Origin of the sequence: Enterobacter sp. Y17, from assembly GCF_019730495.1 — a bacterium.
GTDB classification, from domain to species: Bacteria; Pseudomonadota; Gammaproteobacteria; order Enterobacterales; family Enterobacteriaceae; genus Enterobacter; species Enterobacter asburiae_B.
Genome location: NZ_JAASKP010000002.1, coordinates 338,640 through 393,021, shown reverse-complemented (window position 1 = coordinate 393,021; position 54,382 = coordinate 338,640). Strand labels below are relative to the sequence as shown.

At 54.7% G+C, this 54,382-nt stretch carries 52 protein-coding genes, 1 tRNA gene, 1 other RNA gene and 1 pseudogene (1 of these 55 running past the window's edge); 12 read left to right on the top strand and 43 right to left on the bottom strand.

Features of this window, described 5'->3' with window-relative positions; translation table 11 throughout:
• Both cdiA and HCH49_RS16220 read right to left on the bottom strand, forming a co-directional pair.
• Window positions 1-6,326: pseudogene (gene cdiA, locus HCH49_RS16225) on the bottom strand (contact-dependent inhibition toxin CdiA); the annotation flags it as partial.
• A 14-nt stretch (window positions 6,327-6,340) separates the two neighbouring features.
• Entirely contained in the window at window positions 6,341-8,005 is a 1,665-nt protein-coding gene (locus HCH49_RS16220) for a ShlB/FhaC/HecB family hemolysin secretion/activation protein (protein WP_221702993.1), read from the bottom strand.
• Window positions 8,006-8,524: 519 nt separating this feature from the next.
• On the opposite strand from HCH49_RS16220, the gene HCH49_RS16215 reads away from it, so the two are divergent.
• Window positions 8,525-9,715 carry a site-specific integrase gene (locus HCH49_RS16215; RefSeq protein ID WP_221702992.1) on the top strand — a complete coding sequence of 397 codons (1,191 nt, stop codon included), beginning with the start codon at window positions 8,525-8,527 and terminating at the stop codon, window positions 9,713-9,715.
• A 63-nt stretch (window positions 9,716-9,778) separates the two neighbouring features.
• Here the strand turns inward: HCH49_RS16215 and HCH49_RS16210 are convergent, their stop codons facing one another.
• From HCH49_RS16210 to HCH49_RS16155, 13 genes are all read right to left on the bottom strand, one after another.
• The gene (locus HCH49_RS16210; protein WP_050860336.1) at window positions 9,779-10,057 is read right to left on the bottom strand and encodes a hypothetical protein; all 279 of its coding nucleotides are present in this window, start codon (window positions 10,055-10,057) and stop codon (window positions 9,779-9,781) included.
• Window positions 10,058-10,111: 54 nt separating this feature from the next.
• The gene (locus HCH49_RS22250; RefSeq protein WP_023294885.1) at window positions 10,112-10,240 is read right to left on the bottom strand and encodes a hypothetical protein; all 129 of its coding nucleotides are present in this window, start codon (window positions 10,238-10,240) and stop codon (window positions 10,112-10,114) included.
• A 146-nt stretch (window positions 10,241-10,386) separates the two neighbouring features.
• Window positions 10,387-12,234: a hypothetical protein gene (locus HCH49_RS16205; RefSeq protein ID WP_050860337.1), complete on the bottom strand. Its 1,848-nt coding sequence runs from the start codon at window positions 12,232-12,234 to the stop codon at window positions 10,387-10,389.
• Window positions 12,234-12,425 carry a hypothetical protein gene (locus tag HCH49_RS16200; RefSeq protein ID WP_025203992.1) on the bottom strand — a complete coding sequence of 64 codons (192 nt, stop codon included), beginning with the start codon at window positions 12,423-12,425 and terminating at the stop codon, window positions 12,234-12,236. Before HCH49_RS16200 ends, HCH49_RS16205 begins: the two co-directional genes overlap by 1 nt.
• A 121-nt stretch (window positions 12,426-12,546) precedes the next feature.
• Complete coding sequence (locus HCH49_RS16195) at window positions 12,547-13,578, bottom strand: major capsid protein (RefSeq protein WP_050860338.1); 1,032 nt, start codon at window positions 13,576-13,578, stop codon at window positions 12,547-12,549.
• Between the two features lie 21 nt (window positions 13,579-13,599).
• A complete protein-coding gene (locus tag HCH49_RS16190) occupies window positions 13,600-13,968 on the bottom strand; it encodes a hypothetical protein (RefSeq protein ID WP_025203990.1) in 369 nt (122 codons plus the stop codon).
• Window positions 13,965-14,189, bottom strand: coding sequence for a hypothetical protein (locus HCH49_RS16185; protein WP_025203989.1), 225 nt, complete (start codon window positions 14,187-14,189; stop codon window positions 13,965-13,967). Before HCH49_RS16185 ends, HCH49_RS16190 begins: the two co-directional genes overlap by 4 nt.
• 788 nt (window positions 14,190-14,977) lie before the next feature.
• Entirely contained in the window at window positions 14,978-15,253 is a 276-nt protein-coding gene (locus HCH49_RS16180; protein ID WP_221702991.1) for a hypothetical protein, read from the bottom strand.
• On the bottom strand, window positions 15,246-15,629 hold the full coding sequence (locus HCH49_RS16175) for a hypothetical protein (RefSeq protein ID WP_072095013.1): 384 nt from the start codon (window positions 15,627-15,629) through the stop codon (window positions 15,246-15,248). The genes HCH49_RS16180 and HCH49_RS16175 overlap by 8 nt, the downstream gene beginning before the upstream one ends.
• 108 nt (window positions 15,630-15,737) lie before the next feature.
• Window positions 15,738-16,019, bottom strand: a complete 282-nt coding sequence (locus HCH49_RS16170; RefSeq protein WP_159515426.1) for a hypothetical protein — start codon at window positions 16,017-16,019, stop codon at window positions 15,738-15,740.
• Window positions 16,020-16,031: 12 nt separating this feature from the next.
• The gene (locus HCH49_RS16165) at window positions 16,032-16,655 is read right to left on the bottom strand and encodes a helix-turn-helix domain-containing protein (RefSeq protein ID WP_050860342.1); all 624 of its coding nucleotides are present in this window, start codon (window positions 16,653-16,655) and stop codon (window positions 16,032-16,034) included.
• A gap of 53 nt (window positions 16,656-16,708) precedes the next feature.
• On the bottom strand, window positions 16,709-16,876 hold the full coding sequence (locus HCH49_RS16160; protein WP_167853599.1) for a hypothetical protein: 168 nt from the start codon (window positions 16,874-16,876) through the stop codon (window positions 16,709-16,711).
• Window positions 16,877-16,895: 19 nt separating this feature from the next.
• Window positions 16,896-17,081: a hypothetical protein gene (locus HCH49_RS16155; protein WP_025203984.1), complete on the bottom strand. Its 186-nt coding sequence runs from the start codon at window positions 17,079-17,081 to the stop codon at window positions 16,896-16,898.
• A gap of 1,771 nt (window positions 17,082-18,852) precedes the next feature.
• Between HCH49_RS16155 and HCH49_RS16150 the strand changes: the two genes are divergently transcribed.
• Both HCH49_RS16150 and HCH49_RS16145 read left to right on the top strand, forming a co-directional pair.
• A complete protein-coding gene (locus HCH49_RS16150; RefSeq protein WP_050860344.1) occupies window positions 18,853-19,413 on the top strand; it encodes a tyrosine-type recombinase/integrase in 561 nt (186 codons plus the stop codon).
• A 10-nt stretch (window positions 19,414-19,423) separates the two neighbouring features.
• On the top strand, window positions 19,424-19,624 hold the full coding sequence (locus HCH49_RS16145) for a hypothetical protein (protein ID WP_050860345.1): 201 nt from the start codon (window positions 19,424-19,426) through the stop codon (window positions 19,622-19,624).
• A gap of 22 nt (window positions 19,625-19,646) precedes the next feature.
• On the opposite strand, the gene HCH49_RS16140 is transcribed toward HCH49_RS16145, so the two are convergent.
• The 4 genes from HCH49_RS16140 to actS all read right to left on the bottom strand — a co-directional run bounded on the left by HCH49_RS16140 (window position 19,647) and on the right by actS (window position 22,736).
• Window positions 19,647-20,423 carry a hypothetical protein gene (locus HCH49_RS16140; RefSeq protein WP_050860346.1) on the bottom strand — a complete coding sequence of 259 codons (777 nt, stop codon included), beginning with the start codon at window positions 20,421-20,423 and terminating at the stop codon, window positions 19,647-19,649.
• 119 nt (window positions 20,424-20,542) lie between these two features.
• A complete protein-coding gene (locus HCH49_RS16135; protein WP_221702990.1) occupies window positions 20,543-21,268 on the bottom strand; it encodes an HNH endonuclease in 726 nt (241 codons plus the stop codon).
• A 570-nt stretch (window positions 21,269-21,838) separates the two neighbouring features.
• A tRNA-Gly gene (locus HCH49_RS16130) sits at window positions 21,839-21,912 on the bottom strand.
• A gap of 80 nt (window positions 21,913-21,992) precedes the next feature.
• Window positions 21,993-22,736 carry an amidase activator ActS gene (actS, locus tag HCH49_RS16125; RefSeq protein ID WP_221702989.1) on the bottom strand — a complete coding sequence of 248 codons (744 nt, stop codon included), beginning with the start codon at window positions 22,734-22,736 and terminating at the stop codon, window positions 21,993-21,995.
• Between the two features lie 163 nt (window positions 22,737-22,899).
• On the opposite strand from actS, the gene idi reads away from it, so the two are divergent.
• Complete coding sequence (idi, locus tag HCH49_RS16120) at window positions 22,900-23,442, top strand: isopentenyl-diphosphate Delta-isomerase (RefSeq protein WP_221702988.1); 543 nt, start codon at window positions 22,900-22,902, stop codon at window positions 23,440-23,442.
• A gap of 38 nt (window positions 23,443-23,480) precedes the next feature.
• On the opposite strand, the gene lysS is transcribed toward idi, so the two are convergent.
• From lysS to xerD, 5 genes are all read right to left on the bottom strand, one after another.
• Complete coding sequence (gene lysS, locus HCH49_RS16115; protein WP_013098608.1) at window positions 23,481-24,998, bottom strand: lysine--tRNA ligase; 1,518 nt, start codon at window positions 24,996-24,998, stop codon at window positions 23,481-23,483.
• 9 nt (window positions 24,999-25,007) lie between these two features.
• A protein-coding gene (prfB, locus tag HCH49_RS16110; protein WP_096151315.1) for a peptide chain release factor 2 occupies window positions 25,008-26,106 on the bottom strand; the annotation gives its coding sequence in 2 pieces (ribosomal slippage) (window positions 25,008-26,030 and window positions 26,032-26,106; 1,098 coding nt in all).
• Window positions 26,107-26,196: 90 nt separating this feature from the next.
• Entirely contained in the window at window positions 26,197-27,930 is a 1,734-nt protein-coding gene (gene recJ / locus HCH49_RS16105; protein WP_221702987.1) for a single-stranded-DNA-specific exonuclease RecJ, read from the bottom strand.
• Between the two features lie 5 nt (window positions 27,931-27,935).
• Window positions 27,936-28,649, bottom strand: coding sequence for a bifunctional protein-disulfide isomerase/oxidoreductase DsbC (gene dsbC / locus HCH49_RS16100; protein ID WP_047060452.1), 714 nt, complete (start codon window positions 28,647-28,649; stop codon window positions 27,936-27,938).
• Window positions 28,650-28,677: 28 nt separating this feature from the next.
• The gene (xerD, locus tag HCH49_RS16095) at window positions 28,678-29,574 is read right to left on the bottom strand and encodes a site-specific tyrosine recombinase XerD (protein ID WP_023309098.1); all 897 of its coding nucleotides are present in this window, start codon (window positions 29,572-29,574) and stop codon (window positions 28,678-28,680) included.
• Window positions 29,575-29,675: 101 nt separating this feature from the next.
• On the opposite strand from xerD, the gene fldB reads away from it, so the two are divergent.
• The gene (gene fldB / locus HCH49_RS16090) at window positions 29,676-30,197 is read left to right on the top strand and encodes a flavodoxin FldB (RefSeq protein WP_039262979.1); all 522 of its coding nucleotides are present in this window, start codon (window positions 29,676-29,678) and stop codon (window positions 30,195-30,197) included.
• Between the two features lie 6 nt (window positions 30,198-30,203).
• Here the strand turns inward: fldB and HCH49_RS16085 are convergent, their stop codons facing one another.
• Complete coding sequence (locus HCH49_RS16085) at window positions 30,204-30,614, bottom strand: protein YgfX (RefSeq protein WP_021242050.1); 411 nt, start codon at window positions 30,612-30,614, stop codon at window positions 30,204-30,206.
• A complete protein-coding gene (gene sdhE / locus HCH49_RS16080; protein ID WP_010435322.1) occupies window positions 30,595-30,861 on the bottom strand; it encodes an FAD assembly factor SdhE in 267 nt (88 codons plus the stop codon). The genes HCH49_RS16085 and sdhE overlap by 20 nt, the downstream gene beginning before the upstream one ends.
• 294 nt (window positions 30,862-31,155) lie before the next feature.
• Between sdhE and ygfZ the strand changes: the two genes are divergently transcribed.
• A complete protein-coding gene (gene ygfZ / locus HCH49_RS16075; protein ID WP_029739202.1) occupies window positions 31,156-32,136 on the top strand; it encodes a tRNA-modifying protein YgfZ in 981 nt (326 codons plus the stop codon).
• Window positions 32,137-32,210: 74 nt separating this feature from the next.
• On the opposite strand, the gene trhA is transcribed toward ygfZ, so the two are convergent.
• Window positions 32,211-32,870 (bottom strand): PAQR family membrane homeostasis protein TrhA, encoded by a 660-nt coding sequence (trhA, locus tag HCH49_RS16070; RefSeq protein WP_033146591.1) that lies wholly within the window; start codon window positions 32,868-32,870, stop codon window positions 32,211-32,213.
• 165 nt (window positions 32,871-33,035) lie between these two features.
• Window positions 33,036-33,347: a N(4)-acetylcytidine aminohydrolase gene (gene yqfB, locus HCH49_RS16065; RefSeq protein WP_047060448.1), complete on the bottom strand. Its 312-nt coding sequence runs from the start codon at window positions 33,345-33,347 to the stop codon at window positions 33,036-33,038.
• A gap of 51 nt (window positions 33,348-33,398) precedes the next feature.
• Here yqfB and HCH49_RS16060 point away from each other — a divergent pair, with 51 nt between their 5' ends.
• A complete protein-coding gene (locus HCH49_RS16060; protein WP_221702998.1) occupies window positions 33,399-34,130 on the top strand; it encodes a MurR/RpiR family transcriptional regulator in 732 nt (243 codons plus the stop codon).
• Between the two features lie 116 nt (window positions 34,131-34,246).
• A complete protein-coding gene (gene bglA / locus HCH49_RS16055) occupies window positions 34,247-35,680 on the top strand; it encodes a 6-phospho-beta-glucosidase BglA (RefSeq protein ID WP_045355607.1) in 1,434 nt (477 codons plus the stop codon).
• A gap of 76 nt (window positions 35,681-35,756) precedes the next feature.
• Here bglA and HCH49_RS16050 read toward each other — a convergent pair whose 3' ends face one another.
• The 8 genes from HCH49_RS16050 to HCH49_RS16015 all read right to left on the bottom strand — a co-directional run bounded on the left by HCH49_RS16050 (window position 35,757) and on the right by HCH49_RS16015 (window position 45,787).
• Entirely contained in the window at window positions 35,757-36,500 is a 744-nt protein-coding gene (locus HCH49_RS16050) for an SDR family oxidoreductase (RefSeq protein WP_032660097.1), read from the bottom strand.
• Between the two features lie 70 nt (window positions 36,501-36,570).
• A complete protein-coding gene (gene gcvP / locus HCH49_RS16045; protein WP_221702986.1) occupies window positions 36,571-39,444 on the bottom strand; it encodes an aminomethyl-transferring glycine dehydrogenase in 2,874 nt (957 codons plus the stop codon).
• 124 nt (window positions 39,445-39,568) lie between these two features.
• Entirely contained in the window at window positions 39,569-39,958 is a 390-nt protein-coding gene (gene gcvH / locus HCH49_RS16040; protein WP_008499718.1) for a glycine cleavage system protein GcvH, read from the bottom strand.
• Between the two features lie 23 nt (window positions 39,959-39,981).
• On the bottom strand, window positions 39,982-41,076 hold the full coding sequence (gene gcvT / locus HCH49_RS16035; RefSeq protein ID WP_221702985.1) for a glycine cleavage system aminomethyltransferase GcvT: 1,095 nt from the start codon (window positions 41,074-41,076) through the stop codon (window positions 39,982-39,984).
• A gap of 397 nt (window positions 41,077-41,473) precedes the next feature.
• On the bottom strand, window positions 41,474-42,676 hold the full coding sequence (ubiI, locus tag HCH49_RS16030; protein ID WP_064673274.1) for an FAD-dependent 2-octaprenylphenol hydroxylase: 1,203 nt from the start codon (window positions 42,674-42,676) through the stop codon (window positions 41,474-41,476).
• 12 nt (window positions 42,677-42,688) lie between these two features.
• Window positions 42,689-43,867, bottom strand: a complete 1,179-nt coding sequence (gene ubiH / locus HCH49_RS16025; protein ID WP_221702984.1) for a 2-octaprenyl-6-methoxyphenyl hydroxylase — start codon at window positions 43,865-43,867, stop codon at window positions 42,689-42,691.
• On the bottom strand, window positions 43,864-45,177 hold the full coding sequence (gene pepP / locus HCH49_RS16020) for a Xaa-Pro aminopeptidase (protein ID WP_182932111.1): 1,314 nt from the start codon (window positions 45,175-45,177) through the stop codon (window positions 43,864-43,866). The genes ubiH and pepP overlap by 4 nt, the downstream gene beginning before the upstream one ends.
• Window positions 45,178-45,208: 31 nt before the next feature.
• Window positions 45,209-45,787 carry a YecA family protein gene (locus HCH49_RS16015; RefSeq protein WP_029739212.1) on the bottom strand — a complete coding sequence of 193 codons (579 nt, stop codon included), beginning with the start codon at window positions 45,785-45,787 and terminating at the stop codon, window positions 45,209-45,211.
• Between the two features lie 168 nt (window positions 45,788-45,955).
• Here HCH49_RS16015 and zapA point away from each other — a divergent pair, with 168 nt between their 5' ends.
• The 3 genes from zapA to HCH49_RS16000 all read left to right on the top strand — a co-directional run bounded on the left by zapA (window position 45,956) and on the right by HCH49_RS16000 (window position 47,131).
• Window positions 45,956-46,285 carry a cell division protein ZapA gene (gene zapA, locus HCH49_RS16010; RefSeq protein WP_006811891.1) on the top strand — a complete coding sequence of 110 codons (330 nt, stop codon included), beginning with the start codon at window positions 45,956-45,958 and terminating at the stop codon, window positions 46,283-46,285.
• A 41-nt stretch (window positions 46,286-46,326) separates the two neighbouring features.
• Window positions 46,327-46,510, top strand: a non-coding RNA gene (ssrS, locus tag HCH49_RS16005) — 6S RNA.
• A 24-nt stretch (window positions 46,511-46,534) separates the two neighbouring features.
• On the top strand, window positions 46,535-47,131 hold the full coding sequence (locus HCH49_RS16000) for a 5-formyltetrahydrofolate cyclo-ligase (protein WP_032660084.1): 597 nt from the start codon (window positions 46,535-46,537) through the stop codon (window positions 47,129-47,131).
• A 107-nt stretch (window positions 47,132-47,238) separates the two neighbouring features.
• On the opposite strand, the gene serA is transcribed toward HCH49_RS16000, so the two are convergent.
• Together serA and rpiA are read right to left on the bottom strand one after the other, a co-directional pair.
• The gene (serA, locus tag HCH49_RS15995; RefSeq protein ID WP_023309113.1) at window positions 47,239-48,471 is read right to left on the bottom strand and encodes a phosphoglycerate dehydrogenase; all 1,233 of its coding nucleotides are present in this window, start codon (window positions 48,469-48,471) and stop codon (window positions 47,239-47,241) included.
• Between the two features lie 266 nt (window positions 48,472-48,737).
• Window positions 48,738-49,397: a ribose-5-phosphate isomerase RpiA gene (rpiA, locus tag HCH49_RS15990; protein WP_014885151.1), complete on the bottom strand. Its 660-nt coding sequence runs from the start codon at window positions 49,395-49,397 to the stop codon at window positions 48,738-48,740.
• A gap of 127 nt (window positions 49,398-49,524) precedes the next feature.
• On the opposite strand from rpiA, the gene argP reads away from it, so the two are divergent.
• Window positions 49,525-50,418 carry a DNA-binding transcriptional regulator ArgP gene (gene argP, locus HCH49_RS15985; protein ID WP_008499727.1) on the top strand — a complete coding sequence of 298 codons (894 nt, stop codon included), beginning with the start codon at window positions 49,525-49,527 and terminating at the stop codon, window positions 50,416-50,418.
• Between the two features lie 48 nt (window positions 50,419-50,466).
• On the opposite strand, the gene HCH49_RS15980 is transcribed toward argP, so the two are convergent.
• The 5 genes from HCH49_RS15980 to pgk all read right to left on the bottom strand — a co-directional run.
• Window positions 50,467-51,207, bottom strand: a complete 741-nt coding sequence (locus HCH49_RS15980) for an oxidative stress defense protein (RefSeq protein WP_023309114.1) — start codon at window positions 51,205-51,207, stop codon at window positions 50,467-50,469.
• Between the two features lie 91 nt (window positions 51,208-51,298).
• The gene (gene argO, locus HCH49_RS15975; protein WP_021242063.1) at window positions 51,299-51,934 is read right to left on the bottom strand and encodes an arginine exporter ArgO; all 636 of its coding nucleotides are present in this window, start codon (window positions 51,932-51,934) and stop codon (window positions 51,299-51,301) included.
• Between the two features lie 143 nt (window positions 51,935-52,077).
• Window positions 52,078-52,932: a small-conductance mechanosensitive channel MscS gene (mscS, locus tag HCH49_RS15970; protein WP_033146600.1), complete on the bottom strand. Its 855-nt coding sequence runs from the start codon at window positions 52,930-52,932 to the stop codon at window positions 52,078-52,080.
• Window positions 52,933-53,118: 186 nt separating this feature from the next.
• Window positions 53,119-54,198 (bottom strand): class II fructose-bisphosphate aldolase, encoded by a 1,080-nt coding sequence (gene fbaA / locus HCH49_RS15965; RefSeq protein ID WP_029739216.1) that lies wholly within the window; start codon window positions 54,196-54,198, stop codon window positions 53,119-53,121.
• Window positions 54,199-54,290: 92 nt separating this feature from the next.
• On the bottom strand, window positions 54,291-54,382 hold the 3' end of the coding sequence (pgk, locus tag HCH49_RS15960) for a phosphoglycerate kinase (protein ID WP_023333323.1). 1,072 nt of this gene lie beyond the right edge of the window; only the last 92 of its 1,164 coding nucleotides appear in the window; its start codon lies beyond the right edge, outside the window; the stop codon is at window positions 54,291-54,293.

The window sequence follows — 54,382 nt, the reverse complement described above, 5'->3', positions numbered from 1 at the left end:
GCAAACAGCGCCAGGTTATTCGCCGCGTACAGCAGCGCGGTGTTGACGATGGCGCCCGGCGCGCTCAGGGTCAGCGAGCCGCGCGTGCCGGTGAAGCCGTCGACGGTAATGTTGCTCCGGCTGGCGACGGTGATGTCGCCCCCGCCCTGCACCGAGCCCGCGGCGTTCAGCGCCACGCTGCTGCCGGAGAGCGTGCTGGTGCCGCCGCCGGTGGTGATTTGTCCGTTGTTGCTGAGCTGCCCGCCCGCGCTGAGGTTAACCGCCTGCCCCTGCAGCACGCTGCGGTTATCGATGTCGCCGCCGCTGCTGATGGTCAGGGTCCGGCCTGCCGCCACGGCGGTCCGGCCGGTAAACGCGTTCGTCAGCTGCAGCGTTAAGTCCCCCAGGGAGACCAGCTGGCCGGTCAGGTCCAGCCCCCGGCTCTGCAGCCACAGGTTGCCGCCGCTCAGCAGCCTGCCGCCCGCGCTCTGGGTCACCTGGTCCGCGCCAATATTCAGCTGCGCGTTGCCGAGCAGCGTGCCGCTGTTGTTCAGCTGGCCGTAGTTAACCGTCAGCTGTCCCGCCTGGGTGGTGCCCTGGCTGGCAAAGGTGGTGCCGGTCAGCGTGGCCCGGTCGGCCACCCACGTGCCGCCGTTAGTGGCGTTTGCCGCATTGAGTATCAGGTCGGTGGCCTGCAGCCAGCCGGTGCCGGTGAACTGCGGCGTGCCGAGCGTCAGGCGCGCGCCGGAGAGCAGCCTGCCGTCGTTACGCGCCTGCGAGGAGGCGGTCACGCGCGTCTCGCCGCCGCCCTGAATCAGGCCGTAGTTAAACAGCGCGGGCGTGGTCAGCGTCAGGCCATCGCGGCTGACGATTTCGCCCCCGCTGCTGTTGGTCAGCGTGCCGCTGAGGGCCAGCGTCGCGCCGTTATCGCCCTGCAGACGTCCGCCGTTGGTGAGCGCCCCGGTGGTGATGCCGAGCGTGCTCCCCTGCATTTTGCCGTCGCTGGTGACGGAGGCCGCCGTGACGTTCAGCGCCCCGCCGGAGAGCAGGGTGCCGGTCGACTGCTGGCTGACCGCGCCGGTCTGGCTGAGGGTCAGGCCATTCACCCCGCTGATGGCGCCGCTGTTGCTGAGCGTGCCGCCGGTCAGCGTCAGGTTTTTCGCCGCCCACTGCCCCTGGTTCACCAGCGTCGCGGCCTGCAGCGTTGCCGCACCCAGCGCGGTAATCTTACTGCCCGTGGTTCCGGTGAGCGTGTCGGCCAGCGTCATCTGCAGCCCGTCGGCGCTCTGCACCGTGCCGCTGTTGCTGAGCGACTGCGCGTTAAGCAGGATGTTCTGCGCCTGCCAGCTGCCGGCGTTGGTCACCGCCCCGGAGGCAATGGTCAGCGCGCCCTGAGTGAGAAGCCTGCCGCCAGCGCCGTTAATCAGCGCCTGCTGCGGCGCGGCCATCGCCATGCGCGCCATCAGCCGCTGCTGCCCCTGAACGGTCAGGCTCTGCAGGCCGGTCAGGGTGCCCTGGTTGTTAATGCTGTCCTGGCGCAGCGCGAGGGTGTTCCCCTGCACGGTGCCGCTGTTTTTAAGGGTGCTGCCGCCGAGCGTCACGTCCCCTTCGCTGAGGAGCTGCCCGCGGTTATCCAGCGTCTGCGCGGTGATATCCGCCCGCCCCTGGCTCATCAGCGAGCCGGACGAGGTCAGCGTGCCGCCGGTCGCGGCCGTCAGCGCCCCCTGGCTGAGCAGGGACCCGCCGTGCGTCCAGTCGCCGGTGGCGCGGATGTCCGCGCCGTTCCCCTGCAGCGTGCCCTGCGTAACCAGCTGGCCTGCGTCCAGCGTCAGCATGCCGCCGGAGAGGGTGCGCGAGGCCGCGCCCGTGGTCAGCGCGGTGCCGGTGAGCGCCAGGCCGTTCGTTCCCTGCATCAGGCCGTCGTTGTTCATCTCGCGGGCGGTCAGGGAGAGCGTGCCGCCGGTGATGCGCCCCGGGTTCGCCAGGGTGTCCGCGGTGAAGGTGGTTGCGCCGCCGCTCTGCAGCAGCCCGGTATTGGTTAACGCCCCGCCGAGCGTGCCGCTGAGCCCCGCCAGCCCGTTCACCGTGCCGCTGCTGGTCAGGGTGGTGCCGGTCATGTCCAGCGTCGCGCCCTGCAGCGTGCCGGCGTTCGTCAGCTGCCCGCCCGTCAGCGTGAAGCCGCCGCCGGAGAGCCATTTGCCGTTCAGCGCGTTGATAAAGCGGTCAGCGGCGGCGTTAACCGCGCTGCTGCCCTGCATCAGGCCGCTGTTGCGCAGCTCCGTCGCGCCTGCGGTCAGCGTTCTGCCCGCCACCGTGCCGCTGCTGGTCAGCGTCGTCGCGTGAAGCGCGGCATCGCCGGTGGCCACGATGTTCCCGGTATTGCTCAGGGCGTTGCCCAGCCCCAAATCCAGGTCCTGCGCCTGAATATCGCCCCGGTTGGTCAGGTCGCTGCCCCGGAGGGTGAGCCCGCCGTTCACCAGCAGCAGACCGGCGTTATCGAGCGTGTCCAGGGACAGATTCAGGCCGCTTCCGCTCACCAGCTGCCCGGTGGCGCCGTTGCTCAGCGTGCGGGTGGTCAGCGCCAGCGTGTCGTTGCCCTGCAGCATGCCGGTGTTGGTCAGCTGCGCGGCGTTCACCGTCAGCGCTTTCCCCGCCAGCCGGCCGTCGTTAAACAGCTGCGCCGCCGTCAGCGTGAACAGGTTCTGGCTGAGCAGGGCGCCCGTGTTGTCCAGCCTGCCGGTCGCGGCAAGCGTCAGGGCGTCCAGCGCCTGAACGCTGCCCTGGTTATTCAGGCCTGCGGCGTCCAGCGTGGCGCTGCGCCCCTGCAGGCTGCCCGCGTTGCTCAGCGTGTGTCCGCTCAGGGTGAGGGTCTCACCGCCCGTCACCTGCCCCTGAGTCTGGTTCGCGAAGGTGTTGCCGGACCAGGCCAGCGTGCTGCTGCCCTGAAGCAGGCCGCTGTTCTGCAGGTCGCCCCGCAGGGTCAGCACTTTCGCCAGCAGCTGGCCCCGGTTATCGGTATTGCCGGCCTGAACGTCCAGCGCCTGCTGGCTGAGCACCTTACCGCTGTTGGTCAGCGCGCCGGTCACCGCCGCCGTCACGCCCGCTTCCCCCAGCGCGTTACCGGTGTTCATCCACTCGCCGGTGGCCAGGTTCAGGGTGTTACCCTGCATGAGCCCGGCGTTGTTCAGGGTGGAGTGGTGCAGGCCGAGCGCGCCACCGGAGAGCAGCATGCCCGCCTGCAGGTTGCTGAGCTGTGCCCCCGTCGCCGTCAGGGAACGGGTTCCCTGCAGCGTGCCGCCGTTGGTCACCGACGCGCTGTTAAGCTGCGCGTCGGCACCGGCCATCAGCCCGCTGTTGGTCAGGCTGGCGGCGGTCAGCGTCAGGCCGTCCCGGGCAATCACCCGGCCGCCCGCCTCGTTGCTGACCTGACGGGTCAGGTTCAGCAGCAGCGCGGTGGCGCTGAGCTCGCCGCTGCTGGTAAGGGTGTCGCCGTTAAGCGTCAGCGTTCCGCCGCTGCGCAGCGCGCCGCGGTTAGTGAGGTCTGCCACGCCGAGCGTCAGGGCCGCGTCCCCCTCGACGGTGCCCTGGTTCTCCAGGCTGTCCGCCGTGATGTGCAGGTCGCCGGCGGCAATACTGCCCGCGTTAACCAGAGTAGTGCCGTTCAGGGTGAGCCGGTCGTCCGCCAGCAGGCGTCCGCTGCTGGTCAGGCTGAGGTAGTCGCTGCTCAGGCTGACGCCGTTGATTTCACCCTGGTTGGTCAGCGTGTCGCCTTTAATGCGCAGCGTGCCGTCGGTGGTGATAAGCCCGCCGTTGGCCAGCACCGGAACGTTCAGCGTTAAATCCTGCGCGCTGTAAACCGACCCGCCCGCAAGGTTCGTGAGTGACCCGGTCTTCAGGCCGAGCAGGGTGGTCCCCTGCAGCAGCCCGCCGTTCTCCACCGAGGCAGCGTCCAGGGAGAGGATACCGGCAACCAGCGAGCCGCTGCTGGTGATGCGCCCGGGGGCCGTCAGGGTCATGCGGTCCGCTTTTGCGGCGCCGGACTGGAGGATGTTCTGTCCGCTGAGAGTAATGGCGCCGGCGGTGAGCTCCCCGCCGCTGGTCAGGTCGCCGGTCGCGTTAAAGCTCAGCGCGTCACCGGTGGATTTCCCGGCATGCGCAATCGTGCCCGCCGTCACCGACAGGGCGCCTTTCGCCGCCTGGGTGCCGTTCAGCGCGGCGTTCTGCGCCTGCAGGGTGAGCCCCTGCCCGCTCTGCAGGTGCGCGTCCCGGCCGGTGGTCAGGTCGCCGGCGCTGACGGTGACCGCCCCCGCCGCATCCGTCTGCCCGTTCAGGCTGGCGCTGCGGGTCGCGGTAATCTGTATATTGCCCTGGCTGGTCGTGCGGGACGCCTGACCGCTGGTCAGGGTGCCGGCCTGCGCCGTCAGCGCCGTCGCGCCGGACAGGGTGCCGTTCTGCTCAAGCGTGCCTGCGGTCACGTTCATCGCGCCGTCAGCCAGCAGGCTGCCGTCGTTACGCAGGGTCTGCTGCGCCGTGACGTCCGCATTGCCCTTCGCGCTCAGCGTGCCCCGCTGCGCCAGGGTTACGGCGCTTAACGCCAGGTTGCCGGCGCTCTGCAGGGTGCCGCTGTTGGTCACCGTCTGCCCCTTCAGGGTGACGTCGCTGCCCTGCGCCGTGCCGCCGTTCGTCAGCTCTCCGGCATTCACGTCCAGACGGCCTTTCGCCGCCAGCAGGCCGCTGCTGGACACCCTGTCGCCGGAGAGCGCAATGTCGCGCCCCGCATTCACCTGCCCCTGATTACTGACGGTGCTGCCCGTCAGGCGGATATCGGCCGCGGCATCGGCCCGGCTCTGGCCGTCCAGCACCAGCTGCCCGCCGCTCAGCGCCAGGCTCTCCCCTGCCGAGACCGCACTGCCCGTGGATGACAGCGTGCCGCCGCTGCTGAGCGTCGCGCGGGTATCGCTTCCGCTGCGGGTATTCGTCAGGGTGATATCCTTCCCGGCCGCCACGCTGAGCGCGCCCCTGCCGGTGACGCTGCCGCCGCGCTGCGTCAGGCTGCCGCCGGTGGACAGCGTGGTGTCGCCCTGGCCCGTCAGCGTGGCATCCGAAAGTGCCACTCCCTGCCCGCCCGCGACGGTCAGCGCCCCGCCCTGTGCCGACACGCCGCCGCCGTTGACGGTCAGGGTGTCCTGACTGTCCAGCGTCGCCGCGCCGCGGGAGATAAGGGAGGTATTGCTGAGCGTCATCGCCTGCCCGCTGCTGACCGCCAGCGCGCCCGCGCTGTTTGTCCCGCCGCCCGTCATCTGCACTTTCCCCGCCGCGGAAAGGCGCATGTCGCCCTGGCTGGCGAGCGTGCTGTTACTGAGCTCCATATCCTGCGAGCTGGCCACGTTCAGCGCGCCCCCTGCCTGATGGCTGCCGCTGAGGGCCACTCCCGCGCCCTTCGCGCTAATAGAGCCGCTGGCAAGGCTGTTCCTGACCGTCAGTTTCCCGCCCGCATCCAGCTGAATGTCGCCCTGGCGCGCGGTGAGGTTGCCGAGGTTCACCCCGACGCCCGCCTCGCTGGAGACCAGGCGGATACGGTTCGCATACATCCCGCCGAGCGCGCCGGTATCCACCGCCACCACGGGCGCGGCGCCCTCGCCGGCAATTGGCCTGACGCTGCCGCCGGCGCCCACGCGGTTCGCCCCTGCGGTCACCGTCAGGTCGTTCGCATGTATCGCGGCGTTCACTTCCGTTGCGCGCGCAATCAGCGACAGCGCGTCGCTCTTGCTGGCGTCCAGCCCCTGGCCTTCAACCGTGATGGCCCCTTTCGTTACCTCCAGCGCCAGCAGGTTACCGCTGGCGTCAAACTGCGGCTTGCCGGTGGTCAGGGTGACGTTCGGGGTGTTGATAAATCCGCACCCGTTACAGGTAATGCCGTACGGGTTGGCCACCATGACGTTTGCCGCCTTACCGGCGACTTCCGTGTAGCCCTGCAGCTGCGAGCGGCTGGCGCCCGTGACTTCGTTGATGATGCCTGTCGCTTCCCGCCCGGCCTGCAGGTTGGGGTTGTTCTGGATAAGCCCGCCGAGCTGCGTCCGGGTTAAGCGGTCCGTGCCGTTGTTGAGGATAAGCCCCTCGCTGCCGACGTTATACTCGCCGAACTGGTTATGCGAGATACCCGCCCCGTTCGGGGTGGCGATGTTGACGACCGGCACCCCGTTCCCGGCCCGGTCGACCGTGGTCTGCCCGGCCGGCGTAAGCGCCGCCGCGACGGCGGGTGCCACCGGCTGCCAGACCATCAGGCCGCAGACAATCCAGCTGATCAGACGCTGCGAGAAACGAACGGGTGGGTGACGGGTATCCATAGTCGTAGAGTCTCTTAAAGCATGAAGGCAATGCGCCAGTTAACGCTCACATGATCCGGGCCGAGCCAGTCGGGGTAGCGCAGCGGCGTACCGACCGAAATCTGGCTGCTGTACCCGCGTCCTGCGCTGCTCAGCCCCACCGAACCGCCCCACAGCGTGCCGGAGGCAAAGCGGTCCTGACGGTCTTTTTCCAGCCAGCCGCCGTCAACGGCGACCGTTGCGCTTACCGCGCCAATCACCGGGAGGGTGAAGAGGGAATACCCCAGCTCGTTACGCCAGTAGCCGCCGTTATCCCCGGACAGGTACTGCTCTTTAAAACCGCGCACGGAGCTTTCGCCGCCGAGCGTCAGGCGCTCGGCGCCGTACAGCCGGTCGGGCGACCACTGGCCGTAGGCGCTGGTCAGCCACCACGCGTTACGGGCGACAGGACGCTGGAAGCTGGCGTTCAGGCTCCATTTGCGGAACTCTGCCCGCGGCATATCCCCGGATTTATTTTCGTCGGTTTCGGCATTGAACCACGGCATGCCGTGGCTCCAGGTCGGGTTGAAGGTCGCCACGCCGCCCAGCATTTTTTGCGTGTGGGTAATTCCCAGGACCAGGCTCGAGAGGTTGCGCGTGCTGCTCTTAAGCGGCGCGTCGTTAAGCCAGTTGCGGCTGGAGCGCTGAACCACGCCCGCCGCAATGCCGGTTTTGACCTCCCCGTTGCGGAAAACCACCCAGGACGCGTTAAGGCGGTGGGTTTTCGTATCGCCCGTGGAGAGCCAGTTGAACCCCTGGTTACTGATGGTGGTCCGGTAGTTACTCCAGGCGTAGCTGTAGTCCAGCAGGCCGTAGCCAGACGGCACGCTGACGCCCGCCTGGAAATTCTGCGCATCGTACGCGCTGGCAAAATCGCTGCTGCGCCCGCCGCTGACAAACCATTTATCCGCCAGCCCCAGCATATTATTGGCGGTGAGCACGCCGCTCAGCTGGTTTTCACCGGTGCTCTTCTGCCCGCTATTATCCAGGCTCACGGATGCACTTAACGGAAATTCCGGTTTGCCCGTGAGATTAACGATGGAATATCCGGCCTGCGTTCCCGGCAGAATTTCAATCTGCACCGGCTCGGCGCGCAAACGGTTAATTTGCTCCATCCCCTGTTCGATATCGCGTAAATTAAGGATACCGCCTGTCCGTCCCGGAAACGCCATTTTCAGCATGCGCGGCGTTTCACCTTCCAGACGGATCGCTTCCAGCCGTCCTTCCAGCACCACAATATTCAGCTGACCGCCGGAGAGATCCTGCTCGGTAAGAAAGGCGCGGCTGGTGATATATCCCCGGCTGATATACCAGTCAGAAATACGGGCGAGAAGCTCCGTTATTTTCGCCATATCCAGACAGCGGCCCTGCCACGGCGCAACCAGGGCCTGCTGCGTTTTCGGGGAAATGAGGGTCGTGCCGGAGAGGGTAATGGTATCAATGGTGAAGCAGGGCCCGGCGCCGGCTGCAGGCAGAGGTCTGTCAAGCGCCGGGCGAGGGATACTCCGCTCCAGCTCTTCACGCTGTTGCTGGTTCTTTAATAACAGTTCCTCCTGCTGCTGACGCACGGTGTCCCGGTCAGCAGGAGTAAGGGGGGCTGCATGGCTCAGAGAGCAAAAAAATAACGAGCAAAAAAAGACGGCTTTGCTGTAATAGCGCATATAAAAGGATAATATTTTTTGGTTTTCTTAATTATGCCAGCTCCGACGCAATAGAGAATAGTCTCAAAAAGAGGGCTACTATAATTGGTAGTAATATTTGCGTTAAGTCTAAAAAAATAAAAAATCCGTGATAAAGAAGAGTGTAGTTTCTGAAAGCTTTATTATTCGATCATGGTTCCTTCTTTCACAAAATATTAACTAACCTTCCCAATAATGAGATGTAAACGTCAGCGAGTAGTGCTGATTAAATTACCCGTTACACTCATCGTGCTGCAAACTCTGATGGAGTCTGATATTTCAGTGCTGAATATCGGGGCTCGCGCGATAACGTCTTTGAAGTTATCAATCAACAGCATGACGATATCTGTATGGGAAAGCGTGGACAGGATAAAAACAGGCAAAGGAAGATAACATCAGGAAAAGCTGGAGCGGGCGAAGGGAATCGAACAGAACCCCCCAAGAACCGCGAAAGATCTCAACATTGGTAGTTGATAGCGGAGATTTTAGAGGATCTTTCTCATGTCTATCAAGGGCCAATCTTATCTTTATCCAACTTCGGAAGGGGTCTGGATGTTTCAGATCTTCATTCCGGTGTACATGCGGCACATTTTCGGCGGGAAACGCCTGTACCGGAAATCGACGGGAACCAAAGACCTTGCCGCCGCTAAACACTTCCGTAATCACATGCTCATCGAGTGGAAGACACTTAAGGAACAGTATTCCCCAAACACGGAGGAACGGCGCATACAAAACGCCATAGCCGGATTACATAAGCAAACCACGCTACGCGCCCCACACCAGACAGTGCCAACGTTAACCACTATCCGTGATCAATACGCTGACAAATACCGTGAGAAGCGCTCATTCTCCACTCTCGCTAAATCAGCTCGTGCCGTAGAGGTGTTTCTTACTTCGCTTGACCGTGCAGACATTCAGATCACGGAGATCAGACGCTCACAAGTGGCAATGTTCATCAATCAGCAGGACAAGAAAGCCCCTCAAACCGTGCAGAACTGGCTAACATGCTTGGGAAGTCTGTACGAGTATGCCCGGAGGAGTTACGACGACATAACACCAGATAACCCATTTCACGGTCACAACCTTGAAGCACGAGCCAGCATTGTTAGCTATGAACCATTTGAGCCTGACCAGATGCAAAAGCTACTTAATGCAGCAGAGCCGGAGATCAGGAACATCATCATTATGGGTCTGTATTCAGGATGCCGCCTTGATGAACTGGCAAGCCTTAAGAAATCAGAGATCCAGACGGTGGAAGGGGTACGGTGTTTCTACATCTCGAAGTCAAAGACGAAAGCGGGGATCAGGCATGTGCCGATTCACTCCCGACTTTCTGCGATTGTCGATGAATACCTGAGACACAGTTACGGCGAATACCTATTCCCACACGCTAACAAGATAAACAGGAAGGATGGTAAGAAAGGGCCGTACTACTCTCAAAACTTCACAAGGCTGCGTGACAAGGTTTTGCCTACCGCTACAGATCGTCAATGCTTCCACAGCTTGCGCGGGATGTTCATTACATGCTTAGACCGTGCAGGAGTGCAGGAAACAAGAATAGGCAGTATCACCGGACACACTGAGCAAAAGGCTAAAACAGAGGCGTTCAGGACATACAGCAGAGGCGCGGGGATGCATGAACTATCGGAATATGTGGAGTTAGTCAGTTATCAATACTTTTTATCATCATGATAACACTGAGGAGAGGCGGTATTACACCGCCTTGTATCTGTTTATGCAAAAACAAAAGAAAGTTTATTTATACCAATGATCCTGCATAAACTTTAAAACTTGAGGATCGATATTGTATCCATAAAACTGGTTATTAGAAGCATTAACAACAATCAACTTATCATCATTATCCATTGCAGATCTTACTCTTTGCGCAGCTTGTTCAGCAGAGAAATGCGAATCCACATACCAGTTAGACTCTGTGACTTTTGCCCAGTTGCCTAATGCCTTGATAGCTTCATGCACAGCGGGATAATCTTTTGTTTTTATAAGGTCGTAGGTGACAAACAGATTATTAGCCATTTAATCTTCTCCAAAGATAGAAAAAGCGCTACTAATGAGCGCTTTGAGATGTTTTTACTTTTTCCCTTTTTTAGGGGGGATTTTTACAGTTTCCGTAACAGTTGTCCCTGGACGTTTCTTTGCCTCTTCCGGCTTTACAAACTGACCAGTACCCGCATCACGAACTACCTTTTGTTTAGGCATGAAAACACCTCATCTAAAATGAAGGATAGAACTACTTAACCTTTTTAAGAGTAGGTAATAAGCGAAGCGGCGTCAATGAAAAGAACACAATATATACACATAGATCACAAAACATCATACAACATATAGCGAAGTGGTACTTTCTATCATCCCCCAGTCGATGACTGACCGCTACTCACTTGTAGAGTTAAGCTCTGCATAAAGCTTGCCTGACTTGCTTTAGCCTGGAAATCAACATAATCAGCAAGGCGTGAGGTGTCACTTTGAATAGTTAGAGGTACGGTAGGCTCAACTGTTAGATTGAATATTGGACTCAGATTGTAAGCTGGCACATTGGCGCTATTGAGCGACATTGCACTATTACGTAATGCCTCACCATTCAGGTCGTAACCACTTGCCGCTGTTCCTGCTTGCTGATTACCGAAGCCCAGCCAATCTTTGATAGCTGGAGCCACTGAACGGGTATCGAAGCCCGTCTTATCAGCGATCCACTGCGCAGCATCATTGGCAGAGCCTGTAACAGCACCATCATAGAGAGCCTGGGCCGCTGGTTTATCTTTTTCAGCAAACCATTCAGGGAAACGAGCGCGAAGCCCAGAATTCAGATCGGACACTACACCGGAGATTTCAGAAACAAATCCTGTCATCTGAGATGCCAGATTACCTAATCCCTCACCTAATAGCCCTGCACTCTGATTGATTGCCTGTGTATTTTTCACAAGCTCATCACCACTATCAGCGAAGCCTTTCATAAAGCCTGTAAATAACTGATTGTCTACTCCATTAATGAGATTACCCATCGCTACACTCAGGTCACCATATGCAAGAGTTTGCCTTATTTGCTCATCGTTAAGAGTTTGACCACTTTCGACAAGTTTCTTAAGAGTGCTTGTAAACTGTTCGCCGTTATTCATGAACATATCGGTGTAGTGCATCAGGTCATCACCTAAACTCTCGATCAGATTACCGATCTGCGCCTGGCTCATCCCTCTACGCTGCCCCTCGTTAACAGTAGACTGAATAAAATCAATAGGGTTATCCTGGTATTTGCTAATGTCAGCTTTATTCCATCCAAACTGATTCATAATAGTGTTAACACCACCATCACCACCTCTCCATTTACCACTTTTAGGATCTAAAGATGCGTTTGTAACAGTATTAGCTAAACGTTCACGCACATCCTTCATATTGTCTGTGGCTTTATCCACGTTAGCAGAGTCAACACCGTTTTGTTGCCCCCATGCCACCATAGCTTTGATTACATTCGGATTGGTTCTAACACGTTCACTCATTCTCACCAGTTCGAGGTTTTCATTACCTTTATCAATAATGCGTTGACCAACCCCCATCGAACCAGCGGCTAATACTGCACTCCCTAACATGCCACCCATCATTGGAGAATGGGTTGCTTTAGGAGATCTGAGCTTCTCCGCTGTCGCTGCATACTGTGTGCGCTGTGCCTGTGTCACCTTCGCTTGTTGTGCGGCTTCTCTGCGTAATAGGGTTACACGCTCACGAATAGAGGCGTTCATTCGCTGGCTTGTGATGTTACCTTGAGCAAAAGCTTCTGTTTGCTTCTGGATGAAATGCAAGGCCTCATACTGTTGCTTAGCATCAAGCCCGTATTTACCTTTAATCCCAGAGATTTGCAGCCCTGCATGACGAAGTTTAAGCTCAGCGGTTTCCTGGCGTTTCTGAATCTGCTGCTGCGCTCTCAGGTTGGCCCTTTCATCTCTCGCTTTCTGCTTCTCTGCTGCTCGCTGGGCTTTCATTTCCTTTGTATCACGAGGTTTATCATTAAAACGTGCATCATCGGCTTGTTGACGGGCTTTCTGTCTGCGCTGCTTCAGATCCTGGAAGCGAATCTTGGGATCGGCTATTTTCTGGAAGTGCTTTTGAAGGTTATCCGCTGCGGCCTTGGCCTCTGCAATACTTTGCTTGTCCACAACGAAGGTGACTGTATTTTTTAGGGTGCTAACATTCAGATCAAGCATTATTCACCGCCTTTCTTACTCACCAGGTAGTTGAGTGCCTCAGATACACTACGCCCACGGTGTAATAACTGACGCAGATGACCGTGATCTATTTCAAGCACACGACACACCCCCGCCAAGTTCAATAACTCTTCTGCTGTTTCAGCATTTACGGCGAGGTGAAGCCCCGCGCTTTTTAAAATCACTTGCATTATCTTTCCTCATTATTCTGGAAATAAAAAAGGGCGGGAACACTGGGGAGATGTTCCCAACGTTCACACGCCCTATTCAAAAGCCTGATTATTCCAGCGGGTCAGGCTCCCGCTTCACTCATTAAGCTGCTGTGATATGTACAGAGAAGCCCAGCCCATGGTTAACAGGCAGAGAACTGTTCTCTGAAATCACATTAACCACATCGCCGCGTTCGCTCTCGTAACTCCAGCTATACGTTTCTGCTGCCGCTGCATCCAGAAGCTCAAATGAACTTGATGGTGCACCATAGATGTTCTGATAAACCATCGAACCAGTAGCAAACTGTGGAATAGCGATAGCATCAGCATCTCCCATCTGTGCGAGTAGAAGCGGATCAGTGACTTTCACCACATCGACGTTAGAACCTGGAATGCTGAAAGTGCTAATACCTGGCAGGAGATCACGGCGCTGATATACAACGTTGCTTTCATCAAGTGGGCTAACATAGCGGAAAGCCGCTTCCATCGCTGGCGAGAAGCGAAGATTGCTGTAGAAATCACCTTTAGCAAATACAATGATTCGCTCTACCTGTGCAGCCATACCTTGAGCCGCCTCACTGATTTGGCTCACCATGTCGTCTATAGCACGTAAGGTGCTGCTATCTGTAGCAGTCAGATTAAGTGTGGTGTTCATTGGAGTTACACCGAAAAGAGCACCAAAGTCGATCAGCACATCATCAGTTTTCGGAGTGTGAACAGTACCGGAGAATAGACAACGAGCGAGGTAACTTTCACGAGTACGCATAAACGCTACACTGTGCTTCTGAGTAAATGCAGCATATACATCAGTAAGGGTTTCTTGTACGTCTGTTCCAGGTTTACGCTTGCCCTGAATATCTGCCGGAGTGATCTGATCTTCACGTAGAAAATATGGAAGCTCGATAAGATATTCTTTCCCGTTCTGTCGTGCTGTCACGTTATGCTCGCTGGAGAACCTTGCAGTAGGTTCGTTGTATAGAGAATGGTTATCTTCCACCAGACGGCTAACCGCCACTTTATGAGAAGAAACGCCCACACCATCGAACAGCCCCAGCGAAGCCAGCAGAGAGTTACGTGTTGGATTCAGATTGAATAGTGGACTCAGATCCACGAAGTTTTGACCTAAAATAGCCATGTTATTATTTTCCTTCCTTGATTAACTGGTGAAAAACTCACGCATCTGGAAGCCTTGAGCCGCCAGAGCAGCTACAGCGGCAGCATGTGCGCCATCAGCAGCTTTGAGGTTGTCTGATTTGATACAGACAAGAGAGCCACGCGCCGGAGAGCGTAGGACGTTTACAGCTTTATTAGAGCCAGCAGTGACATATTCAGACACCACGATAAAAGCATCAGCACCAGATTGATAAAGAGCACCGGAGGATGTAATAACATCCCCGCATTCAACATCAGTAGGAAGAGTGGCAAATACCTTGCTTTCCACAGAGGCAAAATGGTCAGTTGAATAACTAACCAGATCTGTTAGAGATTTTCGCTGTGGGAACAGCGTATCAAGTTCAATAATCATTGTTTGGTTGATTTCCTTTCCTGTACTTTACGTGCAATCAAATCCTGAATAGTTGTTTCTTGTTTTTGTGATTCATCAGGAAAATACATATCCATCGCTTTGATCACTTCATCAACCGAACAACCTGCATACTGAGCCACCATCTCAATCATTTGATGATTGACAGTGAGAACATCATTTTTATATTTGAGTACACGCGATTTGTTATTTAATAGAAACATTATCGTTTCCTCGCGTTGCATTAACTTATTTGTTACACTTAAGGCGTAACAGAAAAGGGGCCATTAAGCCCCTGGAGAGTATGCCCTTATTAAAAAGCATTTGTAACTTCATTTCATTAGAATGGATAATGAAGTTAAGAATACTATCTAATAAAAAGAACCCCCGTTTTATTATCTTAGGAGATTTAAAAAGATCGGGGGTACTTTGCATCTGCTACACGTGAAGCCCTTCACGCTGGCCGTAACAGATATTCATTACATTATCTATTTAGTTGCACGTTCGTGGGTGCATTAATAGAATACCAGCTAAACCATCCAAAGAATCTCTTTAAATATGTTCAGTCTGACACTACCTATGTTCTAATAGATAGCTGGAAGCTTAAAAAGCTCCCTCTGAAAACGTCTATTCCATATTAAATGGAGATGCGCGGGTGAGTGCATATAATGCCAACACAACAAGGCATTATATCCCGCGCATTCCTTCGGAACTAAACAAAGAAGAAAACAACCAGAAGTTTTCAGGGGAAGCTCTAAAGAGCTAATAGAGAAGAAAGCACCATCTATGGGAATGATGCTCTCGGAGTGCTCACACTATGGGATAATGTTTGCAAGTCGCATTTTCAAACGAGGGGGAAGTGATTCGAATACTTACCCTATACTTACATAGTAACATAAAAGTTATGCACATGTCAAGCGCTTTATGCAAAATTAGTGAATATTTATTCATAATGAATCATGCCATAAACCTTGGCAATGTCGAGGCTAAGCTCTCCCAGTTCAGCGGTGATCTACTGGAGGCTGCAAGCCAGCTCTTCAAGGTCATTAGCTACACGCCAGGCTTCTTCTGGTGTGATCGTACTGCCGTCACGCTGCACCAAACGAGCTACAGACGTTTGCAGATGTTCAAGGGCGGTGATTGCCTGTTCAGTGTGTTGCACCGCTTCCAAGAGCGCGGAGGGCGTTCCTGATACATGCGCCTGATTCACTAAAGACAATGTTGGCAGATGCCAATCATCTTCAAAATTCAGAATCATAGTTTCAATGGTGCTGTATGTATTAGTCATGTGTGATTTCCTTATCGTCAAAGAGAATGTCAAAGTCTTGTGTGTGGTGGGATAGCCCGTTAGTGCGGATATATTCCCGCCAGTCAATATAGTTTTCTGCGTATAACTGCCACTTCTTAAGGTTCGATGAATCAACACGGTATTCACGGCGGCGGCGTGGTTTATAGAAGACGTTATCCGAAGAGGCTAAAACATCCTGCAATAGTTCAAACTCTGATCCGGTTGGCACCGTTGCAGGGTATTCTATTATTTCGGTGATCCACTCCCCAGGGATGGATTCAGTTGCATGTTCTTTCAACTGACGGCTGTATTTACGTTTGCTGGCTCGTGCTGCTTTCTCAATACGCACTAAGTTGTTTCTTTGTCTTGTACTCATTTATCCTCGTAGAGGGAAACTTCCGTGTTTTCTCGTTAATGTCCATACTGCGTAAAATGCAAACAGCCAATAGATAGCGATGATCATAAAAGTTTCCCGTATTGTTTCTTAGTTGGTTGTCGTAATGAAGCTCACCGCTTCGTTTACGGTAATGTCGTAATACTTGCCGTGGCGTTCCATTGTAATAACCGCTGCATCTTTCATTATTAATAACCAATACCGCGCCCCGCTCTCACTTATTCCTACACCATCAGCAATATGTTTCACCGTGGAACGGATCTTTCCGTGTTCACGTATTAGAGATGCAAGGTGTTGATAAAGACGTTGGCAAATGGTGTTACATTCGATTTGATGATGTGTAGATTCGTTCAGTAGGTATAGCTTGTTCAATGTGTCTCCTGGTTAAAATGGTATCGTTGATTGTTCAATCTGGTGGTATTCATACGCGTGAGTTTCCTGAAATAGTTGTTCTATTCCCATTGAATGATCTATTCCGATTCGTTGAAGCACTCTTGATGACCAAGAATAAAAACTCTCGTCCTCTCGTCGTTGTTGCAGATTTTCAAACAGGTGTTTCACTGCGTCAGAAGTACGGATGCGAGGCGACGCTTTATCCGCTGTAACGCTTTCAGGGACGCTCTCAGGCATGATAATAGCTTCCTCTATAACTTTGGTCATTGTCGGCAGTGGCACTTCTTCTAAGGCTTCTGGCTTCGTTTCTGGTGCATACGGTAGAACGGTGAAGATACTTGTACACCCTGGACGCTCTTTCACATGTAGCCATCCAAAAGAAACAAGGTCTTTAATATGACGGCGCACAGTTTGATCTGTACCGAGTCCCAATCGCTTACCTATACCAGTTAAAGAAGGTGTCACCTGTTTGAACGTACCGGATAGGCTCTTGAGGTAGGAATATACAATCTTGTGGTGGAGTTTTACTTCTTTTGTTTCGCCGTTAACTTCTACGGTTGTGATTTCAAGTAGTTCATAATCTACCATCAGAAATGGCGTAATCTGTTTTGTCATTAAATATCCTTCTATGTAATCGCGCTCACGGCGCTACTATGGTGATAATGGGATCACTTGCCCTTGTTAAGATTGGTTGCCTCTTTATTCAGAACGTCAAGGATATAGTCTGTAACAGTCATTCTCCTGCTTCTTGCCTCTTTAAATAAGGCTTGGAAAGTTTCATCGGGAATGTGTAGGCAAGTGCGTGGTTGTTTCTTCGCGTTTATAATGTCGCTCATGTGATTTTCTCCTTATTCTTTATTCGTTGGTTTCTTTTGTCGCGTTTCTGATTAAATCGAAGCGGCGTAGCACTTCCGTGAAAAACTCGGCGCGTTCTGAATAGCCCTGCTTACGATTAGAGTTACGTAGTGATTTAATCTGGTGGCGTGTCACTTCCCCTTTAATGAGGGACAGCACAGTAGTATCAATATCGAAGTATTTCATTAATGTCCTTTTCAAATATAAAATAAAACACCTCGCAAACCTGACGGTTTCGAAGTGCGTTGTGATTTGGATTGTAGGTGGGAATGTTTTCTTTACCCTATATAACTCATATTACACTATAAGGCGATATTTGTCAATATGTTTTTAATATTTTCTCCCATCACATACAATATCACACACCGCTGTTTGAAGTCAACGCTCATGATTAATATCAGAGACACCGCTTAAACATCCTATATCGCGTTCTGAGAGCTTTTGTTACATCAGTAGCGCTTTTACTCCCTACCCTCTTAAAATCGTTTACAGCGTATCTGAGGCGCTCTGTTTGCATTGCTGCCGCCCTCTGGCACTTACTCCCGAAGCCAATAGCACACCTACTGAGGGATAACGTTAGCTATCAAGATAGTAGTTAGTGGTCTTGGGTTGAGGCTTAGTGAACTTGCACGAGTTACGAGTGTAAGTGAGCTTTAGCCATATTGCTCTACCTTCGAGGATTAACATAACTACAGACGAAAGGATGTAGGAAGGGTAATAGGAGTTAGGTAGAGTTAGCATGTGGTCAATCATCGTCAGATGGTTGGGTACATGGTTACATACCGCGCACAGCGAAAAGGTGATTTACGCCGTGGCGTAATATCGCTTGTGCAACCGTGAAACGGTGGCAAAGCCATTGCACAATACAAGAGGTAACGCTGGCGCTGGTTCCTGAGCGGAACGTGGGTCGAACCGTAAGCCCCCCACCAGGGTAGCGTAGGTGAGATTTCCCCTTGAGTGACGGCGAAGAGCCGCCAGCAAATAATCCACAAGCGCAAAACATAAAGATCATTTTTATTAGGTTATTATTATTAACTTATTATTATCGGGTATCAGACTTGATAGGGGTAGAGGTATCAAAGTTGATAGGGGTACTCCTGTCAGAGTTGATAGGGGTATCGGTTTTGATAGGGGTATCAGTGATGCCGATCCGGCTGGTGAACCTTGTCAGGCGATACACGCCAGCAAAGCGAATCTTTCCATAGAGTGCCATTTTGACACTTATTGATTAAGCTGAATCTCCTTTTGGCTATATGCAAATAAGCCTATTAAAACCATACCTTAATAACGACTAAATCTATCAATAATGATAGCTAAAAAACCCGCCTGTAATGCTCTATGAGCGCCTTTCTCACTTTCATAGTACCTTTCATCCCTTATGCGGAAACCGCACCACGCAAGGCTTACAGCGTTCATTGTGGACAATGTACACTTTCATGATAGGTGCAATGTGTTGAACGAGTATTCTCGAAAGATCACTCCGCTGATTTTCCATGCCTAAATCCATTAATTGGTTAGCATTCTAATCATTTCATTGTGCAGTCAGTTTCAAGTGCATAAACTCCGCATAATCAGTGCATAAAGGCAGGTTAGCGCCGCCCTCGCCTAACAACCCTACATTTATAATCTTTAAATCAATGAGATAGGCAATAACCACACACAATCATTGGTAGTGTGATGTTCCGCTGTTACCGCTGTTCTTCTTGCAGAGTAGAGGATTTGGCAATGTTCAAACACATGTTTATAAATGCCAACATTATGATTTTATTCAGATATTTCAAAATCATGCAGATTTCGATCTGGGTGTGCCTGATCTTCGCGTTAAGCACTGGACGCAATCGCGCCATTTACCACACACAATACTGTTTGATTTTTGATCATTTACATTGCAACTTACTGAAATTGATCATATTGTTTATTTCATAAGTTCAGATGTGTGACCTTGAAGGAGGGTAAATTGAACAGAGCCGTGGTGTTAGATGAACAGCAAGCCAAAGCGATCAGGGAGTGGCTAAACGCTCATAATAAAAGCCTGATAGCCGACGTTACGTTAATGATGCAAGCCGCCGTATTGCGTGTGGGGGATGCCGTAGCTTTGCGCTTCGACGAAGTGATCAACGGAGAGATAGACATAGAAGAACAGAAGACAGGGAAGCGTAAAGCCCTCACCCTTCCGGCTCCAGTGGTGCAGATGATAGCTCGTCGCCGTGCTAAGTATCCGCATGATGTGCATGTGTTCAGAAGCCAGCGTAACCGCTCGATGAACAAGCAAGCACCTGTACGACGCGAAGAGGTGAGCAAGCAAATCGCAGAAGCCGCGAAAGCTATCGGGATTCATGGCACTGTATCGGCTCACAGCTTCCGCAAAGCTGGCGGGAATGCCATCTACAAGCGTTCAGCAAACAACATCGCTTTAGCTATGACCGTGCTTAATCACAGCAACATCACTGACACCAGGCGCTATCTGGACTTAGACAAGCAAGCCGTTAGCCGTGTGATCAATGAGATGGACTTATAAGGAGATACGCATGAAACGCTTGCTTGTGCTGACGCTGACAGTAATGCCAGTCCTGACGACTCACGCCGGACAAATAACCCTGATTCTCAGTGACGAACAGGAGACAGACAACGCGAAGATTTGCATCTACAGCAATGCTATCTATACAGAAACAGTGGCGATCAGGCCGACTGCACAATGCAAACACACCCAGACGTTTGTAGAGGATTAAATACGCTTAGGTTATTAAATAATCATTTATGTTCATTCGCGGCAGTAAGCAAATCAATAAAAACCTCAGAAAAGAGAGCGTCTTTAAAAATATCGATCTTAAAGATCTTCTGATGACTACCAGTAGTTAACTGTGATTTTAATCTCATTCTAATGACATCATGGTAATCTTTTGAAGCAGAGAAAACATAGAATATAGCAAACCCCTCCACAATGAAATACCATAGTACACTTTCAGCCTCATCACTTTTTATAAAAGCAAAGTTACTGATAATAGATTTAATAACGTGATCAGGAATGTTATTCGTTGTATCAATCAATCTAAACACACAAATACGGATGAAGTTATCTACCTTCAAATGACTAAGTTTATTTATTCTCACTTGTTTATTTTTAATACAATGTCTCATCAAGTCATCCAACTCGGGAACTCCATTTACCGTTGAATAATGTGCACTTTTAGAGATGGATGCTCTCCATAGTATACTTAGTAAGAAAAGATAAAATCTTTTATAATCGAATGAGTTGATGATGATGTGATCAGAGTTTTTACGTATATTATGATGGTTTCTCAACAATCTAGTTCCATACGATTCGTACTCATGGCTGATAAACTGCTCACATTCGAAGCATAGTAGTGGCTCTTTTGGATCAACATTTTCTCGTTTTGGTTTACTACCTTTTTGAAATATAATCAACTGCGAATCATTTTTCTTCAATCGTTTGAAATAGCTTCTTGGTATGCTATGAGATTCAAGTAGTTCTTTCTCTTCGAGACATAACTTACAGATACCCTTCATAAGTTTTCCATAATGTAAAAATGTCGATACTTACATTCCCTGCTAAGCAAGATATTAAATCAATGTTCATAGCGCCGCAGGATATTTACCTTAATCATACTATCATAATCCTGTTCACTTTATTTGTTAACTGGTACTAACTCCAAAACGCCATAATGCGCCTGTCTGTGACAGTTCGGGCACAATGCAATCGCATTTTCAACGGAATCCTCCCCACCATTCGAAAGCCACTCAATGTGATGAACCTCAAGAAATGGTGTGCCGTCTACTTTGAAAAAAGGAGCGTCACTCTTACAGCTTTGACACTTGCCATTAGCCCTTGAAAGAACCTCGGCTATTACATACGGGCTTCGCTTATAAACTCGTGTTGTCACCTCGATTAGCTCAGGAGTTTTATTCTCAGCGTCTAAAATCTCTTTGCGTTCTGACGGGGGCAGTTCTGACGCATAATCAACAGCCTTTTCAAACTCAGATTTCACCTTACGGTAACACCATTTACCTTGCTGATCCTGATACAACTCCCAAATACCATGAATAGAGGGTTGATAGATTTCAAAGATCTTCCCTCGCTTGAACAATCGGTCATACTCATGATGCCGATGGGTTACATCATCAGTTCGCCTGGCTGTTTTGTTGAAACTCCAGTAGCTACGATTGCAGTTGACTGAGTTGACAATGAGATTCAAGTGGGTGTCGTCTTTATAATGCGGAAATCGTTCTTTCAGATAAGCATCCACTTGCTTCGCCGTTGCCGCCCCTCCGAACTGTTCCTCAACCACTTGAACAGTAGTGATTCTTATCGGTTGGTCGCCATACTTGTATGTTCGCTTTGATTTTGAAGACATCGAGAGACCTCTTGCAATCTAAGATTTATCTCAGATTAACTATCGAGCATAACTTGTGCAACTCTCTGATTTTGGACAATAGAAGCCATAATGCCCGTTGGTGGTAAGACAACGCGCTGAGCCGTTAGGCGAGAGCACATCAGGGTGTGTCAGACAGTGAAGTTTATCAGGATGACCATGTACCCAAGGGGAGCGAGGCCGAACCGCTGGCAGAGCTTGCATATGGTCTGCAAGTACCGAAACCACCATGAACCTGTTTATTCCCTGCAACGTCATCTCGACGTGTGGCATGTGGGAGCATCGGCAAAAAATGCGCTTCACTGTAAAGTTATGAGAATCAATGCCCGGATCAGGCTTTGCCTTCACGTTGTGCTATCGCGGTGTGAGGTTGGAACTGCCGCCGCCGAATAGTTATACTCTCATTTCCATGTAACTATCCGTGACAACTAACAGTGTACCTTGTGTTGGTAAATCGTCGTTCAATGGTAGAACGAAGACGACAACTTATATTAAGTAAGTTGTTGAAAGCAAAACGAGTTTTATCGAAGTTTTGCCACAAGGGGAGAGATCTGGAGCGGGCGAAGGGAATCGAACCCTCGTATAGAGCTTGGGAAGCTCTCGTTCTACCATTGAACTACGCCCGCTTTGAGGTGCGTATGGCATTATAGACCTTACGCACCTTCATACAAGCCTCTTAACAACTAACCGGCGATAAAATAATCACTTAGCACTTCGGTTTGCTGCCGGGCGCAGGCAGATAACGCTGCGGGTCGATGGCAGTCGCCTTATAGCGAATCTGGAAATGCAGCTTCACCGCATCCGTACCGGTGCTGCCCATGGTGGCAATCTTCTGCCCGGCTTTGACGTTCTGCCCGTTGTTGACCAGCATCGTGTCGTTGTGCGCATAGGCCGTGATGTAGTCTTCGCCATGCTTAATCATGATCAGGTTACCGTAGCCGCGCAGCTGGTTACCCACGTACACCACCTTCCCTGCCCCGGAGGCATAAACCGGCGTACCGCGCGCAGCGGCGATATCAATACCCTTGTTGCCACCTTCAGAAAGTGAGTAAGGGGCGACCACTTTACCGCTGGCAGGCCAAATCCAGCAGCGCTGTCCAACCGGCGGCCATGACGATTGCGGCACCTGATAGGACGGCGTCACTTTGGCGGTTTTGCCTTTCGAAGAGGATTTTTTACCCGAGGACGATCCGCCGTTCACCTTCAGCTGCTGCCCCACCTCGATGGTGTAGGGCGGAGAGAGGTTATTCAGCCGCGCCAGATCCTTCACGCTGGTCCCCGTTGCGCGCGAAATCCGGTACAGCGTATCCCCGCGCTTAACGGTATAGACCGAACCGGAATAGCTGCCCATATCCGAAGATTTGCTCCCTGAACAGCCCGCCAGCAATAGCGTCAGCGTCAGGCAAAAAATGGCGGTGATGGGGTTTCTCGTCAGGCTTCCTGCAAACAAAACAGATCCTCGGTCAGCGTGAATGGCGCACTATGATAACAGCCAAAACGAATATGGGTCATGCCCTTTTCCGCTCTACGCGCCAAACCGTTCGTATAAGAATGCCGTATAATGATCCGGCTGATGGTGCTGAACCACTCGGCATTTTGGCACTGGAGCATCAATGAGTATTCAAGAACACGTTATTTTGGTAAACGACCAGGGAATGGTGATTGGCACTCAGGAAAAATATGCCGCGCACACCTTACATACCCCGCTGCATCTGGCTTTCTCCTCCTGGCTTTTTAACGCAAACGGCGAATGTCTGATCACCCGGCGCGCCTTAACCAAAAAAGCCTGGCCCGGCGTCTGGACCAACTCCGTCTGCGGCCACCCGCAGTCCGGCGAAGAGACGATACAGGCGATAATCCGCCGCTGCCGCTTTGAAGTGGGCGCTGAGCTAACCGATATCACCGCCGTCGCCCCTGAATTTCGCTATCGGGAAACCGACCCGTCCGGGATCGTGGAAAACGAAATTTGCCCGGTATTCGCGGCCCGCATCACCAATAACGTGACGATAAACGAAGATGAAGTGATGGACTATCAGTGGGTGGAGCTGGACGCGTTATTCCGCGCGCTGGACGCGACGCCCTGGGCCTTTAGCCCGTGGATGGTCATGGAAGCGACAACCGCCCGCGAAAAACTCAAAGCCTTCGCGGCGCAATAAAAAAGCCCCTTTCGGGGCTTTTTTTACATCTTAACGCCTTATTTCACCGGGCGCATCGCCGGGAACAGGATCACGTCGCGGATGGTGTGGCTGTTGGTGAACAGCATGACCATACGGTCGATACCAATCCCCAGGCCCGCCGTTGGTGGCAGACCGTGCTCCAGCGCGGTCACATAGTCTTCGTCGAAGAACATCGCTTCGTCGTCGCCTGCCGCTTTCGCGTCAACCTGATCCTGGAAGCGCTGAGCCTGGTCTTCCGCATCGTTCAGCTCGCTAAAGCCGTTGCCGATTTCACGGCCGCCGATGAAGAATTCGAAGCGATCGGTGATTTCCGGGTTCTCGTCATTACGACGCGCCAGCGGAGAGACTTCAGCCGGGTATTCGGTGATGAAGGTCGGCTGAATCAGGTGCGCTTCGGCCACTTCTTCGAAGATCTCGGTCACGATACGGCCCAGACCCCAGCTCTTCTCAACCTTGATACCGATGCTTTCCGCGATCGCTTTCGCAGAATCGAAGTTATCCAGGTCCGCCATGTTGGTTTCCGGACGGTATTTCTTGATCGCTTCGCGCATGGTCAGTTTTTCGAACGGCTTGCCGAAGTCGAAGACTTCTTCACCGTAAGGAACCTGCGTGGTGCCCAGAATGTCCTGCGCCAGAGTGCGGAACAGGGATTCGGTCAGCTCGATCAGATCTTTGTAATCCGCATACGCCATATAGAGTTCCATCATGGTGAACTCTGGGTTATGACGAACGGAGATACCTTCGTTACGGAAGTTACGGTTGATTTCGAACACGCGGTCGAAACCACCGACCACCAGACGCTTCAGGTACAGTTCCGGCGCGATGCGCAGGTACATGTCCAGGTCCAGGGCGTTATGATGGGTGATGAACGGACGCGCAGACGCGCCGCCAGGGATCACCTGCATCATTGGGGTTTCCACTTCCATAAAGTCGCGGTTGACCATGAACTGGCGGATACCGGCCATGATCTGGGAGCGAATTTTGAAGGTCTTACGGGATTCATCGTTAGAGATGAGATCCAGGTAGCGCTGACGATAGCGCGCTTCCTGATCCTGCAGGCCGTGGAATTTGTCCGGCAGCGGGCGCAGAGCTTTGGTCAGCAGACGCAGCTCGGTGCAGTGGATAGACAGTTCACCGGTTTTGGTTTTGAACAGTTTACCTTTCGCGCCCAGGATATCGCCCAGGTCCCACTTCTTGAACTGCTCGTTGTAGATGCCTTCCGGCAGGTCGTCACGGGAAACGTACAGCTGAATACGGCCACCAACGTCCTGCAAGGTCACGAAGGAGGCTTTACCCATGATACGACGGGTCATCATGCGGCCTGCAACGGCCACTTCGATGTTCAGCGCTTCCAGCTCTTCGTTCTCTTTAGCGTCGAAGTCAGCGTGCAGTTGGTCTGAGGTATGGTCACGACGAAAATCGTTCGGGAACGGCACGCCCTGCTCGCGCAGCGCTGCCAGCTTCTCGCGGCGGGTTTTCAGTTCGTTGTTAAGATCGACTACCGCGTCAGCGCCCTGTGCTTGTTGTTCAGACATGTTGGTTCCTCATAACCCTGCTTTCAAACTTGCTTCGATAAATTGGTCCAGGCTGCCGTCCAGCACCGCCTGCGTGTTGCGGGTTTCAACCCCGGTACGCAGGTCTTTGATGCGGGAGTCATCAAGGACGTAAGAACGGATCTGGCTGCCCCAACCGATGTCGGACTTGTTGTCTTCCATCGCCTGTTTCTCAGCATTTTTCTTCTGCATCTCCAGCTCATAAAGCTTCGCTTTCATCTGCTTCATGGCCTGGTCTTTGTTCTTATGCTGGGAACGGTCGTTCTGGCACTGTGTTACCAACCCGGTAGGAATGTGGGTAATACGCACCGCTGATTCCGTACGGTTAACGTGCTGACCACCCGCGCCGGATGCGCGATAAACGTCGATACGCAGGTCCGCCGGGTTAATTTCGATATCAATATCTTCATCAACTTCCGGATAAACAAACGCGGAGCTGAAGGAGGTATGACGACGGCCACCGGAGTCGAACGGGCTCTTACGCACCAGGCGGTGAACGCCGGTTTCGGTACGCAGCCAGCCGTAGGCGTAATCGCCAATGATTTTGATGGTGACGGATTTCAGACCCGCAACTTCACCTTCAGACTCTTCGATAATCTCGGTTTTAAAGCCGCGCGCTTCCGCCCAACGCAGGTACATACGCGTCAGCATGCTGGCCCAGTCCTGCGCTTCGGTGCCGCCAGAACCTGCCTGAATATCGAGATAGCAGTCAGCGCTGTCGTATTCGCCGGAGAACATACGACGGAACTCAAGCTGCGCCAGCTTCTCTTCCAGCACATCGAGTTCTGCCACGGCTTCGTTAAAGGTTTCTTCGTCGTCGGCTTCGACGGCCAGCTCCAGCAAACCGGAAACATCTTCCAGCCCCTGGGCCATTTGATCCAGCGTATCTACGATAGCTTCGAGAGAGGAACGCTCTTTACCCAGCGCCTGTGCGCGTTCAGGTTCGTTCCAGACGTCCGGCTGTTCCAGCTCGGCGTTTACTTCTTCAAGACGCTCTTTCTTGGCATCGTAGTCAAAGATACCCCCTAAGAACGTCAGAGCGCTCCGTGAGGTCCTGAATACGGTTTTTTACCGGATTAATTTCAAACATGGTCTGTTTTCTTTTATGGACTTGTCAAAATGCGGTGATAAGAGCGGGATTGTACCGAATCCACGCCCTTTTTTATAGAGATTACTGCCGCTAAATTGGCCAGATATTGTCGATGATGATCTGCAGGGTGCGGTTACCGCGAAACTCGTTGATGTCCAGTTTGTACGCCAGCTCGACCTCGCGCACGCCGTTGTCCGGCCATACCGCCGTGTCAACGTTGAAGGCAATGCCGTCCAGCAGCGGTCCACCGCCCATGGGCTCGACCATCACTTTCAGATGACGTTCGCCGACGATGCGCTGCTGCAGCAGACGGAAACGACCGTCAAACAGCGGTTCCGGGAACATCTGCCCCCACGGACCGGCATCGCGGAGCATTTGGGCCACGTCCATCGTCATCTCAAGCGGTGAAAGCTCGCCATCGGACACCACTTCCCCCTGCAGCAGGGCCGGGTCAATCCAGTCGGTGACAAGCTCACCAAACAGACGCTGAAACTCGTCGAATTTCGCCTCTTCCAGAGACAGGCCAGCCGCCATCGCATGGCCGCCGAACTTGATCATCAGACCCGGATACAGCGTATCGAGACGTTCCAGCGCGTCGCGCATGTGCAGCCCCTGGATTGAGCGGCCCGAGCCTTTCAGCGTGCCGTCACCCGCGGGGGCGAATGCGATCACCGGCCGGTGGAAACGTTCTTTAATACGCGACGCCAGAATGCCCACCACGCCCTGATGCCACTCGGGATGGTACATCGCCAGGCCGCCCGGCAGCGTATCGCCGCTGCGTTCAAGCTTTTCGCACAGGGTCAGCGCTTCGGCCTGCATCCCCTGCTCAATCTCTTTGCGTGTCTGGTTCAGCGCGTCCAGCTCGTTGGCTAGCACGCGCGCTTCACCGATGTTGTCGCACAGCAGCAGCGCCACGCCGACGGACATATCGTCCAGCCTTCCGGCTGCGTTAAGACGCGGCCCGAGGGCAAAGCCCAGGTCGCTTGCCGCCAGCTTGAGCGGATCGCGGTTGGCAATCTCCAGCAGCGCCTTGATCCCCGGACGGCACTTGCCCGCCCGAATGCGGCTTAGGCCCTGCCAGGTCAAAATGCGGTTATTGGTATCGAGGGGCACCACATCCGCGACGGTGCCCAGCGCCACCAGATCGAGATATTCGGCCAGGTTCGGTACGGCAATACCGCGAGAGTCGAACCAGCCCTTATCGCGCAGCAGGGTCCGTAACGCCAGCATCAGATAAAACGCTACGCCCACGCCTGCGAGGGATTTCGATGGGAAATCGCAGTCGCGCAGGTTGGGGTTAATAATCGCTTCCGCAGCCGGCAGCGTTTCACCCGGCAGGTGGTGATCGGTGACCAGCACCGGGATCCCCAGCGCGTGAGCATGATCGACGCCCGCATGGGAGGAGATCCCGTTATCGACGGTCATGATCATCTGTGCGCCACGGGCGTGGGCCTGATCGACCACTTCCGGGCTTAGGCCATAGCCGTCTTCAAAACGGTTCGGCACCAGATACGTGACGTTATCGCAGCCCAGCGCGCGCAGGCTGAGCACGCTCAGCGCGGTGCTGGTTGCGCCGTCGGCGTCGAAATCGCCTACCACCACAATCCGCGTTCCCTCTCGAAGCGCGTTGTAGAGCATTTCGGTAGCTTTTTCGATACCGCTCAGCTGCTGCCAGGGCAGCATCCCTTTCACGCTGCGTTCAAGATCCTCAGCGCGACGCACGCCGCGGCTGGCGTAGAGGCGCTTAAGCAGCGGCGGGAGATCGTCCGGTAAATCAACGGGTTCAACCGCCTCGCGGCGGCGCAATTTTATCGGGGCTTTCACGCGGATTATTTACCACCAAACTGTTTCTGGTGCGCGTCGAGGAACTCTTTCATCTCTTTTGGTCCCTGATAGCCCGGAACAACATAGCCGTTGCTCAGGACAATCGCTGGCGTACCGCTCACGCCAAACTGCACGCCGAGCGCGTAGTGGTTAGCGATATCAATGTCGCAGGAGGCCGGCTTAACGTCTTTGCCGTTCATCGCGTCGTCAAACGCTTTGTTGCGGTCTTTCGCACACCAGATAGCCTTCATGTCCTGCTCTGGCTGGCTCTGCACGCCCGCGCGCGGGAAGGCCAGGTAACGCACGGTAATGCCCAGCGCGTTATAGTCTTTCATCTCTTCATGCAGCTTGTGGCAGTAGCCGCAGGTGATGTCGGTGAAGACGGTAATAACGTGTTTTTCCTGCGCCGCTTTATAGACGATCATCTCTTTTTCGAGCGCGTTCAGGTTTTTCATCAGCAGCTGGTTGGTGACGTTCACCGGCTGCGCGCCGCTGACGTCGTACATTGGCCCCTGAATAATGTGTTTGCCGTCTTCGGTGACGTACAGCACACCGCTGTTGGTCAGTACCGTTTTCATGCCGGCAACCGGTGCAGGCTGAATATCGCTACCGGTGACGCCAAGCTTAGCCAGCGACTGTTTGATGGCGGCGTCGTCCGCATGGGCGAAACCGGTAAATGAGGCTGCCAGCAGGGTGAACAGCGCGAAAGACTTTTTCATATGTGATCCTGTTACAATTCGTCGGCACTCACGCACGAGGGTGGTGCTGTTGGTGTAGCTGCCGCAGGCGTTCCGTCGCGACATGGGTATAAATTTGCGTCGTGGAAAGATCGCTGTGGCCCAGCAGCATCTGCACCACGCGTAAATCAGCGCCGTGGTTTAACAGATGCGTCGCGAAGGCGTGACGCAATACGTGCGGCGAAAGCTTTTCACTGTCGATACCCGCCAGTGTGGCGTAATGCTTGATGCGATGCCAGAACGTTTGCCGCGTCATCTGCTGGGCGCGCTGGCTCGGAAACAGGACGTCGATAGACGTACCATTGAGCAGCCACGGACGACCATGCTCCAGGTACGTTTCCAGCCAGTAAACCGCCTCTTCACCCAGCGGAACCAGCCTTTCCTTGTTTCCTTTACCAATGACGCGCACCACGCCCTGACGCAGGCTGATGTCGCTCATCGTCAGGCCAACCAGTTCCGAAACGCGCAAGCCGGTAGCATACAATAGCTCAAGCATGGCTTTATCGCGTAACTCCAGCGGCAGGTCAACAGCCGGTGACTGTAATAATCTCTCAACTTGTGCTTCGCTGAGATCTTTTGGCAGCCGCTGCGGAAGCTTAGGGGAAGCCAGCAGCGCGCTGGGATCGTCTTCGCGAATCTTCTCACGGTAGAGATGCTGGAACAGCCGACGCATGGCGCTAAGCAAACGCGCGGAACTGGTGGCTTTGTAGCCCCCTGCGATACGTTCCCCAAGCAGCGCCTGCAGGTCGTCACGCTGCGCGCTCGCAAGGGATAACCCCCGGTGCGCAAGCCACTCCACCAGCATGGTGAGATCGCGACGGTAGGCGCTAAGGGTATTCTCCGCCAGATTTTTCTCCAGCCACAGCGCGTCGAGAAACTGTTCGATCAGTGCGAGATCCTTTTCCACATCAGCCCCTTTGATTCTGCAGTCAGGCCATTATGCCTGATTGCGACCGGTTTCTGGTACACTACGCGCATAGTCAAAGCAAGAATTGAGATAGTTACGCGATGAATATTGGTCTGTTCTATGGTTCCAGCACCTGCTACACCGAAATGGCGGCAGAGAAAATTCGCGACATCATTGGCCCGGAACTGGTGACGTTGCATAACCTGAAAGATGACGCGGTCGCGCTGATGGAACAGTACGATGTCCTGATCCTTGGCATCCCAACCTGGGATTTTGGTGAGATACAGGAAGACTGGGAAGCCATCTGGGATCAACTCGATTCGGTCAATCTCGACGGCAAAATCATTGCCATGTACGGCATGGGGGATCAGCTGGGCTACGGGGAATGGTTCCTGGACGCGCTCGGCATGCTGCATGACAAGCTGGCGCCGAGAGGGGTGTCGTTTATCGGCTACTGGCCAACCGAAGGTTACGAGTTCACCAGTAAAAAACCGATTATTGCCGACGGCGAGCTGTTTGTTGGACTCGCGCTGGATGAAACCAACCAGTACGATCTCAGCGATGAGCGCCTGCAAAGCTGGTGCGAGCAGATTCTGGGCGAAATGGCTGAAAAGTTTAGCTAACGCGCATTACCCCTGCGTCGTCTGTTGCAACAGCATCCGGCGCAGGTCTCGCCACTCGGCAGCATCCATACTGTCAGCCGCCAGCCACAGATGCTGGCAACGCCCGCCGTCCACCTTGCGTAACCGTAACATCATGCCGCAGTTGAGCATCCAGGGCATACCGAGAATATCCCACTCTTTACCCTGCCAGCGCAGGCGGGAATCCATCAGTAATTTAATCTCTCCCTGACGGGCATTAATGCGACGCTGGCTGCGTACGCTGTCAAAAACGACAAACGACAGTAACAGCAGCCACAGCGGCGTATAGCTCAGCGGCCACGGCATCAGTAAAACAAAGGCCGCGACCAGGCCGTGGAGCAATAAAGACATCCACTGCGAGCGCCACGAGACGCGAAGATCAGATTGCCACAGGACCACGTTCCCGATTCCGTGTTTGAATTAATTGCACCATCCGTTGCAACTCGGTGTCGGCGGGTTTGCCGTGGTTCATCAGCCAGTTGAATAAATCCGGATCGTCAGACTCAAGCAGGCGAACAAACAGACGCTTATCATCATCGCTTAAGCTGTCATACTCATATTCGAAGAAAGGCATGATGGAAATATCAAGTTCACGCATGCCGCGACGGCACGCCCAGTGAATACGGGCCTTGTTGTTAATATCCATGTTCAGTTTCCTGCATTACGTTTGGCACAGTCGGCACCCCGTTCAGTGTTCTTTATTTCTCTACGGGGACACCAGCTAGTGTAACGTGTTTTTGACCGTTTCATTACTGGAATATTGCGATCGCCGAGCAGGCTTCCAGAATAATCCCTACAAAGACAGCGGATTACATTATTTTGCGTAGCGCTACGCATAACTGGTTTAGGGCACAAATGGTCTGTTGAAAGCGCTTGCATTGCCTGCAGGCTCTTTTACCATTAGGCATTATCAAAGCGTTAAGCAATTCAGGATATCGTTATGGCATTTACACCATTTTCTCCTCGCCAGCCCGCCGCCTCTGCGCGTCTGCCGCTGACGCTTATTTCTCTTGATGACTGGGCGCTGGCAACGCTCACCGGTGCCGACGCCGAAAAATATCTGCAGGGCCAGGTGACCGCCGACGTCAGCCAGATGACCGAACACCAGCACCTGCTGGCAGCGCATTGCGATCCAAAAGGCAAAATGTGGAGCAACCTGCGACTCTTCCGCCGTCAGGACGGCTTTGCCTTTATTGAGCGCCGCAGCCTGCAAGAGGCCCAGCTCAAAGAGCTGAAGAAGTACGCGGTCTTCTCCAAAGTCACTATCGCCCCGGACGACGAACATGTCCTGCTGGGAGTGGCCGGTTTTCAGGCGCGTGCGGCGCTGAAAAATCTCTTCAGCGAACTGCCGGATGCAGAAAAGCAGGTGGTCAGCGAAGGCGCGACCTCCATCCTGTGGTTTGAACACCCTGCGGAGCGTTTCCTGTTAGTCACGGATGCGGCAACGGCCGAACGCGTGACAGAAGCGCTGCGCGGCGAAGCGCAGCTCAACAACAGTCAGCAGTGGCTGGCGCTGAATATCGAAGCGGGTCTGCCGGTGATTGACGCCGCAAACAGCGCGCAGTTCATTCCTCAGGCAACGAACCTGCAGGCGCTGGGGGGTATCAGCTTTAAAAAGGGCTGTTATACCGGCCAGGAGATGGTGGCGCGTGCAAAATTCCGCGGAGCTAACAAACGAGCGCTGTGGACGCTGGCGGGCCATGCCAGCCGTGTACCTGAAGCGGGTGAAGACTTAGAGCTGAAGATGGGTGATAACTGGCGCCGCACCGGCACCGTGTTAGCCGCCGTACAGCTCGATGATGGACGTCTTTTGGTACAGGCCGTCATGAACAACGACATGGAAGCCGACAGCGTGTTCCGCGTGCGTGACGATGCGAACACGCTGAGCATCGAGCCGTTGCCATATTCGTTAGAAGAGTAATCGTATCCAGGTGCCCTCCCTCTCCCTGTGGGAGAGGGCCGGGGTGAGGGCAACCGCCCGCACGATGGAAAAAACTACACCTGCCCCACGTACAAATAGATCGCCAAAAAGTGGCATACGCTGCCGCCCAGCACAAAGCCGTGCCAGATGGCATGGTTGTACGGGATGCGCTTGCAGACGTAGAAAATCACGCCGAGCGAGTACACCACGCCTCCTAAGGCCAGAAGCGTCACGCCCCCTACCGACAGTTTGATTGCCAGTTGATACACCACAATCAGCGACAGCCAGCCCATTGTCAGATAGGTGACCAGTGACAGCACCTTAAACCGGTGCGCGATGGTCAGCTTAAACAGGATCCCCAGCAGTGCCAGGCTCCAGATAACAATCATCAGGCCACGCGACAGCGGTGAGTTGAGCCCCACCAGCAAAAACGGTGTGTAAGTGCCTGCAATCAGAAGATAGATAGCGCAGTGGTCAAATTTCTTGAGCCACATCTTGGCCCGCTGATGCGGGATCGCGTGATACAGCGTCGACGCCAGGAACAGCAGGATCATACTCCCGCCATACAGGCTGTAGCTGGTAATGGCCATCGCGCTGGCATTGGCGTCCACCGCCTGCACCAGCAATAACACTAAACCGACAATCCCAAACACCAGGCCAATGCCGTGGCTGATGCTGTTGGCTACTTCCTCAGCCAGCGAATATCCCTGTGCGATTAATGGTCTGCTCACCATACAAAACTCCGGGAAAACAAAAGATGATTATTCATCGCATAACTATGCTAACTGAGAATGATTCCAGTGAACACCTGTTAGCTAAAATAAAGTTAAACATAACATTTCTAAGTTACAATCAGACAGTTACACTTTAATTTCAGCGAACGTGCGTTTCGATTTCAATTATAAACATTTAAAATCAATTACATAAAACTGGTTCTGCCTGGGGTAGATCTCTGCGATCACGCTTTTCAATTCATCCAGGGTCATGTTCTCCTGTTCAGCATGTTTTTGCGTCAATGTGTCGAACGTAACGGTTGACGTTCCTGTTACTTCAATGGTGCAAAAATAACCATCATCCTCATAACGCCCCACCCGCAGGATATCGCCGGTTTTGAAATGGGATTCACTTTTATCCCGGATAGTGATGGTTTTACGTCCGGCCAGGATGTCGTCCTGAAAGCGCTGAAAAAAAGTGATGTCGTTTGGCTGCATGTTATTATTCCCTGAAGAAAAGTCTGATGAGTGAGTGTAGCCATTGTGAGCATGTTCTCCCATTCCGCCATTGCCAGTCTCAATAACCTGGAGATGATGGTCTACAACTATGTCATAAAAAATCGTGACAAAGTGATGTACATGACCATCCGCGAGCTGGCGGATGCAGCAGACGTCTCAACCACGACCATCCTGCGCTTTTGCCGCAAGCTTAACTGCGAAGGGTATTCTGAATTTCGGGTGCGCTTTAAGCTTTATCTTGAACAGAACGAGCCCCAGCAGGCGAACTTCGGTGCCAGCGAAATTATCAGCTTTTTTAAAAGCGTGAATAATGAAGAGTTCGATGCGTTATTAGATAAGACGGTTGATATTATTTTATCGTCAGAGCGAATTATATTTGTCGGTGCCGGAACATCGGGTTCGCTGGCAAAATATGGCGCACGCTTCTTTTCTAATATCGGGAAATTCAGTAACCATATTGATGACCCTTATTTCCCGGTCACCAATGATATGGCGAAAAATGCGCTGGCGATTGTGCTTTCCGTCTCGGGCGAGACCGAGGAGATCCTTCGCTTTGCCAGCCAGTTCAGCCTGCATCACTGCAAGGTGCTCTCGATAACCAGCCATGAGCACTCGCGTCTCGCAAAACTGGCGGACTTTAATCTCTCCTGGCATGTTCCTCAGACGCGTATTGCAGGCGTCTACGACATCACCACGCAAATTCCCGTCATTTATATTCTGGAGTCTCTCGGACGTAAACTGGCGAAGAAACTCACAGAATAAAACACCCTGTTTTTTTGATGTGACAAATCACATTTACTGTGAATTGTTATATCGTGACATTCAATTTCGCTTTGCTAGACTCGATGCCAATAAGCCATTTATTGAGAAGAGCAGCGATGAAAAAATTAACCTTACCAAAAGATTTTTTATGGGGCGGCGCGGTTGCCGCTCACCAGGTTGAAGGCGGCTGGAACAAAGGCGGAAAAGGGCCAAGCATTTGTGACGTATTGACCGGCGGTGCGCACGGCGTCCCGCGCGAAATCACCCAGGAAGTAGTGCCGGGTAAATACTACCCAAACCACGAGGCCATCGACTTCCACGGCCACTATAAAGAAGACATCAAGCTGTTTGCCGAGATGGGTTTCAAGTGCTTCCGCACCTCTATCGCCTGGACGCGCATCTTCCCGAAAGGTGACGAAACGCAGCCAAACGAAGAGGGGCTGAAGTTCTACGACGACATGTTCGACGAGCTGCTGAAATACAACATCGAACCGGTGATCACCCTCTCCCACTTCGAAATGCCGCTGCACCTGGTACAGGAGTACGGTAGCTGGACCAACCGTAAAGTGGTCGATTTCTTCGTGCGCTTCGCGGAAGTGGTTTTTGAGCGCTACAAAAACAAGGTCAAATACTGGATGACCTTCAACGAAATCAATAACCAGCGTAACTGGCGCGCGCCGCTGTTCGGTTACTGCTGCTCGGGCGTGGTCTATACCGAACATGACAATCCGGAAGAAACCATGTACCAGGTCCTGCACCACCAGTTTGTGGCCAGCGCCCTGGCTGTGAAAGCCGCGCGCCGCATCAACCCTGAGATGAAAGTCGGCTGCATGCTGGCGATGGTGGCGCTCTATCCGTTCTCATGCAAACCGGAAGACGTGATGTTCGCCCAGGAATCCATGCGCGAGCGCTATGTCTTTACCGACGTCCAGCTGCGTGGTTACTACCCGTCCTACGTGCTGAACGAGTGGGAGCGCCGCGGCTTCTCCATCAAAATGGAGGCAGGCGACGAGCAGATCCTGCGTGAAGGTACCTGCGACTACTTAGGTTTCAGCTACTACATGACCAACGCGGTGAAAGCGGAAGGAGGTACCGGCGATGCGATTTCCGGCTTCGAAGGCAGCGTGCCGAATCCGCACGTGAAAGCGTCCGACTGGGGCTGGCAGATCGATCCGGTAGGCCTGCGCTATTCCCTGTGCGAACTGTACGAACGTTATCAGAAACCGCTGTTTATCGTGGAAAACGGGTTCGGCGCCTACGATAAGGTGGAAGAAGACGGCAGCATCAACGACGACTATCGCATCGACTACCTGCGTGCCCACGTGGAAGAGATGATCAAAGCCGTGACGCACGACGGCGTGGATCTGATGGGCTATACGCCATGGGGCTGCATCGACTGCGTGTCGTTCACCACCGGCCAGTACAGCAAGCGCTACGGTTTTATCTACGTGAACAAGCACGACGACGGCACGGGCGACATGTCGCGTTCCCGCAAGAAGAGCTTCGAGTGGTATAAGGGCGTGATTGCCAGCAACGGCGAGAAACTTTAACGCCGGGCGGCGCTACGCTTGCACCGGCCTACGATTGATCCCCTCTCCCCTTTGGGAGAGGGTTAGGGTGAGGGGTTTACTTCCCGCCCGCCAACTCAATAAAACTGCCCGTTACGTACGACGCCTTCTCGCTCAGCAGCCAGACAATCGCCTGCGCCACCTCTTCCGGCTGGCCGCCGCGCTGCATCGGCAGCAACGATTTCACGCGATCCACTCGCCCCGGCTCTCCACCGGACGCATGAATATCGGTATAAATCAGCCCCGGACGTACGCAGTTGACGCGAATACCCTGCGCCGCCACCTCCAGCGATAGCCCGGTTGTTAGCGAATCGACCGCCCCCTTGGACGCGGCATAATCCACATATTCACCCGGCGCGCCCAGTCGCGACGCGGCGGAAGAGACGTTCACTATCGCCCCACCCTTGCCGCCATGCCTGAAGGACATGCGTTTTACCGCTTCCCGGCAGCAGAGAAAGTAGCCCGTGACGTTGGTCGCCAGGACGCGGTTAATGCGCTCAGCGGAGAGGTTCTCGATAGTGGATTGCTCAAACAGAATGCCCGCATTATTGACCAGCGCACGAAGCGGCTCACCTTCACGATCGAGGCTGTCAAACATCGCCAGCACCTGGGCTTCATCACTGATATCCGCGCGGACGGCAAAGGCTTTACCGCCCGCTTCAACGATCTGGTTGATCACGTCCGTCGCGGCTTTAATGTTGTGGTGATAGTTCACCGCCACAGTGTAGCCTTCGCGCGCCAGCTGCAGCGCGGTGGCTTTCCCAATGCCCCGGCTGGCGCCGGTGACCAGTGCTATTGCCATTTTCTTCTCCCAATAAAAAAGCCGGGTGGCGGCTTCGCCTTACCCGGCCTTTATGACTACACCAATAATATTACTGGTATTCGCTCATCGGCACGCAGGAGCAGAACAGGTTACGGTCACCGTAGACGTCATCAAGACGCTTCACGGTCGGCCAGTATTTGTTTGCCACGCCTGCCGGGAAGACGGCCAGCTCGCGGGAATAGCCGTGGTTCCACTCTGCCACCATTTCGTGCTGGGTGTGCGGGGCGTTAACCAGCGGGTTATCTTCCAGCGTCCATTCGCCGTCCTGCACGCGATCGATCTCCATGCGGATGGCCAGCATCGCGTCGATAAAGCGGTCCAGCTCGGCTTTGCTTTCAGATTCCGTTGGCTCCACCATCAGCGTACCCGCTACCGGGAACGACATGGTTGGCGCGTGGAAGCCGTAGTCGATCAGACGCTTGGCGATATCCAGCTCGCTAATGCCCGTCGCTTCTTTCAGAGGACGAATATCGAGGATGCACTCGTGCGCCACGCGACCGTCGCGGCCGGTATAGAGCACCGGGAAGGCAGACTTCAGGCGAGTCGCAATATAGTTGGCGTTCAGGATCGCCACCTGGCTCGCCTGCTTCAGCCCTTCCGCGCCCATCATGCGGATGTACATCCAGCTGATTGGCAGGATAGAGGCGCTACCGAACGGTGCCGCAGAGACCGCGCCCTGACGGGTCAGCATCCCTTCAATCTGCACTACGCTGTGGCCCGGTACAAACGGTGCAAGGTGCGCTTTCACGCCGATTGGGCCCATGCCCGGGCCGCCACCGCCGTGAGGGATGCAGAAGGTTTTGTGCAGGTTCAGGTGCGACACGTCCGCGCCGATAAAGCCCGGAGAGGTAATGCCCACCTGAGCGTTCATGTTCGCGCCGTCGAGGTAAACCTGACCGCCGTACTGGTGCACCACTTCGCACACTTCACGGATGGTCTCTTCGTACACGCCGTGGGTAGACGGGTAGGTCACCATGATGCAGGAGAGCTTGTCGCCCGCCTGCTCGGCTTTCGCGCGCAGGTCGGCCAGATCGATGTTGCCGTTCTTATCGCACGCCACCACCGCCACTTCCATGCCCGCCATCTGGGCAGAAGCCGGGTTGGTACCGTGGGCGGAGCTTGGGATCAGGCAGATATCGCGGTGACCTTCGTTGCGGCTTTCGTGATAGTGACGGATCGCCAGCAGACCCGCGTATTCGCCCTGCGCGCCGGAGTTCGGCTGCATGCAGAGCGCGTCATAACCGGTCAATTTCACCAGCCAGTCGGAAAGCTGGTTGATCATCATATGATAACCTTCCGCCTGCTCTGGCGGGCAGAACGGGTGCAGCTCGGAGAATTCAGGCCAGGTGATCGGGATCATCTCCGCCGCGGCGTTCAGCTTCATGGTGCAGGAGCCCAGCGGGATCATCGCCTGGTTCAGCGCCAGATCCTTGCGCTCCAGAGAGTGCATATAGCGCATCATCTCGGTTTCGCTGTGGTAGCGGTTAAACACCGGATGCGTCAGGATCGCATCGTTACGCAGCATGCTTTCCTGAATGGAGCGGCTGTCGAGCGCGACCTCTTTGTCGAGCGCATCAATGTCCAGACCGTGCGCGTCACCCAGCAACACGCTGAACAGGTTCAGGATATCGTCGCGGGTGGTGCTTTCATCCAGCGTAATGCCGACGGCGTTGTGGATGTCGCTGCGCAGGTTGATCTCTGCTGCATTCGCGCGCGCCAGCACGGCCGCTTTGTCCGCCACTTCCACACACAGGGTGTCGAAGTAGTGAGCGTGGCGCAGCTTAAGGCCTTTCTGCTGCAGACCGCAGGCCAGAATATCGGCCAGACGGTGAATGCGGCTGGCAATGCGTTTCAGACCAGCCGGGCCGTGGAACACGGCGTACAGGCTGGCGATGTTTGCCAACAGTACCTGGGAGGTACAGATGTTGGAGTTCGCTTTCTCGCGGCGGATGTGCTGCTCGCGGGTCTGCATCGCCATGCGCAGCGCGGTGTTACCGGCAGCGTCTTTTGAGACGCCGATGATGCGGCCTGGCATAGAGCGTTTGAATTCATCTTTCGCGCCGAAGAACGCCGCGTGCGGGCCGCCGTAGCCCATCGGCACGCCGAAGCGTTGCGCTGAACCGAATACGATATCTGCGCCCTGTTTACCCGGCGCCGTCAGCAGCACCAGCGCCATAAAATCGGCGGCAACGCTGACAACCACTTTGCGGGTTTTCAGCTCGGCAATCAGCGCGCCGTAGTCGTGAACTTCGCCGGTGGTGCCCACCTGCTGCAGCAGCACGCCGAAGACGTCCTGGTGATCCAGCACTTTGTCGGCGTCGTCTACGATCACGTCAAAGCCGAAGGTTTCCGCGCGGGTACGCACCACGTCCAGCGTCTGGGGATGCACGTCCGCCGCCACGAAGAAGCGGTTGGCATTTTTCAGCTTGCTCACGCGTTTTGCCATCGCCATTGCTTCGGCGGCGGCGGTCGCTTCATCCAGCAGCGAGGCGGAGGCGATATCCATACCGGTCAGATCCAGCGTCACCTGCTGGAAGTTCAGCAGCGCTTCCAGACGGCCCTGAGAGACTTCCGGCTGGTACGGGGTGTAAGCGGTGTACCAGCCCGGGTTTTCCAGCATGTTGCGCAGGATAACCGGCGGTAACTGCACGTTGGTGTAGCCCATGCCAATGTAAGACTTATAGCGCTTGTTCAGGCCTGCGATAGCCTTCAGCTCCGCCAGCGCGGCGAATTCCGTGGTGGCTTCCTCCACCTGAGGCGGCGTGGCAAGCTGGATGTCTTTTGGCACAATCTGGCCGATCAGTGCGTTTAATGAATCCGCGCCAACTGTCTTCAGCATCTCCTGCTGTTGCTGAGCATCCGGCCCAATGTGACGTTCAATGAAGGCGCCACGGTTTTCAAGCTGGCTTAAAGTCTGTGTCATGAGCGATGGTTCCTGAAACGTGCAGTGAATTTAAGTTCCCTCTCCCTCTGGGAGAGGGTTAGGGTGAGGGGAAGATGGGCACCCTCGCCCCTGCCCTCTCCCGAAAGGAGAGGGGGATAAACGATTACTCGTCTTCTAACAGTGCTTCGTACGCGGTCGCATCCAGCAGCGCGGCAACCTGAGATTCGTCGCTGGCTTTGATCTTGAAGATCCAGCCGCCTTCATAAGGCTCGCTGTTCACCAGCTCTGGCGAATCGCTCAGCGCGTCGTTGACGGCAACGATTTCGCCGCTCACAGGAGCATAGATGTCAGATGCCGCTTTTACGGACTCCGCCACGGCGCAGTCGTCGCCCGCGCTAACGGTCGTGCCCACGTCAGGCAGGTCAACAAACACCATGTCGCCCAGCAGCTCTTGCGCGTGCTCGGTGATCCCTACGGTGTAAGTGCCGTCCGCCTCTTTGCGCAGCCACTCGTGTTCTTTGCTGTATTTCAGTTCTGCTGGCACATTGCTCATTGAAGTTCTCCTGATAAAAATGATTAGGCGACCGGCTTACCGGCGCGAACAAAAATCGGTTTGGTCACGTTGACCGGCATTTCGCGGTTGCGGATTTGTACCACCGCCGTTTCGCCAATGCCCGCCGGCACGCGTGCCAGTGCAATACTGTAGCCCAGCGTCGGGGAGAAGGTACCGCTGGTGATCACGCCTTCGCGAGGATTGCCGTCGGCATCGGTAAAGCGCACCGGCAGTTCACCGCGCAGCACGCCCTTCTCGGTCATCACCAGACCCACCAGCTGTTCAGTACCCTTCTCGCGCTGCATCTCCAGCGCTTCGCGGCCAATAAAGTCACGGTCAGCCGGTTCCCATGCGATGGTCCAGCCCATGTTGGCGGCCAGCGGAGAGACGCCTTCATCCATCTCCTGACCGTAGAGGTTCATCCCCGCTTCCAGACGCAGAGTATCGCGCGCGCCCAGACCCGCAGGCTTCACGCCCGCTTCCACCAGCGCGCGCCAGAAATCAGCGGCCTTCTCGTTCGGCATCGCAATTTCGTAGCCCGCTTCACCGGTGTAGCCGGTGGTGGCGATAAACAGATCGCCCGCCTGCACGCCGAAGAACGGCTTCATGCCTTCGGTTGCTTTGCGCTGCTCGTCGTTAAACAGAGATGCGGCTTTCGCCTGCGCGTTCGGCCCCTGTACGGCGATCAGCGACAGATCGTCACGGACGGTGATGTCGATGGCATAAGGTTCGGCGTGTTGGGTGATCCAGGAGAGGTCTTTTTCGCGGGTGGCGGAGTTGACAACGAGGCGGAAGAAATCTTCAGTGAAGTAATAGACGATAAGGTCATCAATCACGCCGCCCGAGGCGTTCAGCATGCCGGTATAGAGCGCTTTACCCGGCGTTTTCAGTTTGGCGACGTCGTTTGCCAGCAGATAACGCAAAAACTCCCGGGTGCGGCTACCGCGCAGATCGACAATCGTCATGTGGGACACGTCGAACATACCGGCATCGGTGCGCACCGAGTGGTGCTCATCAATCTGCGAGCCGTAGTGCAGCGGCATCATCCAGCCGTGGAAGTCCACCATGCGGGCGCCGCATAACACGTGTTGTTCGTACAAAGGAGTCTGTTGAGCCATCTTGTCCTCGTTGAAAAATTCACCGTGAAACCCGGTATCGGCCCCGTTATCCGGCGCCGACGCAAACGTTCTCTTTTACCCGAACTTACCACCGAAACCGGCGGTTAACCATAAGGTAAAACGGGTCATCACATTAGCTTATGACCAAAAAACGCTAAAAAGCCTACAGAGTTATTCACTGGAAAAATGCGATTAACCCCGCACAAAATTAACAATGATCTAACAGGATTTAGCACATGGTGATATTTCGTGCGGAAAAACGGGCCGAATTTCCGTAACATAAAATCCCGTAGATTAGATTTTCTAATGCGAAAAATGACGTGAAATTAGAATATTTCAAACGAGGGAATTTCCCCGGCGCAGAGGCCGGGAAAATAAAGTGTGACAGGGGTCTAAATTAACGTAGCCAGTCCGGCAGGTCGTTAAGACCCATCGCCTGACGGAGGAGTTGAGGTTTAACACCCGGAAGGGTGTCAGCAAGCTTGAGGCCAATGTCGCGCAGCAGTTTTTTTGCCGGATTCGCGCCGGCAAACAGCTCGCGGAAGCCCTGCATGCCCGCCAGCATCATCGCCGCACTGTGCTTGCGGCTGCGCTCGTAGCGACGCAGGTAGAGATGCTGGCCGATATCTTTGCCTTCGCGATGCAGGCGACGCAGTTCCTCAACCAGCTCCGCCGCGTCCATAAAGCCAAGGTTGACGCCCTGCCCTGCCAGCGGATGAATGGTATGCGCCGCATCCCCCACCAGCGCCAGACGGTGCGCCGCAAACTGACGCGCGTAGCGGCCGGTTAACGGGAACACCTGCCGCTCGCTTTCAAGGGTGCACAAGCCAAGGCGGTTATCAAACGCCATGCACAGCGCCTGGTTAAAGGCATCCGGCGTCGCCTCCTCCATCAGCTGGGCTTTTTCAGGCACCAGGGACCAGACAATCGAGCACAGGTGCGGATCGGCAAGCGGCAGGAACGCCAGAATGCCGTCGTTGTGGAAAATCTGCCGCGCCACGCCGCCGTGCGGCTCCTCGGTACGGATCGTCGCAACCAGAGCGTGATGACGATAGTCCCAGAAGGTCAGCGGAATATCGGCTTTATTTCGCAGCCAGGAGTTCGCACCGTCAGCACCGACCACCAGACGCGCGGTCAGCATGTCGCCGCTCTGTAAGGTGATAAACGCCTCGTTTTCACCCCACGCCACCTGCTGGATCTGCGCAGGCGCAATCAGCGTCACGTCGCTGCACTGCTGCGCTTTCTGCCACAGCGCGTGGTGGATCACCGCGTTTTCGACGATATGACCCAGATGGCTGTAACCCATGCTTTCATCATCAAAAGCAATATGACCAAAGCTGTCTTTATCCCACACTTCCATGCCGTGATAGCAGCTGGCGCGCTGCGCCACAATATCTGCCCAGACGCCAAGGTGCGTCAGCAATTTCTCGCTGGCGGCATTGATCGCCGAGACGCGGAGTTCCGGCGGAGCATCTGGCGCAACGGGCTGAGGCTGCTTTTGCTCCAGCACCGCCACGCGCAGGCCGCTGCCCTGTAAACCACAGGCCAGAGCCAGTCCGACCATACCGCCGCCAACGATGGCGACATCAACATTTTGCACGGTGATAACTCCTTAACGCGCGACCCAACCAAGAGTCCGCTGCGCCAGCACGTCACGTGCCGGAATGAATAATTCCATCGCCATTAGCCCGAGGTTGCGACCCGCAACCAGCGGCGCCCAGCGATTGGCAAAGAGATGGACTAAGCCGTCGGTGACGCCAATCGTCGCCTCTTTATCCACCTGGCGGCGCTTCTGGTAATGGCTGAGCACCGGGTATGCGCCACAGTCTTTTTGTTCGCCCCACGCCTGCGAAAGGGTTTCCGCCAGGCTCATAACATCCCGCAGGCCAAGGTTGAACCCCTGCCCCGCGATGGGGTGCAGCGTCTGAGCGGCATTACCGACAAGCGCCAGACGATGGGAGATGGACTGAGAGGCAGTAGTCAGCGAAAGCGGGTAAACCGCCCGCTGTCCAGCATGGGTAATACGCCCCAGCCGCCAGCCAAAGGCTTTCTGCAGCTCGGTACAAAAACGTTCGTCTGACCAGGCTTTAACCTCTTCGGCCTTATCCTGCGGGTGACACCAGACCAGGGAACAGCGCCCGTCCGACATCGGCAACATCGCCAGCGGGCCATGCTGCGTAAAGCGTTCAAACGCCCTGCCGTGGTGTTCAGCTGCGGTCGCGACGTTCGCAATGACCGCAACCTGCCCGTAAGGCTGCTGACGCCACTCCACGCCGCACTGGGCGCCGAGCGATGAGCGCGAGCCGTCCGCGGCGACCAGAAGCTGGCCTTCAAGCACGGTGCCGTTTTCAAGCGTCACGCTGACCGACGCCTCACTGCGGCTCACGCTGGCCACGCGCGCCGGACAATGCAGCGTGACGCCCGGCGCATCCTGGAGCAGACGAAACAGACGCAATCCGACGTCGTGCAGCTCGACAACCTGACCCAGCGCGTCAATGCGGTAATCCTGCGCGTCCAGCGTGACAAAGCCAGCATGGCCGCGATCGCTTACGTGAACGGTTTTAATTGCCGTCGCGCAATCAGCGATGGCCTGCCAGATGCCAATGCGGGACAGCTGCTGGCAGGTGCCCTGCGCCAGGGCAATCGCGCGCGAATCAAAACCGGGATGATTCTTCGCCTGCGGTGCGATAGCTTCAACCAGGTGCACCGGAAGCTGCCCCTTCGTCAAATGCGAAATGGCCAGCGCCAGCGTGGCCCCGGTCATGCCGCCGCCAACGATAATCACGCTCATGCGCGTGCCGCTGCCATCAGCGCCTCGATATCGTCAGCGTTTTTCACGACGCTCGCGGTCAGGTTTTCGTTACCGGTTTCGGTAATGACGATGTCATCTTCGATACGAATGCCAATCCCGCGGTACTCTTCAGGCACGTCGGCATCCGGCGCGATATACAGGCCTGGCTCCACGGTTAACACCATGCCCGGCTCCAGCACGCGCGAACGGTCGGTGCCGTACGCGCCAACGTCATGCACATCCAGCCCTAGCCAGTGGCTCAGGCCGTGCATGAAATATGGTCGATGCGCATTTTCAGCGATCAGGGTGTCGACCTCCCCTTTCAGGATCCCGAGCCTGACCAGACCGGTAATCATGATGCGCACCACTTCGCCGGTCACTTCCTGCATGGAGGTACCGGGACGATACAGCCTGAGCGCCGTCTCAAGCGACTCGAGAACGATGTCGTAAATGGCGCGCTGTGCCGGTGAGAATTTACCATTCACCGGAAAAGTACGGGTGATGTCTCCCGCGTAGCCCTGATATTCGCAACCGGCGTCAATCAGGACCAGATCGCCGTCGCGCAGCGCGCTTTCGTTTTCGGTGTAGTGCAGAATGCAGCCGTTTTCTCCGCCGCCAACAATGGTGTTGTAGGAGGGATAACGCGCGCCGTGGCGGTTAAATTCATGATGAATTTCGCCTTCCAGCTGGTATTCGAACATCCCGGGACGGCACTTTTCCATGGCGCGGGTGTGCGCCAGGGCGCTGATTTCGCCCGCACGGCGCATCAAATTCAGCTCTTCTTCAGACTTGAACAGGCGCATTTCATGCACCACCGGACGCCAGTCCGTCAGCGTGGCCGGCGCGGACAGGTTCTGCCGCGAGCCTTTGCGCAGCTTATCCAGCGCGGTGAAAACAATCTCATCGGCGTAGGCATATTCACCCTGCGCGTGATAGAGCACGTCGAGGCCGTTAAGCAGCTGATAGAGCTGCTGGTTGATTTCGCTAAACGCCAGCGCGCGGTCAACGCCCAGCCTCGCCGGTGCGGCCTCCTGGCCCAGGCGGCGGCCAAACCAGATTTCGGCCGTCAGATCGCGCACGCGGTTGAAAATTACGCTGTGATTGTGGGTGTCATTGCTCTTAATCAGCACCAGCACCGCTTCCGGCTCGTTAAAGCCGGTGAAGTACCAGAAATCGCTGCTCTGGCGATAGGGATATTCGCTGTCGGCGCTGCGCGTGACTTCGGGCGCAGCAAAAATCAGCGCGGCGCTGCCCGGCTGCATTGTTGCCAGCAGCGCCTGACGGCGGCGCGAATACTCTTGACTCGAGATAACCATGACACCCTCCTGTGCGTTATTTTTCTTAATGTAAGGTTGGCTTGCGGACTTCCGGCGCGGTCGGCTGTGAGCGCGTGAAGTTGTCGTGGCACAGCAGTGCCGCCACGCGCACGTACTCAATAATCTCTTCAAGAGACATTTCCAGCTCTTCCTGGTCTTCGTCTTCATCGTAGCCGAGCTGGGCGATGTTACGCAGGTCGTCGATCGCCTCACCCGCTTCGCCGGTCACTTTATCCAGTTTAGGCTGCGTCACGCCGAGCCCCAGCAGATAGTGGTTTACCCAGCCAGCCAGCGCATCGGCGCGATCGAACACGCTGACGTCGTCGCCTTCAGGCAGATAAAGCTGAAAAAGGAAGCCATCGTCTTCCAGCGAATCGCTGGTTGCGGCGTGCATTTTACGCAGCGCTTCCGCCAGCTCGTGACCAAACGCCAGCCCTTCATTCGTGAGGTCGTGGATCAGCGGCTGCCATGAGCTGTCGCTGTTTCCGCCGCACAGCATGCCACTGATCAGACCGTGCATTTCGGCAGGGGTTAAACCGACTCCCTGCTGGTTCAGTAACTGGTTTAAATCCTTGTAACCAGGCATTTCGTTCTGTATAGACATGAGCATTCGTCATCAAAGGGGGGAAGTTTCATGATATGCTACCACTTTGGACCCTGGTGATACCAGAAAAGGGCTTGTATCTTCACATCAGGGTAGCTATAGTGTCGCCCCTTCGCAGCCCCCGGGGCAGTAAGCGAAGGCAGCGCAGTCAATCAGCAGGAAGGTGGCATGTCTGCACAACCCGTCGATCTCCAGATTTTTGGCCGTTCACTGCGAGTGAATTGTCCGCCTGAACAAAGGGATGCTTTGAATCAGGCAGCGGACGATTTGAATCAGCGGTTGCAAGATCTAAAAGAACGCACTAGAGTCACAAATACTGAGCAGCTGGTTTTCATCGCCGCGTTGAACATCAGCTATGAACTGACTCAGGAAAAAGCGAAGACCCGCGACTACGCGGCAAGCATGGAGCAGCGCATTAAAATGCTCCAGCAGACCATAGAACAGGCATTGCTTGATCAAGGTCGCAATCCCGAAAGACCGGGACCAAAGTTTGAATAACACTTCTCAGTTGACTATGGTAGAGTAACTGTGAAGACAAAATTTCTCTGAGATGTTCGCAAGCGGGCCAGTCCCCTGAGCCGATATTTCATACCACAAGAATGTGGCGCTCCATGGTTGGTGAGCATGCTCGGTCCGTCCGAGAAGCCTTAAAACTATGACGACACATTCACCTTGAACCAAGGGTTCAAGGGTTACAGCCTGCGGCGGCATCTCGGAGATTCCCTCTCTTTTCTTCTACCGACTACCATGACCCAATTCCCTGAAGTTTCTGCTTCACGCCAGGACATCCGTCAGTTAATTCGTCAGCGCCGCCGTGCGTTAACCGCCGATCAGCAAGCGCATTTTGCCCAGCAGGCCGCCGCCCGCATGATGGCGTATCCCCCTGTCGTGATGGCGCACACCGTTGCGCTATTTCTGTCATTTGATGGAGAGCTGGATACCCAACCGCTGATAGAACAGCTCTGGCGCGCCGGGAAGAAGGTCTATCTGCCGGTGCTGCACCCGTTCAGCGAAGGTAATTTGCTGTTTCTGCACTACCATCCGCACAGCGAACTGGTGGTAAATCGCCTGAAAATCACCGAACCGAAACTCGACGTGCGCGACGTGCTCCCGCTGTCACAGCTGGATGTATTGATTACACCGCTGGTGGCGTTTGATGAACAGGGCCAGCGTTTAGGGATGGGCGGCGGTTTTTACGACCGGACGCTGCAAAACTGGCAGCAGTACGGGTTGCAGCCGGTGGGTTATGCGCATGATTGTCAGGGCGTAGAGGCGTTGCCGGTGGAGAAGTGGGATGTGCCGTTGCCGGCGGTAGTGACGCCATCGAAGTTATGGGAGTGGTGAAACAGGCGTGCGGCCTGATGCCCTCCCCCCAGCCCTCTCCCACAGGGAGAGGGTGAAAACATAAAAAACGGTAACTATCGTTACCGTTTTGCATTTATCTCGCACCATCAGTACAGCAGACGCGCGCGAATCGTCCCCTGAATCGCCTTCATGCTCTGCAGCGCTTTCTCAGCAACATCGTCATCCGCTTCGATATCAATGACCACGTAGCCCATCTGCGAGTTCGTTTGCAGATACTGTGCGGCAATGTTGACGCCCTGCTCGGCAAAGATCTGGTTGATCGCGGTCAGCACGCCAGGACGGTTTTCGTGGATGTGCAGCAGACGACGACCACCGTGCAGCGGCAGAGACACTTCCGGGAAGTTCACGGCAGAGAGCGTAGAACCGTTGTCGGAATATTTGCTCAGCTTACCCGCTACTTCCAGGCCGATATTCTCCTGCGCTTCCTGGGTAGAGCCGCCGATGTGCGGCGTCAGGATCACGTTGTCGAATTCGCACAGCGGAGAGGTAAACGGATCGCTGTTGGTCGCTGGCTCCGTTGGGAAGACGTCGATGGCCGCGCCCGCCAGGTGCTTACGCTTCAGCGCATCCGCCAGGGCCGGGATATCGACAACCGTGCCGCGCGCGGCGTTGATCAGCAGTGAGCCCGGCTTCATCAGCGCCAGCTCTTCCGCGCCCATCATGTTTTTAGTAGACGCATTTTCCGGCACGTGCAGGCTCACCACGTCGCTCATGTTCAGCAGGTCAGAAAGGTGTTGAACCTGGGTCGCATTGCCCAGCGGCAGCTTGCTTTCGATATCGTAGAAGAACACGTGCATACCCAGGGATTCCGCCAGAATACCGAGCTGCGTACCGATGTGGCCGTAACCGATAATCCCCAGTTTTTTACCACGCGCTTCATATGAGCCGGACGCCAGTTTGTTCCACACGCCGCGGTGCGCCTTGGCGTTCGCTTCAGGAATGCCGCGCAGCAGCAGCAGCAGTTCGCCAATCACCAGCTCCGCCACGGAACGGGTGTTGGAGAACGGGGCGTTGAAGACGGGAATACCGCGTTTGGCGGCAGCATTCAGGTCAACCTGGTTGGTACCGATACAGAAGCAGCCGATAGCCACCAGCTTTTCCGCCGCGGCAATAACCTCTTCAGTCAGGTGAGTACGGGATCGCAGGCCAATGAAGTGGGCATCACGGATGGACGCTTTCAGCTCTTCGGTATCGAGCGCGCCTTTGTGAAATTCGATGTTGGTGTAACCTGCCGCACGAAGGCTATCGATTGCTTTTTGATGCACGCCCTCGACCAGCAGGAATTTAATCTTGTCTTTCTCCAGTGATACCTTTGCCATTTACCCGACCCTGTTTTTGTCTGAACTGATGTTGTGCTGGATATGAATCCGCTGTAGCCAACATATCAAAAAAAACTATTGCAGCAATATGAACGTTTGCGTCGGCACTCTGAAGAAAAGTCATACAGAGCAAAATGTCAGAGGAAAATGCTATGGAAATTTACAAACGCGGCAGGATCGGCAAATGAGGCGTAAAAACGTGACACAAGTCACCGAATTTAGCTTTTCAAAAATTTTTTAGCGGGGGGAGGACTCCCCCCGTCAGATCATTTTACGATGGTTTTCACGCCGTCAGCGGTGCCGATCAGCGCCACATCCGCGCCACGGTTGGCGAATAGCCCTACGGTCACTACGCCTGGGATAGCGTTGATGGCATTTTCCAGCGCAATCGCGTCAAGAATTTCCAGACCGTGAACGTCGAGGATCACGTTACCGTTATCGGTGACTACGCCCTGACGGTATTCCGGACGACCGCCCAGCTTCACCAGCTGACGGGCAACCGCGCTACGCGCCATTGGGATCACTTCGACCGGCAGCGGGAAATTACCCAGAATGTCGACCTGCTTGGAGGCGTCCGCGATGCAGATAAACTTGTCCGCAACGGAGGCGATGATCTTCTCGCGCGTCAGCGCCGCGCCGCCGCCTTTGATCATCTGCATGTGGCCGTTGATTTCATCCGCACCATCAACGTAAATCCCCAGACGATCCACTTCATTGAGATCGAAAACGGTGATGCCGAGGCTTTTCAGCTTTTCCGTGGAAGCATCAGAGCTGGAAACCGCGCCCTCGATTTGCCCCTTCATCGTGCCCAGTGCATCGATAAAGTGTGCCGCGGTTGATCCCGTACCGACACCGACAATGGTACCCGGCTGCACGTACTGGAGAGCGGCCCATCCTACTGCTTTTTTCAGTTCATCCTGCGTCATGATCGTTTTGCCTGTGGTGTGAAAACTCAGGGCGCATTATAGAACACGTCGAATGGAATTCGTCTGCCACGAAGGGAAAATTGTGTCATAGTGCAGAATAAGCAAAATTAAGGAGCCAGCCAGAGCAATGAAACGTCCGGACTACAGAACACTACAGGCACTTGATGCAGTTATTCGTGAACGCGGTTTTGAGCGCGCGGCGCAAAAGCTTTGCATCACCCAGTCCGCCGTATCACAGCGTATCAAACAGCTTGAAAACATGTTCGGCCAACCGCTGCTGGTGCGTACCGTGCCGCCACGTCCAACCGAGCAAGGGCAAAAGCTTCTCGCCCTGCTGCGCCAGGTTGAACTGCTGGAAGACGAGTGGCTGGGTGACGAACAAACGGGCTCTACGCCGCTGCTGCTCTCTCTGGCAGTTAACGCCGACAGCCTGGCAACCTGGCTGCTGCCGGCCCTTGCGCCGGTATTAGCGGATTCCCCTATCCGTCTGAATTTACAGGTTGAAGATGAAACCCGTACCCAGGAGCGCCTGCGTCGCGGTGAAGTGGTTGGGGCAGTCAGTATTCAGCCTCAGGCGCTGCCAAGCTGTCTTGTCGATCAGCTGGGCGCGCTGGACTACCTGTTTGTGGGTTCAAAAGCCTTTGCCGAGCGCTACTTCCCGAACGGCGTCACCCGCGCCGCGCTGCTGAAAGCCCCTGCCGTGGCGTTCGACCATCTGGACGATATGCATCAGGCGTTCCTGCAGCAAAACTTCGATCTGCCGCCGGGCAGCGTGCCGTGCCATATCGTCAACTCGTCTGAAGCCTTTGTGCAGCTTGCGCGTCAGGGCACCACCTGCTGCATGATCCCGCATCTGCAGATTGAGAAAGAGTTGAAAAGCGGTGAGCTGATTGACCTCACGCCGGGGCTATATCAGCGCCGGATGCTCTACTGGCACCGGTTTGCGCCAGAAAGCCGCATGATGCGCAACGTCACCGACGCGCTGCTGGCCTACGGGCACAAGGTGTTGAGACAGGATTAATCGATTGAATTCCCTCTCCCTGCGGGAGAGGGTTAGGGTGAGGGCAAATTACTGCGCCTTAGCCGCCTCAGTTTGCTGAGTTTGGGTTGGCTCCAGCTGGAAGACCACATCCACCTGATCGTCGAACTGAATGGTTGGCTGTTCGTAAGTTTCCTGAGCAGATACCGGGGCTGCATCAGCCTTCATCATCCGCACCATCGGGCTTGGCTGGTAGTTAGAGACGTGGTAACGCACGCTGTAAACCGGGCCGAGCTTGCTCTTAAAGCCAGAAGCCAGCTGTTCCGCCTGGTGAATGGCATCATCAATCGCCGCTTTACGCGCTTCGTCTTTGTATTTCTCCGGTTGCGCAACGCCCAGCGACACGGAACGAATTTCGTTCAGACCCGCCTTCAGCGCGCCATCCAGCAGCGAGTTAAGCTTATCCAGCTGACGCACGGTCACTTCGACGGTACGCACGGCACGGTAGCCTTTCAGGATGCTTTTACCATTCTGGTAGTCGTAATCGGGTTGAGTACGCAGGTTCGCGGAGTTGATATCTTTTTTACCGACACCGTTCTGCTCGAGGAAAGAGAGGTATTGCGCAACACGATCGTCAGCCTGCTTCTTGGCAGATGCCGCATCTTTCGCAGATACATTGACTTCAATTGCCAGCGTTGCGACATCGGGTACCGCGTCCACGCTTGCGGTGCCTGAAGTGACGATGTGCGGGCCATCCGGCAGTTCACTTGCCTGCACCGACACCGCACCAAAACTTACTAATGCCGCCAGGGCCATCACCTTAAACTTCACTGTTATTCCTCCATGTTGCGAAGAGTGCCCATTAACAGGGCGCATGCCAGCAAGCTTAGCGGGTCTTGTTCAGTTGTCCATAAGACAAGGATTAGTTGAACAATTCCTGTACGTGGTGAATCCCCTCTTTTGCCAGCTGAAAAGCAATAAACCACATCACCAGCCCCACCAGCGTATTAATGATGCGCTGGGCTTTGGCCGTACGCAGACGAGGAGCCAGCCATGCAGCCAGAATGGCGAGACCAAAGAACCAGAGGAAAGAGGCGCTAACCGTACCCAGCGCAAACCAGCGTTTCGGCTCAACGTCCAGCTGCCCGCCCAGGCTGCCCAGCACCACGAAGGTGTCCAGATAAACATGCGGATTAAGCCAGGTGACCGCCAGCATGGTGACGATAATCTTCCAGCGGCCCTGCTTCATGACTTCCGCACTCGCCAGTTCGAGGTTGCTGCTCATCGCGGTTTTCAGTGCACCAAAACCGTACCAGAGCAGAAACGCCACGCCGCCCCAGGTGACCAGCGCCAGCAGCCAGGGAGACTGCATGAGCAATGCGCTGCCGCCAAAAATCCCGGCACAGATCAGCAGTAAATCGCTTACCGCGCACAGCAGGGCAATCATCAGATGATACTGGCGGCGAATGCCCTGGTTCATCACAAACGCATTTTGCGGGCCAAGGGGAAGGATCATGGCCGCACCTAAGGCAAGCCCTTGAAAGTAATAAGATAACATGACGAAATTCTCACAGTATTGTCCAGGAAGGAGACTATACTGCGCGAATCACATTAGAGGAAATTGATAATATTAATTGGGGATTAGCAGCACTTATAAAAATAAAGCCCGGTGGCGCTAACGCTTACCGGGCCTGCAAGAAGTTATTCGGCTTCTTTGACTTTTTTGACGTTTACGTCCATCTGCGGGTACGGGAAGCTGATGCCGTTGGCGTCGAAGTCGCGCTTAATGCGTTCCAGAACGTCCCAGTACACGTTTTGCAGATCGCTGCTTTTGCTCCAGATACGCACCACGAAGTTAATGGAGGAAGCGCCCAGCTCGTTCAGGCGAACCGTCTGCTCTTTATCTTTCAGAATGCGATCGTCTGAGGCGATGATGTTGCTAATCAGCGACTTCACCTGATCGATGTCGGAGTCGTACGCCACGCTGATAATCAGCTCGTTACGACGCACCGGTTCACGGGAGAAGTTAATGATGTTGCCCGCGATGATTTTCCCGTTCGGCACGACCACGATGCGACCATCGACGGTACGCATGGTCGTTGAGAAAATCTGCACCTGCAGCACGGTTCCGGCAATGCCGCCAAGGTCAACGTATTCGCCGGAGCGAAACGGACGGAAGGTGACCAGCAGAACGCCAGCCGCCAGGTTTGACAGCGAGCCCTGCAGCGCCAGACCAATGGCCAGACCGGCGGCACCGAGAACGGCAATGACGGAAGCGGTCTGCACGCCCACACGGCCCAGCGCCGCAATCAGCGTAAAGGCGATAATGCCGTAGCGCACCAGCGCGGAGAGGAAGTCAGCCACCGTGGCGTCAATATTACGTGCCAGCATTACGCGGTTAACCGTGTTCGATACAATGCGCGCCACGATCATCCCGACGATGATGATGGCAATCGCCGCGACGATGTTCACGGCATAGCTCAGCAGCAGCGCCTGGTTGCGCACCAGCCAGTTACCGGCGTTATTGATGCTGTCTACAACATCGAGTTGTTCCATTTATTCTTCCTTTTGTTAAACCAAAACACAAAATCCATCCCCCATGGAGACAGGCAGGTCCGTAAAGGGTAAACAAAAAGCGCCGGGTTTGCCAAACAGATCACAAAAACCGGCCTGGCAGAGTATTGAAAAAGCATAAAAAAAGGCCCGCATTTGCGGGCCTTCTGATGCTGTTAGCAGCTCAAATTACAGAACGTCTACCGCGTTCAGTTCTTTGAATGCCTGCTCCAGACGAGTAATCATTGAAGTCTGGGCAGCGCGCAGCCATACGCGTGGATCGTAGTATTTCTTGTTCGGCTGGTCTTCGCCTTTCGGGTTGCCCAGCTGACCCTGCAGGTAAGCTTCGTTGGTTTTGTAGTACTGCAGGATACCGTCCCATGTTGCCCACTGGGTGTCGGTATCGATGTTCATTTTCACTACGCCGTAGCTTACGGAGTCTTTGATTTCCTGAGCAGAAGAACCGGAACCGCCGTGGAAGACGAAGTTCAGGCTGTTGTGCGGCAGGTTGTGTTTCTTGGAAACATATTCCTGAGAATCACGCAGGATGGTCGGGGTCAGAACCACGTTACCTGGTTTGTAAACGCCGTGTACGTTACCGAAGGACGCTGCGATGGTGAAGCGTGGGCTGATTTTGCTCAGCTCGGTGTAAGCGTAATCAACGTCTTCAGGCTGGGTGTACAGTGCAGAAGCGTCCATGTGGCTGTTGTCCACGCCGTCTTCTTCACCACCGGTGCAACCCAGTTCGATTTCCAGAGTCATGCCCATTTTGGCCATGCGCGCCAGGTATTTGGAGCAGATTTCGATGTTTTCGTGCAGTGACTCTTCAGACAGGTCGATCATGTGAGAAGAGAACAGTGGCTTACCGGTAGCCGCGAAGTGTTTTTCACCCGCGTCCAGCAGACCGTCGATCCACGGCAGCAGTTTCTTCGCGCAGTGGTCAGTGTGCAGGATAACTGGAACACCGTAGTGCTCAGCCATCTGGTGTACGTGGTGCGCACCAGAGATAGCGCCCAGGATTGCAGCACCCTGAGGAATGTCAGTTTTCACGCCTTTACCTGCGATGAACGCAGCGCCGCCGTTAGAGAACTGAACGATAACTGGCGCTTTAACTTTAGCAGCAGTTTCCAGTACGGCGTTGATGGAGTCGGTACCCACGCAGTTAACTGCTGGCAGAGCGAAGTTGTTTTCTTTAGCTACCTGGAACACTTTCTGTACGTCATCACCAGTGATAACGCCAGGTTTTACGAAATCAAAAATTTTAGACATGTTGCTTAGTCCTGTATCTTCGGCCGTTAGAAAAGGTGCGAGCTCTTAAAAGCGCGCTGAAAATTGGGCAGGTTTCCCTGCCCTAGAATGGCTTACTTCTTAGCGCGCTCTTCGAGCATTGCTACTGCTGGCAGTACTTTGCCTTCCACGAATTCGAGGAATGCGCCGCCACCAGTGGAGATGT

Excerpts from the sequence above, each read along its gene's own strand:
- HCH49_RS16220 (WP_221702993.1), bottom strand. The coding sequence starts at position 8,005 with ATGCGCTATTACAGCAAAGCCGTCTTTTTTTGCTCGTTATTTTTTTGC.
- HCH49_RS16215 (WP_221702992.1), top strand. The coding sequence starts at position 8,525 with ATGTCTATCAAGGGCCAATCTTATCTTTATCCAACTTCGGAAGGGGTC.
- HCH49_RS16210 (WP_050860336.1), bottom strand. The coding sequence starts at position 10,057 with ATGGCTAATAATCTGTTTGTCACCTACGACCTTATAAAAACAAAAGAT.
- HCH49_RS22250 (WP_023294885.1), bottom strand. The coding sequence starts at position 10,240 with ATGCCTAAACAAAAGGTAGTTCGTGATGCGGGTACTGGTCAGTTTGTA.
- HCH49_RS16205 (WP_050860337.1), bottom strand. The coding sequence starts at position 12,234 with ATGCTTGATCTGAATGTTAGCACCCTAAAAAATACAGTCACCTTCGTT.
- HCH49_RS16200 (WP_025203992.1), bottom strand. The coding sequence starts at position 12,425 with ATGCAAGTGATTTTAAAAAGCGCGGGGCTTCACCTCGCCGTAAATGCT.
- HCH49_RS16195 (WP_050860338.1), bottom strand. The coding sequence starts at position 13,578 with ATGGCTATTTTAGGTCAAAACTTCGTGGATCTGAGTCCACTATTCAAT.
- HCH49_RS16190 (WP_025203990.1), bottom strand. The coding sequence starts at position 13,968 with ATGATTATTGAACTTGATACGCTGTTCCCACAGCGAAAATCTCTAACA.
- HCH49_RS16185 (WP_025203989.1), bottom strand. The coding sequence starts at position 14,189 with ATGTTTCTATTAAATAACAAATCGCGTGTACTCAAATATAAAAATGAT.
- HCH49_RS16180 (WP_221702991.1), bottom strand. The coding sequence starts at position 15,253 with ATGACTAATACATACAGCACCATTGAAACTATGATTCTGAATTTTGAA.
- HCH49_RS16175 (WP_072095013.1), bottom strand. The coding sequence starts at position 15,629 with ATGAGTACAAGACAAAGAAACAACTTAGTGCGTATTGAGAAAGCAGCA.
- HCH49_RS16165 (WP_050860342.1), bottom strand. The coding sequence starts at position 16,655 with ATGACAAAACAGATTACGCCATTTCTGATGGTAGATTATGAACTACTT.
- HCH49_RS16160 (WP_167853599.1), bottom strand. The coding sequence starts at position 16,876 with ATGAGCGACATTATAAACGCGAAGAAACAACCACGCACTTGCCTACAC.
- HCH49_RS16155 (WP_025203984.1), bottom strand. The coding sequence starts at position 17,081 with ATGAAATACTTCGATATTGATACTACTGTGCTGTCCCTCATTAAAGGG.
- HCH49_RS16145 (WP_050860345.1), top strand. The coding sequence starts at position 19,424 with ATGAAACGCTTGCTTGTGCTGACGCTGACAGTAATGCCAGTCCTGACG.
- HCH49_RS16140 (WP_050860346.1), bottom strand. The coding sequence starts at position 20,423 with ATGAAGGGTATCTGTAAGTTATGTCTCGAAGAGAAAGAACTACTTGAA.
- HCH49_RS16135 (WP_221702990.1), bottom strand. The coding sequence starts at position 21,268 with ATGTCTTCAAAATCAAAGCGAACATACAAGTATGGCGACCAACCGATA.
- idi (WP_221702988.1), top strand. The coding sequence starts at position 22,900 with ATGAGTATTCAAGAACACGTTATTTTGGTAAACGACCAGGGAATGGTG.
- lysS (WP_013098608.1), bottom strand. The coding sequence starts at position 24,998 with ATGTCTGAACAACAAGCACAGGGCGCTGACGCGGTAGTCGATCTTAAC.
- dsbC (WP_047060452.1), bottom strand. The coding sequence starts at position 28,649 with ATGAAAAAGTCTTTCGCGCTGTTCACCCTGCTGGCAGCCTCATTTACC.
- fldB (WP_039262979.1), top strand. The coding sequence starts at position 29,676 with ATGAATATTGGTCTGTTCTATGGTTCCAGCACCTGCTACACCGAAATG.
- sdhE (WP_010435322.1), bottom strand. The coding sequence starts at position 30,861 with ATGGATATTAACAACAAGGCCCGTATTCACTGGGCGTGCCGTCGCGGC.
- ygfZ (WP_029739202.1), top strand. The coding sequence starts at position 31,156 with ATGGCATTTACACCATTTTCTCCTCGCCAGCCCGCCGCCTCTGCGCGT.
- trhA (WP_033146591.1), bottom strand. The coding sequence starts at position 32,870 with ATGGTGAGCAGACCATTAATCGCACAGGGATATTCGCTGGCTGAGGAA.
- yqfB (WP_047060448.1), bottom strand. The coding sequence starts at position 33,347 with ATGCAGCCAAACGACATCACTTTTTTTCAGCGCTTTCAGGACGACATC.
- HCH49_RS16060 (WP_221702998.1), top strand. The coding sequence starts at position 33,399 with ATGTTCTCCCATTCCGCCATTGCCAGTCTCAATAACCTGGAGATGATG.
- bglA (WP_045355607.1), top strand. The coding sequence starts at position 34,247 with ATGAAAAAATTAACCTTACCAAAAGATTTTTTATGGGGCGGCGCGGTT.
- HCH49_RS16050 (WP_032660097.1), bottom strand. The coding sequence starts at position 36,500 with ATGGCAATAGCACTGGTCACCGGCGCCAGCCGGGGCATTGGGAAAGCC.
- gcvP (WP_221702986.1), bottom strand. The coding sequence starts at position 39,444 with ATGACACAGACTTTAAGCCAGCTTGAAAACCGTGGCGCCTTCATTGAA.
- gcvH (WP_008499718.1), bottom strand. The coding sequence starts at position 39,958 with ATGAGCAATGTGCCAGCAGAACTGAAATACAGCAAAGAACACGAGTGG.
- gcvT (WP_221702985.1), bottom strand. The coding sequence starts at position 41,076 with ATGGCTCAACAGACTCCTTTGTACGAACAACACGTGTTATGCGGCGCC.
- ubiH (WP_221702984.1), bottom strand. The coding sequence starts at position 43,867 with ATGAGCGTGATTATCGTTGGCGGCGGCATGACCGGGGCCACGCTGGCG.
- HCH49_RS16015 (WP_029739212.1), bottom strand. The coding sequence starts at position 45,787 with ATGTCTATACAGAACGAAATGCCTGGTTACAAGGATTTAAACCAGTTA.
- zapA (WP_006811891.1), top strand. The coding sequence starts at position 45,956 with ATGTCTGCACAACCCGTCGATCTCCAGATTTTTGGCCGTTCACTGCGA.
- HCH49_RS16000 (WP_032660084.1), top strand. The coding sequence starts at position 46,535 with ATGACCCAATTCCCTGAAGTTTCTGCTTCACGCCAGGACATCCGTCAG.
- serA (WP_023309113.1), bottom strand. The coding sequence starts at position 48,471 with ATGGCAAAGGTATCACTGGAGAAAGACAAGATTAAATTCCTGCTGGTC.
- rpiA (WP_014885151.1), bottom strand. The coding sequence starts at position 49,397 with ATGACGCAGGATGAACTGAAAAAAGCAGTAGGATGGGCCGCTCTCCAG.
- argP (WP_008499727.1), top strand. The coding sequence starts at position 49,525 with ATGAAACGTCCGGACTACAGAACACTACAGGCACTTGATGCAGTTATT.
- argO (WP_021242063.1), bottom strand. The coding sequence starts at position 51,934 with ATGTTATCTTATTACTTTCAAGGGCTTGCCTTAGGTGCGGCCATGATC.
- mscS (WP_033146600.1), bottom strand. The coding sequence starts at position 52,932 with ATGGAACAACTCGATGTTGTAGACAGCATCAATAACGCCGGTAACTGG.
- fbaA (WP_029739216.1), bottom strand. The coding sequence starts at position 54,198 with ATGTCTAAAATTTTTGATTTCGTAAAACCTGGCGTTATCACTGGTGAT.